At 71.7% G+C, this 43,392-nt stretch carries 34 protein-coding genes and 2 pseudogenes; 17 read left to right on the top strand and 19 right to left on the bottom strand.

Going from position 1 to position 43,392, the window contains the following annotated elements:
• The 3 genes and pseudogenes from ACFYX0_RS37930 to ACFYX0_RS37920 all read left to right on the top strand — a co-directional run.
• Positions 1 to 126 (top strand): annotated as a pseudogene (locus ACFYX0_RS37930) (aldehyde dehydrogenase); the annotation flags it as partial.
• A gap of 132 nt (positions 127 to 258) precedes the next feature.
• Positions 259 to 1,335 (top strand): ATP-dependent DNA ligase, encoded by a 1,077-nt coding sequence (locus ACFYX0_RS37925; protein ID WP_388977863.1) that lies wholly within the window; start codon positions 259 to 261, stop codon positions 1,333 to 1,335.
• 57 nt (positions 1,336 to 1,392) lie between these two features.
• Positions 1,393 to 2,355, top strand: coding sequence for a DUF3048 domain-containing protein (locus ACFYX0_RS37920; protein ID WP_388977861.1), 963 nt, complete (start codon positions 1,393 to 1,395; stop codon positions 2,353 to 2,355).
• Positions 2,356 to 2,388: 33 nt separating this feature from the next.
• Here the strand turns inward: ACFYX0_RS37920 and ACFYX0_RS37915 are convergent, their stop codons facing one another.
• Both ACFYX0_RS37915 and ACFYX0_RS37910 read right to left on the bottom strand, forming a co-directional pair.
• Positions 2,389 to 2,721 (bottom strand): hypothetical protein, encoded by a 333-nt coding sequence (locus tag ACFYX0_RS37915; RefSeq protein WP_355910864.1) that lies wholly within the window; start codon positions 2,719 to 2,721, stop codon positions 2,389 to 2,391.
• Positions 2,722 to 2,941: 220 nt separating this feature from the next.
• Positions 2,942 to 5,629 carry an ATP-binding protein gene (locus ACFYX0_RS37910; RefSeq protein WP_388977858.1) on the bottom strand — a complete coding sequence of 896 codons (2,688 nt, stop codon included), beginning with the start codon at positions 5,627 to 5,629 and terminating at the stop codon, positions 2,942 to 2,944.
• A gap of 284 nt (positions 5,630 to 5,913) precedes the next feature.
• On the opposite strand from ACFYX0_RS37910, the gene ACFYX0_RS37905 reads away from it, so the two are divergent.
• Positions 5,914 to 6,975: a DUF2510 domain-containing protein gene (locus tag ACFYX0_RS37905; RefSeq protein WP_388977855.1), complete on the top strand. Its 1,062-nt coding sequence runs from the start codon at positions 5,914 to 5,916 to the stop codon at positions 6,973 to 6,975.
• Between the two features lie 154 nt (positions 6,976 to 7,129).
• On the opposite strand, the gene ACFYX0_RS37900 is transcribed toward ACFYX0_RS37905, so the two are convergent.
• The gene (locus ACFYX0_RS37900) at positions 7,130 to 7,744 is read right to left on the bottom strand and encodes a TetR/AcrR family transcriptional regulator (protein WP_311694161.1); all 615 of its coding nucleotides are present in this window, start codon (positions 7,742 to 7,744) and stop codon (positions 7,130 to 7,132) included.
• A gap of 204 nt (positions 7,745 to 7,948) precedes the next feature.
• Here ACFYX0_RS37900 and ACFYX0_RS37895 point away from each other — a divergent pair, with 204 nt between their 5' ends.
• Together ACFYX0_RS37895 and ACFYX0_RS37890 are read left to right on the top strand one after the other, a co-directional pair.
• A complete protein-coding gene (locus tag ACFYX0_RS37895; protein WP_388977853.1) occupies positions 7,949 to 8,875 on the top strand; it encodes a phosphatase PAP2 family protein in 927 nt (308 codons plus the stop codon).
• The gene (locus ACFYX0_RS37890; protein ID WP_388977850.1) at positions 8,872 to 9,867 is read left to right on the top strand and encodes a DMT family transporter; all 996 of its coding nucleotides are present in this window, start codon (positions 8,872 to 8,874) and stop codon (positions 9,865 to 9,867) included. Before ACFYX0_RS37895 ends, ACFYX0_RS37890 begins: the two co-directional genes overlap by 4 nt.
• Before the next feature lie 46 nt (positions 9,868 to 9,913).
• Here ACFYX0_RS37890 and ACFYX0_RS37885 read toward each other — a convergent pair.
• Together ACFYX0_RS37885 and ACFYX0_RS37880 are read right to left on the bottom strand one after the other, a co-directional pair.
• Positions 9,914 to 10,021 (bottom strand): annotated as a pseudogene (locus tag ACFYX0_RS37885) (DUF2510 domain-containing protein); the annotation flags it as partial.
• Positions 10,022 to 10,145: 124 nt separating this feature from the next.
• Positions 10,146 to 12,197 (bottom strand): phosphocholine-specific phospholipase C, encoded by a 2,052-nt coding sequence (locus ACFYX0_RS37880; protein WP_388977847.1) that lies wholly within the window; start codon positions 12,195 to 12,197, stop codon positions 10,146 to 10,148.
• 513 nt (positions 12,198 to 12,710) lie between these two features.
• Here ACFYX0_RS37880 and ACFYX0_RS37875 point away from each other — a divergent pair.
• Together ACFYX0_RS37875 and ACFYX0_RS37870 are read left to right on the top strand one after the other, a co-directional pair.
• Positions 12,711 to 16,673, top strand: coding sequence for a Pls/PosA family non-ribosomal peptide synthetase (locus ACFYX0_RS37875; protein WP_388977844.1), 3,963 nt, complete (start codon positions 12,711 to 12,713; stop codon positions 16,671 to 16,673).
• Positions 16,670 to 18,073 carry a M1 family metallopeptidase gene (locus ACFYX0_RS37870; RefSeq protein WP_388977841.1) on the top strand — a complete coding sequence of 468 codons (1,404 nt, stop codon included), beginning with the start codon at positions 16,670 to 16,672 and terminating at the stop codon, positions 18,071 to 18,073. Before ACFYX0_RS37875 ends, ACFYX0_RS37870 begins: the two co-directional genes overlap by 4 nt.
• An 89-nt stretch (positions 18,074 to 18,162) precedes the next feature.
• Here the strand turns inward: ACFYX0_RS37870 and ACFYX0_RS37865 are convergent, their stop codons facing one another.
• The 10 genes from ACFYX0_RS37865 to ACFYX0_RS37820 all read right to left on the bottom strand — a co-directional run bounded on the left by ACFYX0_RS37865 (position 18,163) and on the right by ACFYX0_RS37820 (position 30,526).
• Positions 18,163 to 20,307: a discoidin domain-containing protein gene (locus ACFYX0_RS37865; RefSeq protein ID WP_388977838.1), complete on the bottom strand. Its 2,145-nt coding sequence runs from the start codon at positions 20,305 to 20,307 to the stop codon at positions 18,163 to 18,165.
• A gap of 92 nt (positions 20,308 to 20,399) precedes the next feature.
• The gene (locus tag ACFYX0_RS37860) at positions 20,400 to 22,010 is read right to left on the bottom strand and encodes a glycoside hydrolase family 13 protein (RefSeq protein WP_388977835.1); all 1,611 of its coding nucleotides are present in this window, start codon (positions 22,008 to 22,010) and stop codon (positions 20,400 to 20,402) included.
• 39 nt (positions 22,011 to 22,049) lie between these two features.
• Positions 22,050 to 22,925: a carbohydrate ABC transporter permease gene (locus ACFYX0_RS37855; RefSeq protein WP_388977832.1), complete on the bottom strand. Its 876-nt coding sequence runs from the start codon at positions 22,923 to 22,925 to the stop codon at positions 22,050 to 22,052.
• Complete coding sequence (locus ACFYX0_RS37850; protein WP_388977829.1) at positions 22,922 to 23,875, bottom strand: carbohydrate ABC transporter permease; 954 nt, start codon at positions 23,873 to 23,875, stop codon at positions 22,922 to 22,924. The genes ACFYX0_RS37855 and ACFYX0_RS37850 overlap by 4 nt, the downstream gene beginning before the upstream one ends.
• 5 nt (positions 23,876 to 23,880) lie before the next feature.
• Positions 23,881 to 25,227 (bottom strand): ABC transporter substrate-binding protein, encoded by a 1,347-nt coding sequence (locus ACFYX0_RS37845; protein ID WP_388977826.1) that lies wholly within the window; start codon positions 25,225 to 25,227, stop codon positions 23,881 to 23,883.
• Positions 25,228 to 25,337: 110 nt separating this feature from the next.
• Entirely contained in the window at positions 25,338 to 26,336 is a 999-nt protein-coding gene (locus ACFYX0_RS37840; protein WP_355910900.1) for a LacI family DNA-binding transcriptional regulator, read from the bottom strand.
• Between the two features lie 161 nt (positions 26,337 to 26,497).
• Positions 26,498 to 27,313, bottom strand: a complete 816-nt coding sequence (locus tag ACFYX0_RS37835) for an ABC transporter permease (RefSeq protein ID WP_388977822.1) — start codon at positions 27,311 to 27,313, stop codon at positions 26,498 to 26,500.
• A gap of 31 nt (positions 27,314 to 27,344) precedes the next feature.
• Positions 27,345 to 28,235 (bottom strand): ABC transporter permease, encoded by an 891-nt coding sequence (locus ACFYX0_RS37830; protein WP_311694117.1) that lies wholly within the window; start codon positions 28,233 to 28,235, stop codon positions 27,345 to 27,347.
• Between the two features lie 10 nt (positions 28,236 to 28,245).
• Positions 28,246 to 29,460: an ABC transporter substrate-binding protein gene (locus ACFYX0_RS37825; protein ID WP_388977819.1), complete on the bottom strand. Its 1,215-nt coding sequence runs from the start codon at positions 29,458 to 29,460 to the stop codon at positions 28,246 to 28,248.
• A gap of 28 nt (positions 29,461 to 29,488) precedes the next feature.
• Entirely contained in the window at positions 29,489 to 30,526 is a 1,038-nt protein-coding gene (locus ACFYX0_RS37820) for an ABC transporter ATP-binding protein (RefSeq protein ID WP_388977816.1), read from the bottom strand.
• A gap of 114 nt (positions 30,527 to 30,640) precedes the next feature.
• Here ACFYX0_RS37820 and ACFYX0_RS37815 point away from each other — a divergent pair, with 114 nt between their 5' ends.
• Positions 30,641 to 31,387 carry a FadR/GntR family transcriptional regulator gene (locus ACFYX0_RS37815; protein ID WP_388977813.1) on the top strand — a complete coding sequence of 249 codons (747 nt, stop codon included), beginning with the start codon at positions 30,641 to 30,643 and terminating at the stop codon, positions 31,385 to 31,387.
• Positions 31,388 to 31,524: 137 nt separating this feature from the next.
• Positions 31,525 to 32,280 carry a cache domain-containing protein gene (locus ACFYX0_RS37810; protein ID WP_355910916.1) on the top strand — a complete coding sequence of 252 codons (756 nt, stop codon included), beginning with the start codon at positions 31,525 to 31,527 and terminating at the stop codon, positions 32,278 to 32,280.
• A gap of 73 nt (positions 32,281 to 32,353) precedes the next feature.
• Here the strand turns inward: ACFYX0_RS37810 and ACFYX0_RS37805 are convergent, their stop codons facing one another.
• A complete protein-coding gene (locus ACFYX0_RS37805) occupies positions 32,354 to 33,022 on the bottom strand; it encodes a hypothetical protein (protein WP_388977810.1) in 669 nt (222 codons plus the stop codon).
• 222 nt (positions 33,023 to 33,244) lie between these two features.
• Here ACFYX0_RS37805 and ACFYX0_RS37800 point away from each other — a divergent pair, with 222 nt between their 5' ends.
• From ACFYX0_RS37800 to ACFYX0_RS37780, 5 genes are all read left to right on the top strand, one after another.
• Positions 33,245 to 33,901, top strand: a complete 657-nt coding sequence (locus ACFYX0_RS37800) for a helix-turn-helix transcriptional regulator (RefSeq protein ID WP_355910922.1) — start codon at positions 33,245 to 33,247, stop codon at positions 33,899 to 33,901.
• A gap of 32 nt (positions 33,902 to 33,933) precedes the next feature.
• Complete coding sequence (locus tag ACFYX0_RS37795; protein WP_311694320.1) at positions 33,934 to 34,467, top strand: toxin-antitoxin system, toxin component; 534 nt, start codon at positions 33,934 to 33,936, stop codon at positions 34,465 to 34,467.
• A 21-nt stretch (positions 34,468 to 34,488) separates the two neighbouring features.
• Positions 34,489 to 35,664, top strand: a complete 1,176-nt coding sequence (locus tag ACFYX0_RS37790) for an MAB_1171c family putative transporter (RefSeq protein WP_388977808.1) — start codon at positions 34,489 to 34,491, stop codon at positions 35,662 to 35,664.
• A gap of 109 nt (positions 35,665 to 35,773) precedes the next feature.
• On the top strand, positions 35,774 to 36,736 hold the full coding sequence (locus ACFYX0_RS37785) for a polyprenyl synthetase family protein (protein ID WP_388977805.1): 963 nt from the start codon (positions 35,774 to 35,776) through the stop codon (positions 36,734 to 36,736).
• Between the two features lie 54 nt (positions 36,737 to 36,790).
• The gene (locus ACFYX0_RS37780; protein ID WP_388977803.1) at positions 36,791 to 38,209 is read left to right on the top strand and encodes an FAD-dependent oxidoreductase; all 1,419 of its coding nucleotides are present in this window, start codon (positions 36,791 to 36,793) and stop codon (positions 38,207 to 38,209) included.
• A gap of 27 nt (positions 38,210 to 38,236) precedes the next feature.
• Here the strand turns inward: ACFYX0_RS37780 and ACFYX0_RS37775 are convergent, their stop codons facing one another.
• From ACFYX0_RS37775 to ACFYX0_RS37765, 3 genes are read right to left on the bottom strand one after another with little or no spacing between them, the layout of a single operon-like run.
• Complete coding sequence (locus tag ACFYX0_RS37775; RefSeq protein ID WP_388977800.1) at positions 38,237 to 39,430, bottom strand: DUF6545 domain-containing protein; 1,194 nt, start codon at positions 39,428 to 39,430, stop codon at positions 38,237 to 38,239.
• Between the two features lie 52 nt (positions 39,431 to 39,482).
• On the bottom strand, positions 39,483 to 40,646 hold the full coding sequence (locus ACFYX0_RS37770) for an MAB_1171c family putative transporter (RefSeq protein ID WP_388977798.1): 1,164 nt from the start codon (positions 40,644 to 40,646) through the stop codon (positions 39,483 to 39,485).
• A gap of 3 nt (positions 40,647 to 40,649) precedes the next feature.
• Positions 40,650 to 41,252 (bottom strand): toxin-antitoxin system, toxin component, encoded by a 603-nt coding sequence (locus ACFYX0_RS37765; RefSeq protein ID WP_388977796.1) that lies wholly within the window; start codon positions 41,250 to 41,252, stop codon positions 40,650 to 40,652.
• A gap of 470 nt (positions 41,253 to 41,722) precedes the next feature.
• Here ACFYX0_RS37765 and ACFYX0_RS37760 point away from each other — a divergent pair, with 470 nt between their 5' ends.
• Together ACFYX0_RS37760 and ACFYX0_RS37755 are read left to right on the top strand one after the other, a co-directional pair.
• Entirely contained in the window at positions 41,723 to 41,944 is a 222-nt protein-coding gene (locus ACFYX0_RS37760) for a hypothetical protein (protein ID WP_388977794.1), read from the top strand.
• 262 nt (positions 41,945 to 42,206) lie between these two features.
• Entirely contained in the window at positions 42,207 to 43,301 is a 1,095-nt protein-coding gene (locus ACFYX0_RS37755) for a glutamate--cysteine ligase (protein WP_388977792.1), read from the top strand.
• Positions 43,302 to 43,392: the final 91 nt, after the last annotated feature.

The raw sequence follows: 43,392 nt of genomic DNA, 5'->3' as shown, positions 1-43,392 counted from the left end.
GTCGTCTCCCACGAGCTCAGCCTGGACGAGGCCCCCACCGCCTACGAGCACTTCGACGCCCGTGACGAGGGCTGGACCAAGGTGGTCCTGCATCCCAACGGACACGGCAACGGCCACAAGCGGTGAGCGACCCGGCGGCCGCAGCCCGAGGGCCGGACCGGCGGGCGGCGGTCGCCGCTCCCGGCCCCGCTTGACACGCGTGTACCCAGACGCCGACTCGGCAGGCGGGGGCCTGGATCCGCTCCTAGAGTCAAAGCCATGGATCTGCCGGTGATGCCGCCCGTCAAGCCCATGCTCGCCAAGCCGGTGGCGAAGATCCCGCCGGACATGCAGTACGAGGCGAAGTGGGACGGGTTCCGGGCGATCGTCTTCCGCGACGGCCCCGAGGTGGAGCTGGGCAGCCGTACGGGAAAGCCGCTGACGAGGTATTTCCCGGAGCTGGTGGAGGCACTGCGCGAGCGGTTGCCGGAGCGCTGTGTGCTGGACGGGGAGATCGTGATCGTCCGGGAGGGGCACCTCGACTTCGACGCGCTGACGGAGCGGATCCATCCGGCGGCCTCCCGGGTGCGCACCCTCGCGGAGCGGACCCCGGCCTCGTTCGTGGCGTTCGACCTGCTGGCGCTGGACGACCGGTCGCTGCTCACCGTCCCGCTGAACGAACGGCGTCCTGTGCTGGAGGGGACGCTGTCGTCGGTGACGCCTCCGGTCCATCTCGCGCCCGCGACGACGGACCGCGCGGTGGCGGAGGAGTGGTTCCGGCAGTACGAGGGCGCGGGCCTCGACGGAGTGATCGCCAAACCGCTGTCGCTGACCTACCGTCCCGACGAACGCGCGATGTACAAGATCAAGCACGAGCGCACGGCGGACGTGGTGGTCGCGGGCTACCGCTTCCACAAGAGCGGCCCGGTCGTGGGCTCCCTGCTGCTCGGGCTGTACGACGACAGGGGCGCCCTCCAGCATGTGGGCGTGTCCGCCGCGTTCTCCATGAAGCGGCGTGAGGAACTCGTGGCGGAGCTGGAACCGCTGCGGATGGAGGAGGCCGGGGGCCATCCGTGGGCGGCCTGGTCGGACGAGGCGGCGCACGAGACGGCCCGGCTGCCCGGCGCGCCCAGCCGCTGGTCGGGGAAGAAGGACCTGTCCTGGGTGCCGCTGCGGCCCGAGCGGGTGGCGGAGGTGGCGTACGACCACATGGAGAACGGGGTGCGTTTCCGGCACACCGCCCGCTTCCGCCGCTGGCGCCCGGACCGCACCCCCGAGAGCTGCACCTATGCCCAGCTGGAGGAGCCGGTGCGTTACGACCTCGCGGAGATCCTCGGCACTCCTGGCCGACCCTGACACATGTTTATCGGCGTTTATCGAGACCGATCGTGTGCTTATAGGTTCTATATGGGCATGCGACAAACCGTGCGGAGACGGCGCGGCAGGACGACGGCGGCGCTGCTGACCGCCGCGATCACGGGCGGCCTGGTGGCGGGATGCACCGCGGGCGGTACTCCCCGACACCATGGGCAGGACGGCGGCCGCTCCTCCGCGCCCGCCTCCTCCGGGGCGGTGCTCGCGGTGAAGATCGACAATGTGGCCGCGGCGCGCCCGCAGACGGGTCTGGACCAGGCGGACCTCGTCTATACCGAGCAGGTCGAAGCCGGGCTCAGCCGGCTGATGGCGGTGTTCGCGACGAATCTGCCGAAGGCGGTCGGCCCGGTGCGCAGCGCCCGCGAGTCGGATCTGGAGCTGCTGCGCCAGTTCCACACACCGACGCTCGCCTTCTCCGGTGCGCAGCACAAGCTCCTGCCCCTCATCGACAAGGCGCCCCTGACCCCGGCGCCCCCGGACAGGAACTCCGACGCCTACTTCCGTGACCCCCACAAGGCCGCCCCGCACAACCTCTATCTGCGACCGCAGCGCCTGATGCGGTCCGCGCCGGGAGCCACCGCGCTGACCACCGGCTTCCGCTTCGGCGCCGCACCGGCGGGCGGCACCCCTGAGCCCACGCGGACGGTCCGCTTCCCCTCGGCGCGCTTCACCTTCACCTGGTCCGCCGAGCGGCATCGCTGGCTGGTGGCCATGGACGGGATGCCGACGGTGACGGCGGACGGGACGCAGGTGGCCCCGGCGACCGTGGTGGTGCAGTACGTACGGGTGCGCACGTCCGGCCTCCATGACGTCCTCGGCAACAACTCGCCGTACACGGAGACCGTGGGCTCCGGGAAGGCCCAAGTCCTGCGCGACGGCAAGGCGTTCGACGTTCGGTGGCGGCGGCCGTCGGCGACGGACGGCACCCGGTTCACAACCGCGGACGGCACACAGATGAACTTCGCGCAGGGACAGGTCTGGGTCGTGCTCGCGAAGGAATGAGCCGGGGCGTGCGAGCCGCTGTCACCCCGTCCGCTACGACCTGCGGCTGAGCCGGCGTGCGATCGCCGTACCGGCGTCACGGCGGGCGGGGGCGAGCGCCGTCCGGGCCTCGTCGGCCGAGCCCAGTCCGAGGGCCGCCGCGATCGCCTCCCAGGCGACACCGCCTTCGAGCAGTGCCTCCACGGCGGCGCCGACGGCGACCACCGTCTCCCGGCGGGCCCGGTCGAGTTCGGCGAGCGCACGCAGCAGGTCGGGTGCCGTCGCGGCATCGGACAGCCCGCTCTGCGCCGCGTGCCGCGCCTGGTCGGCGGTGACCCACCAGTCGGCGGCCGGGTGCGGGGAAGCGGTGACGAGGGTCCGGTCCACGGGATGCCGCCTTCCTTGCCGGGTACACATGCGGGGGCTGCCGTGACCGCCAGTCTAGGTCGGTGATCCGGTGAGCGGCGTCCGCGGTCCGCTGAACGGACCAACGCGCGCAGGCGGCAGACAGCCCCTACGCACGCTGGTCGACCGCCGACGGAGTGTCACCCCGCGGCCGCGGCACGAGGGGCGGGCTCCGGCCGACCCGTCGCGCCGCGGCCGAGCGTCACGCGATCCCCATGCCGTCCTCCAGCGCCTGTTCCGCCCGGGCCACCAGCCCGTCCGCCCCGCACGACCGGGCCAGCGTCAAGCCCCTCTCCAGCTCGGCCGCCGACCGGGTGGCCACGCCGTACTCGACACGGGCCAACGCGTGCTCGTAGGCACAGGGTGACGCCTCCAGATAGGTCACCGCCCGGGCGTACAGCGCGGCGGCGCGCTGGCCCGTCTCCAGGGCGGCGGCCACCCGGAGTGCCTCGCCGATCGCGGTGTCCGTGCCGAACAACTCGGCCTGCCGGCGGGCGGAAAGGGCGATTTCGGCGGCACGGCGCGGATCGTCGGCGGCCAGCGCGCGGGCGAGGTCGGCGGCCCAGGGAGCCAGCACGGTGTTGTGACCGCGCCCGGCGGCCGCCTTCTCGGCGGCCTCCAGTTCGCTCACTCCCTCCTCGGTCCGGCCGACGGCGAACAGCAGCCGAGCGCGGACGCACCGGGTGTCGGGCAGCACGATGGTGGAGGGGTACGGCGGCGCGAAGCCGTATCGCTCGGCGATCGACCAGGCCTCCTCGACATGCCCGCGGGCGAGCAGGGTGTCGACGAGTCCGCAGGTCGCGGACCAGTACAGGGGCAGTCCGCGGCCGACGCGCTCCGCGAGGCGCAGGGACTCACGCAGGGAGGTCTCCGCCTCCCTGAGCCGGCCCCGCCTGCGATGGGCCAGTCCGACATAGGCGTGCGCCAGGGCGAGGTGGCCGCCGCTCCACCCGGCGGACTCGTAGGCACGCAGGGCCTCCGTGAACAGACTCTCGGCCCGGTCGAGGCGGTCGGTGTAGGCGTAGGCGCTGCCCAGCATCAGCAGCAGTTCGATGCCCCACTCGGTGTCGGTCCAGCCGAGCCCGGGGGCGAGGCGGCCGTTGACGAGGGCGCGGTCGCACAGCTCCACGATCTCCTCGGCGTTCTCGCCGTGGGTCATCGCGTCGAAGCCGCGCAGGATGAGCAGCGCGCGTTCGGAGTTGTCCTTCCCGGTGCAGGTACGGGCCAGTTCGGCCAGCTCCCGGGAGCGGTCCGGGGAGTCCTCCTCGGCCGCGTGGATACCCTCCCACATGTAGTGCACGGCCTGCAGCCGCATCCGGGAGGGCCCGGGTTCGAGGCGGGCGGCCTCCTCGTCGACGGTGCGGACCGCCTCGTCCAGCTGGTCGTTGTGCAACAGGGCCTGGGACAGGCGGCAGACGGCGTCGACGCGCACCTCGCCCTCCAGACCGGGCATGGCGAGGGCCGCCTGAAGGTAGTCGATGGTGGTGGCGGGCGAGGTCAGCAGGGTGGCGCAGCCCAGTTCGTAGAGCACATGCGGGTGGACCTCGGGCAGCGGCGGCTCCACCAGGGCCCGCTGCAGACAGCGGCGGGCGGCTTCGGGGGCGCCGACGGCGAGGTGCTCGCGCGCCGCCTCGCGCATCTGCTCCACGAGTTCCTCGTCGTCGTCCGGATGGACCTCCAGAAGGTGACGGGAGGCGGCCGCGGCGCCGAGTCCGGAGTCCGTGACGACCTGTGCGGCGATGCCGTGCATCGCGGTGCGCAGCCCGTCGGGGATGGAGCGGTAGACGGCACTGGCGATCAGCGGGTGGACGAACTCCAGCTCGCCGTCGGCCGCCTGGCGACCGGCCGGATCGGGCTCGGCCAGGATGCGGGCCGCGCCGAGGAGTTCGGCGCACCGCACCGCCTCCCCATGGTGCATGGTGGCGAGCCGGGCCACCAGGTCGACGGTGATGCCGGTGCCGAGGATGGCCGCGGCCCAGGCGAACCGGGTGGCCTCGATGCCGAGGCTCTCCAGCCGGGCGACGAGGCCGTTGCCGCGGGCCGAGCGGTTCAGTGCGCGCAGTTCGACGGCGGACGCCTCGACCGGTTCGAGCTGGCTGTCCTGCACCTTGGCGAGGAGTTCGACGGTCTCGTACGGATTGCCGCCGGTCACGGCCCACACCTCGCGGCAGAACGGCGCGTCGGCGTGCGCGCCGATGGTGGCGCGGGTGATTCCAGCGGTCGCCTCGGGGGTGAGTTCGCTCAGCGTGCTGACCGGGCGGCGGGCGGCCGCGGCAATGGTGTCGAGGTAACGGGCGCTGTCGCCGGTGACCTCGCCGGGGCGCAGGGCGACCACGACCAGGACACGCAGTTCTTCGAGGCGCTCGCAGAACGCGGCGAGCCAGTGGAGGGTCTCCAGGTCGGCCCACTGCGCGTCGTCGATGAGCAGGACCAGGGGCCACTCCCGTTTGGCTAGCCGGGAGACGACGACGACCAGGCCGTCGCACACACCCTGCGGGTCGGCCTGCCGGTCGCCCGGTTCCGTTATCCCGAGGGCGGGACCCGCGACGTCGTACCAGTCGCCCAGGTACTCCCGCGCCTCCTCCGGCATCAGCGAGAGCAGCGCGGGCTGGAGCAGTTGCCGTACGACATTGAAGGGGACGGACGTGACGGTCTCACCCCCGCGCGCCGACCACACCGTGCAGCCGCGCCGCTCCGCGATGCGGCGTGTCTCGGTGAGGAGCGCGGTCTTGCCGATGCCGGCCTCCCCACCGATCACCAGCAGGCTCCCCGCCGCGGAGGGCGAGGCGTCGTCGCGTAAGGCGTCCACCGCCTCGGTGACGACGGCGACTTCCGCGTCGCGTTCCCACAGGGAAGCCGAGGCGGCCGCTCCGGGCCGTGCCTCCGTCATCCCGGTACCTCCCCAGGTCGCCCAAACGACGTACAGACATCGAGCCTAGCCGCCCCCGGGCTCTGGCGGAGCCGGGTCGGGGCACCTGTTGCCGTGATGGGTGACTTGCGATGCCCTGGGGCGACGCGAGGGGCCGCCGACCAGCCGAAGAAAGGTTTCGTTGGTCAAGTTCCCGCAAAATCTGCCCCATCGGCGGTCACTGACGATCCGCCGGAGAACCGGGGCGGACCGGCCGGCCGGGGGGCTCTCATCCCTCTTTCACGCATGCCTCCTACGGTGGTCCCATGACGCAGGTGACTCCTCCCGGGTGGTACCCCGACCCCGGGCAGACAAGTGACGGGCCCGCCACCGAGCGCTGGTGGGACGGCAAGGCGTGGACGGACCGGACCCGACCTGCGGATCAGGCCGCCGCATGGGCGCCGCCGGCACAGCCGCCGGGCGTCGGACCGTATCCGGGCGGGCCGTTCGCCACCATGCCGTATCCGGCCGCCGCGGCCGCCCCGGCGCGGCGCGGGCTGCGGACCGGGATAGCCGTCGTGGCGGCGATCGCCGTGCTCGCGGGCATAGGCGGCGGTGTCTACGCGCTCACCGCGAACGACGGCGGCGGGGACTCCGCGCGTTCCCAGGGGCCGGGGGGCCAGGGCGGCTTCGGCGGTCCGGAGGGCCAGGGGGGACAGGGGAGCCAAGGGGGCCAAGGGGGCCAGGACGATCCCTTCGGTGACCAGGGCGGACCCTTCGGAGGCCAGGGTGGTCAGGGGGGCCAGGGCGGCCCCGACGGCTCGGGCGGGTCGGACGGGTCCGGGGGGACCAAGGACGGGTACGCCACCGATCCGTTCAACGGCATCAGCATCCCCGTACCGGACGGCTGGAGCGGCAACCTCATCGACGGCGGCGCGGCGATCCAGTCGAAGGGCGAGTACAAGTGCCCCGGTGACACGACGAAGACGTGCAACACCGGCGGGGCGTACTCGGCGTCCGCGAAGGCTCAGGGGCTGACGGCCACCACGGCCGAGGCCGCGGCCAGGCAGGACATCGCCAAGAACGCCGAGGAGTCCTACGGCGGCGCGAGCTACGGCGGTATCACCTCGCACCAGGTGCTGGCCTCGAAGGCGGTGACGGTGGCCGGGCAGAAGGGCTATCTGGTCCGCTGGAAGGCGGTCACCGGGAAGGGCACCGACGGCTATGTCGAGTCGCTCGTGTTCCCCTCGCCCGCCGGCTCCGGGCAGCTCGTCGTCGTCCGCTTCGGTATCGATGTCGGCTCGAACGCGCCGAAGCCGTCCGTCCTCGACCAGGTCGCCGCGGGCATCAAGGCGGCGTCCGCGGGCGGCGACGGACAGAACGTCTGAACCACCGCCCGCGCGGCCGAACGTACTGCGGCCGGGCGGGGTTCCCCTCCGCTCAAGAGGAACCCCACCCGGCCGGGTTGCGCGCCGCCCCCGTCCCCACGGTGCGGCGCAGCAGGGCCGACGTCCGGTCATCCCACGGACGGCGGCCCGGTCTCTAGGTCAGTCCCAGCAGCGGGAGCACCGCCACCTCGACGTAGCGCGTGAAGTACTCCTCGTCCACGTACTGCCCCTCAAGCAGCGGCCGGGCGCGGAGCACGCCGAGCAGTTGGACGGGGATGAACTCGAGGGCCGGATGGTCGGCGGCCACCTCGCCGCGCTCCACCCCGCGCCGCAGGATCTCCCGCAGCGCCCTGGTCTCGGGCTCGACCAGCGCCTCGCGCAGCGCCTGGGCGAGTTCCTGGTCCTGCACGACGGCGGGACCGAGGGCCTGGAGCAGCTTGGTGTCGCGGCGGGACCACGCCGCGGCGGCCCGGGCGGCGGCGCGCAGGTCCCCGGCGAGGGAACCGGTGTCGATCCCCGCGATCCGCTTCGTACGGCTGGACCTGAGGGCGGCGGCCACGAACTGGGGCTTGGTCTTCCACTGCCGGTACAGCGTCGACTTGCTGCACCGGGTGCTGGCGGCGATGCCCTCCATGGTGACCGAGTCGTATCCGCATTCGCGGATCTGCTCGAGCACGGCGTCGAAGAACTCCCGCTCACGCTGCGGCGTGAGCTTGGAGCGGCGCGAAGCGGCAACCGAATCCGGTTCCTCCGCTGCCTGCGACGTCATGGCTGGCTCCTCCTCCGTAGTACGCCCGGCCCGTGGGCCGCTTCACATCAGTATATCGATACGCGAGTGTACCGGTACGCGAGCGTATCGGTACACTGACGTATCGATGAGCCTTGGACAGGACCCACCCGTCTGTCGAGTGGACCCTTTCCTGGGCTCACCATGCACCACCTCACGCAAGACCATCAGCAAAGGGGCCGGGGGATGGATTCCCGTACCGAGCCTGAAAACGACGGGGCAGCCGCGATACAGCGGCCGCCCCTCGTTCGGGAGCTCCTGCTCGTGGCGGGGCTCTTCCTCGTCTACAAGTTCGGCCGCCGGCTGGCGAACGGCCACACCGCCGAGGCCTACCGCAACGCGCACCACGTATGGCACTGGGAGCGCTCCCTGCATCTGCCGGGAGAGGGCGCCGTGCAGTCCGTGCTGCTGCACGGCCACGTCCTGGCCCGCACCGCGAACCTCTACTACGTGGCCGTCCACTTCACGGCCACCGCGGCCTTCCTGGTCTGGCTGTACCTGCGGCGCCCGGACCACTACCTGTGGGCCCGCCGGGTCCTCGCCCTGCTCACCGGCGCCGCGCTGGCGCTGCACCTGACGTTTCCGCTCGCCCCGCCGCGCATGCTGGACATGGCGCATCTGGTGGACACCGGGCAGGTCTACGGGCCCACGGTCTACGGGGCCAAGCCGGAGACCGACTCGATGGCGAACCAGTTCGCCGCCATGCCGTCGCTGCACTTCGGATGGGCCCTGATGGTCGCGATCGGCCTGATCGTGGCCACCCGGTCACGGCTGCGGTGGCTGTGGCTGCTGCATCCGCTGCTGACCCTGGTCGTGATCGTCGGCACGGCGAACCACTACTGGCTCGACGCGATCGTGGCGAGCGCCCTGCTCGGAGTCGCGCTCGCGGTGGTCCGCGCGCCGTCGTCGGCACCGGACAAGACGCGCACGGCGCGCCCCAGGCTCCCCGCACCGAGGCCCGCCGAGCCCGCCCCTGTCGCCCGGCGCTCGGCGGCCCTGCCGGACACACCGGCCGCTCGGCCCCCGGCATCTCCGGTCGCCGCCCGGCGCTCGACGCTCATACCCGACGCACCGACCGCCGGGGGTGCCGGACTGGTGGGAGCGGGACGATGAGCGCCACGCTCCTCGCCCTCGTCCTGTCGCTGTTCTCGGCCGTCGCCTACGCGGCCGCGGCCGTGGCGCAGGAACGGCTCGCCGCCCGGTCCCGAGGCACCGGCACCCTGCGGCTGTTCACCAGCGGCGCCTGGTGGCGGTCGGTCCTTCTCAACGCCTGCGCGGCCCTGCTGCACGTCGCCGCCCTCAAGTTCGGCCCGCTGACCCTGGTCCAGCCGCTCGGCGCGCTCACCCTGGTCGCCGCGGTGCCGCTCGGCGCACGGGCGGCGGGACGCCGGGTCAGCCCGGTGGAGTGGCGGGGCACCGTCCTCACCCTGGTCGGTCTGGCCGCGCTCCTGGTGACGGCCTCCGGGCCCGAGCCCGACAACGTGCTCAGCCTGCCGGAGGCCCTGGCCGTGGCGGGCGCCACCGCCAGCCTGATCGGCACGCTGACCCTCCCCCACTCCCGCTCGACCGGGGGGCTCTCATCGGGCTCCCGCCCCGGCCTGCGGCACGCAACCGCCTCCGGTGTCGCGTCGGGTGTCGCCTCGGCGCTGACACAGACCGTGACGGTGGCGGCGACGAACCGCTCGCAGTCGGTGCTCTGTGTGCAGGTCGTCGTGGTGGCGCTGCTGGTCGCGGCGTTCGCGACGGGTGGTCTGCTGCTGTCCCAGACCGCCTACCGGGACGGCCTCGGCGCGCCGCTCGCGGTGGTGACCCTCGCCAATCCGGTCGCCGCCGCGGTGATCGGCCTGTCCTTCCTGGGCGAGCACCTCCAGGGCGGCGCGGCGGGCCTGCTGCTCACGTCGGTGGGCGCGGCCCTGGCCTCCTGGGGTGTGGTGACGCTGTCCCGGTCGGCCCCCGTCCCCACCCCGGCGGCGGACACCGGGACGGGCGCCGACCGCCCCGTGGCCACGGTGCCCGGACCGGCGCCCGCGCCGCTCCCCTTCGAGCCGCCGTTGCTGCCCCAGCAGCCGGCACCCCCGTCACCGGGGCACCTCACCACGCTGTGAAACGGGCGGAGGCCGGCACGTACATGTACGTGCCGGCCTCCGCCGTCGGGTGGGTGTGCTGGGTCCACTGGGCGCCGTCCCAGTACCGCAGGGTGCCCGGCGCACCGTGCGGATCCGGGTACCAACCCGCAGGTGTGTTCGATTGCGTGGTCACCGGGGCACACTACCCCGACACCGGCCCAGCCCCCCGAAACGGGGCGATCGGGCCGCCCTCGCCCGTGCGGCGCCTCCACCACCCCGGCCCGGGACCGCCGCCGGGGTGCGCGCGGCGGTCCCGGTCATCCGGTGACGATCGCCGGGTCGCTCACGCCCGGCCGGCCGTTCTCGACGTGTCCGGCGAAGCGGCGCAGGAAGGCGGGGTCGGCCTCGGACGTCACGGTGAAGTCGTACCAGCGCCTGCTCGCCCCCAGGGCGAAGGTGCGCCGCACGGTGGCACCGGAGCGGACCGTGACGGCCTGTGCGTGACGGCCGTACGCGCAGACGACCTTGAGCCGTACCGTGCCGGAGCCCTTGTGGGTGAAGGTCAGCTCGACGTCGTCGCCGATGTGCCGTGCGACGACCTCCGGGCCGGCCGCCTTGTTCGGCCCCTGGAAGACGCGCAGGAAGCCGTTCGGGCCGTGCACGGTCAGGTCGTAGGAGCCGCCCGAGTAGGCCGAGTTCCAGGTGTCCGAGACGGTCTTGCCGGCCTCGGTGGTGTAGGTCCAGGGGCCGTCGGTGCGGTTGCCGGACGTGACGAGGAAGGCGGCGCCGGCCTGCGCGCCGGAGGCGAAGGCCAGCGTGAACTTCCCGTTCGCGGTGTCCGCGGAACCGTCCACGACGGGCGCGTACTTGAGCGGACGGGTGGGCCGCGAGCCGCGCTCCTGCTTGGGCAGGACGGGGTTGGCGGGCGGCGTCGGCACATAGTCGGGGTGCCGGTTGTGGTCCGGCGGCTGGTAGCCGTCCGTGGACGGGAGCGACACCGGCTCGGTGTCCTTGCGGGAGAAGTCGAACGCGGAGGTCAGGTCGCCGCAGATCGCGCGCCGCCAGGGCGAGATGTTCGGCTCGTGCACGCCGAAGCGCCGCTCGATGAACCGGATGATCGAGGTGTGGTCGAGGGTCTCCGAGCAGACGTATCCGCCCTTGCTCCAGGGCGAGACGACCAGCATAGGCACGCGCTGCCCGAGTCCGTAGGGACCGGCCGGGTGGCCGGCGTCGCCCACGAAGAGGTCCGGGCCGGCGTCGACCGTGGACCTGCCCTGTGTGGCGGAGGCCGGCGGGAACGGCGGGACGAGGTGGTCGAAGAAGCCGTCGTTCTCGTCGTACGTGATGAACAGGGCCGTCTTCGCCCACACCTGCGGGTCGGAGGTGAGCGCGTCGAGGACCTGGGAGACGTACCAGGCGCCGTAGTTGGCGGGCCAGTTGGGGTGCTCGGTGAACGCCTCGGGGGCGACGACCCAGGAGACCTGCGGCAGCTTGCCGCCCTTCACATCGGCCTTGAGCCGGTCGAAGAAGCCCTCGCCCGTGCGGGCGTCGGTGCCGGTGCGGGCCTTGTCGTAGAGCGGGTCGCCGGGCGCCGCGTTCTGGTACTGCTTGAAGTAGAGCAGCGAGTTGTCGCCGTAGTTGCCGCGGTAGGCGTCCGGGATCCAGCCCCAGGAGCCCTTCACGTCGAGGCCGTCACCGACGTCCTGGTAGATCTTCCAGGAGACACCGGCGGACTCCAGGCGCTCGGGGTAGGTCGTCCAGCTGTAGCCGGCCTCGTCGTTGCCGAGGACCGGGCCGCCGCCCTTGCCGTCGTTGCCCGTGTAACCCGTCCACATGTAGTAGCGGTTCGGGTCGGTGGAGCCGATGAACGAGCAGTGGTACGCGTCGCAGATGGTGAAGGTGTCGGCGAGCGCGTAGTGGAAGGGGATGTCCTCGCGGGTCAGATACGCCATCGTGGTGGCGGACTTGGCGGGCACCCACTTGTCGTACTTGCCGCCGTTGAAGGCGGTGTGACCGTCGTTCCAGCCGTGCGGAAGGTCCTGGATGAACGCGAGGCCCAGGTCGTCGGCGTCGGGGTGGAACGGCAGGACGTCCCTGGTGCCGTCCGACTGGTGCCAGACCGACTTGCCGTTCTGGAGACTGACCGGACGCGGGTCGCCGAAGCCGCGGACGCCTCTGAGCGTGCCGAAGTAGTGGTCGAAGGAACGGTTCTCTTGCATCAGTACGACGATGTGCTCGACGTCCTCGATGGTGCCGGACCGGTGGTGCGCGGGAAGAGCCGCGGCACGCTCGATGCTGCCGGAGAGCGCGCTGAACGCGGCGGTGCCGCCCGCCAGTTGGAGGAAGCGGCGCCGATTCACTTGAGGCATGACGGAGTGACCTCTTGTCCTGAGCGGGGCGTGGAACGCCCGTTGGTGAGAGAACCTGCGCGAAGGGAGTGTTCCAGGAACACCAAACGTCAGGAAAGGGTGCGATGGCGCCCATGTGAAAGTCGCAGGTACGGCAGATGCGACCCCGGCCAAGACCTCCCCAACACGTTCCCAAGCCCCGTGACCACCTGCCGGAATGCCCTGCGCGAGACCACCGCATCCGCCCTGGCCGGGAAATAGCGGAAAGTCGACTTCCGGCGATCTCCCCGAGGATCGGAGCCAGAGTCAAACCAATCTCTCGGCAGTTTCTTCCCCTAATCGAAAGGACCGTGCGTAACCCCTCTGAGCTGGGCGAACGTTAAGTTTTCAGCGCATCAATTTTCTCCCATGAGCGGGTCGAGAATCAGGGCCGCATTGCTTGCGAGAAGTTGGTGAACCGTCTTCACGAGCACTCCATCTGACGGTGCGACAAGGGCGTTGCGCCCATCGGCACCGAAAGACAGAGGCACCACATTGCCTTCGCCCCTCTCCCCGCCGTCCCCCGAACCGTTCGTGTCGCACGGCGAGCGGGCCCTCTTCCGCACCGGGGAGGCTCCTCCACCGCGCACCCTGATCGACATCCTGGAGACCACCGCCGCCGCACACCCGCAGGCGCCCGCACTGCAGACGGCCGCGGAGCTCCTCTCTTACCGCGAGCTGTACACCGAGGTCCTGCACCGCGCACACCGGCTGGCCGGCCTCGGGATCGGTCCCGGCGACCGGGTGGGCATCCGGGTGCCGTCGGGCACCGCCGAGCTGTATCTGTCGATCCTCGCGGTACTGCGCTGCGGCGCGGCCTATGTGCCGGTCGACGCCGACGACCCCGACGAACGGGCCGCCACCGTCTTCCGCGAGGCCGGGGTGTGCGCGGTGCTCGGTCCGTATCCGCAGCCCGAGCGGCTCGCCGTCGCGTCGGGGGCGGCAAACCGCTTCGGACCCGCTCCCGGCGACGACGCGTGGATCATCTTCACCTCCGGTTCGACCGGCGCGCCCAAGGGCGTCGCCGTCACCCACCGGTCCGCCGCGGCCTTCGTCGACGCCGAGGCGCTGCTGTTCCTGCGGGAGCGGCCGCTCGGGCCGGGGGACCGCGTCCTCGCGGGGCTGTCCGTCGCCTTCGACGCCTCCTGCGAGGAGATGTGGCTGGCCTGGCGGCACGGCGCGTGTCTCGTACCGGCCGAACGCTCCCTGGTGCGGGCCGGTCACGACCTCGGTCCCTGGCTCGTCGAGCAGGACATCACCGTCGTCTCCACCGTGCCCACCCTGCTGGCGATGTGGCCCGAGGAGGCGCTGCAGCGGGTGCGGCTGCTGATCCTGGGCGGCGAGGCGTGTCCTCCGGGGCTCGTCGACCGGTTCGCCGTGCCGGGCCGGGAGATGTGGAACACCTACGGTCCGACCGAGACCACCGTGGTGGCCTGCGCCGCCCGTCTGCGGCGCGGCCGTCCGGTGCGCATCGGACTGCCGCTCGCCGGCTGGCAGTTGGCGGTCGTCGACGACGCCGGGGAGCCGGTGGCGTACGGGGAGGAGGGCGAGCTGGTCATCGCCGGGGCGGGCACCGCCCGCTATCTCGACCCCGTCAAGGACGCCGACCGCTACCGGCCGTGCGCCGCGCTGGACACATCGCGCGCCTACCGCTCGGGCGATCTCGTGCGCGCCGACGCCGAGGGCCTGGTGTTCCTGGGGCGCGCCGACGACCAGGTCAAGCTCGGCGGCCGGCGGGTGGAACTCGGCGAGATCGACGCGGCCCTGCTCGCCCTGCCGGGGGTGCGCGGTGCGGCGGCCGCAGTACGGACGACACCGGCAGGGACCCAGGTGCTGGTGGGCTATGTGGTGCCGGAGCGGGCCGCCGACGGGCCTGCGGTCTTCCAGGCCGACAAGGCCAGGGCGCTGCTCGTGGAGCGGCTGCCCGCCCCACTGGTGCCGTTGCTCGCGGAGGTGGCGGATCTGCCCACCCGGGCCTCCGGGAAGGTCGACCGCAACGCCCTGCCCTGGCCGGTGCCGCTCGGCGGGGCCGAGGACGGCGCGGTCGACCCCGCGCACCGGCTGCACGGGACGGCCGCCCGGCTGGCGGACATATGGGAGCAGCTGCTCGGCCTCCGCCCCGGCCCGGACAGCGACTTCGTGGAGCTCGGCGGCACCAGCCTGACCGCCGCCCGGATGGCGTCGGTGCTGCGGGAGCACTACCCGGGGGTGTCCGTCGCCGACCTCTACCGGCACTCGGTGCTGCACCGCATGGCCGCGCACCTCGACACCCTGGCGGGTACCGTCGACGAGGTGCGCCCGGCCCGGCCCGTGCCGAGGCGGACCGCCCTCGTGCAGTTCCTGGTCCAGCTGGCCGCCTACGGCATAACGGGCCTGCGCGGCCTGGTCGGGCTCGCGACGGCGGACAATGTGCTCGGCTGGGCGGCTCCCCGTGCCTGGACGCCGCACACCGCATGGTGGCTGGTCGTCGTGGGCTGGGTGGTGCTGTCCAGTGCCCCGGCGCGGTGCCTGATCGGCGCGGGGCTGGCCCGCGCGCTGGCCGGTTCCATCGCCCCCGGCGCCCATCCGCGGGGCGGGCGGGTGCATCTGCGGCTGTGGAGCGCCGAACGGGCGGTGGCGGCCTTCGGTGTTCCGTCCCTGCTCGGCACGCCGTGGGCCGCCCGGTACGCCCGGCTGCTGGGCTGCACCACCGGCCGTGACGTCCAACTGCACGCCATGCCCCCGGTGACGGGGCTGGCCGAGCTCGGCGACGGGTGCGCCATCGAACCCGGGGCGGACCTCGCGGGGTGGTGGCTCGACGGCGACACACTGCACGTCGGGAAGGTCACCGTCGGCGCCGGGGCGCGAGTGGGCCACCGCGCCATGCTGCTGCCGGGCGCCGTCGTGGGCCGGGACGCGGAACTCACGTCCGGGAGCTGTCTGGACGCCCGGATCCCGGACGGCCGGACCTGGACCGGCTCCCCCGCCCGCCCGGACGAGACGGCCGAACGCATCGCGGACGGCGGCCCGACGGCGCCCGCGGGCCCGCGCAGGCGCCGCTGGGACCTGGTCTACGCGCTGTCCCTCGCCGCGCTGCCGCTGCTGTCCCTGCCGGCGGCCGCCCCCGCCCTGGGGGCCACCTATCTCCTGGTGCGCCGGGTACCGACGCTGTCGGGTGCGGCGCTGCGTCTGCTGGCCGCCGCCCCGGTGCTCGCGGTCGTGACGACGGTGTGCTCGATTCTTGTCACCGCGGGCGCCGTACGGCTGCTGAACCGGTCCATCACGCCGGGTGTGCACCGCGCGGACGGTGGAGTGGCCTGGCGGGTGTGGCTGGTGACCCGGCTGCTCGACGGGGCCCGGGGCAGCCTCTTCCCGCTCTACGCGAGCCTGGCCACGCCGCTCTGGCTACGTCTGCTGGGCGCCCGGGTCGGCCGGGGCACCGAGATCTCGACCGTGCTGCCTCTGCCGTCCCTGCTGGAGGTGGCGGACGGGGCGTTCCTCGCCGACGACACGCTCGTCGCACCGTTCGAACTGCGCGGCGGTTGGCTGCGGTTGGGGCGGGTACGCATCGGTGAGCGCGCGTTCGTCGGCAACTCCGGGATCGTGGGCCCCGGCCGCGAGGTGGCCGATCGCGAGCTGGTGGGGGTGCTGTCCGACGCACCCGCGCACGGCAGGCCGGGCATGTCGTGGATCGGGCGGCCCGCGATGCCACTGCCCCGGGTGCCGGGGAACGCCGATCCCGCGCGGACGTTCGCCCCGCCCCGGCGGCTGGTGGCGGCCCGCGCGGCCGTGGAGCTGTGCCGGATGCTTCCGCTGGTGCTGAGCACGCTGCTGGCGGAGTGCGTGCTGCTCGTCGAGCAGGACGCCCTGGATGTGGGCGGGCTGCCGCTGGCGGCGCTCGTCGGCGCGCCGCTGCTGCTGGCCGCGGGCGTGACGGCCTGTCTCACCACCACCGCCGCCAAGTGGCTGCTCGTGGGCCGGTTCCGGCCGGTCGAGCACCCGCTGTGGTCGCCGTTCGTGTGGCGCAACGAGCTGTTCGACACGTTCGTGGAGTCGTTGGCGGTGCCGTGGGGAGCGGGGGCCTTCCTGGGCACCCCGGCGCTCAACTGGTGGCTGCGCAGCATGGGTGCGCGCATCGGACGCGGGGTGTGGTGTGAGACGTACTGGCTGCCGGAGACCGACCTGGTCAGTCTTGGCGACGGGGTCAGCGTCAACCGCGGCTGTGTGCTCCAGACCCATCTCTTCCACGACCGGATCATGCGGATGGACACCGTGGACCTGGCGGCGGGAGCGTCCCTGGGACCGCACAGCATCGCCCTGCCCGGCACCGCGGTCGGCGCCGGTGCGTCGATCGGCGCGTCGTCGCTCGTGATGCGCGGCGAGACCGTGCCCGACGGCACGCGCTGGGCCGGCAACCCCATCGCGGGCGCCACCGCGACCCGTTCCACGGCCGTGCTCGCCGGCGGGGAGGCGGCGTGACACGGTGCAGCCGACGGGCGCTGATCCGGGGCGCGGTGCTCGTACCGCTCGCGGCCACGGCCGCGGACCGCCTCCCGCAACCCGCCGAGCGCTACTTCGCGAGCCATGGGTCCTACGGTCACCACACCCTCTCCTACGATCTGCGGCTGGCCTACGACCCGGCGGGCGGCACCCTCGAAGGCCGGGCGCGGATCCGGGCGGTGGCCGACCGCCCGCTGCGGCAGGTGGAACTCGACCTCGCCCGCATGGCGGTGCACACCGCCCGGGTGGACGGGGTGGAGGTCCGTGCCCGGCAACGGCGGAACAAGCTGTTCCTGTCGGCCCCGCGCCCGCTCGCGGCGGGTACGTCCTTCACCGCGGACATCGGCTACGGCGGCCGGCCCGGTCCTCTGCGCACACCGTTCGGGCCCATCGGCTGGGACCGCACGGGGGACGAGCACGACGGAACGCTGGTGGCGGCCCAGCCGCTCGGCGCCCCCTCGTGGTTCCCCTGCAACGACCGCCCGGACGACAAGGCCGCGTTCACGTTCCGGGTGACCGTGCCCCACGGCCACCAGGTGCTCGCCAACGGAACCCTGCGGGAGCGGCGCGCCCTCGGCCCCGAGGAGCGCTGGACCTACCACCACCCCGGTCCCATGGCTCCCTATCTCGCCGCGCTGTACACCGGACGCTTCGGGCACGAGACCTGGAGGGCCCGGGACAGCGCGACCGGCCGCGTGGTCGCCGGGCGCAACGCCTACCCGGCACGGCTCGCGGACCCGGCCCGTCATGACCTGGGCCGCCAGCCGCAGATGCTCGGCGCGTTCACCGGCTGGTTCGGCCCGTACCCGTTCGAGACCTACGGCGCGGTGGTCGTGGACGCGGCGCTGGACGAGCCGGTGGAGAACCAGACGCTCTCCGTCTTCGGGAGCAATCACATCGACGGCGAGCGCGGCTGGGAGACGCTCGTCGCCCATGAACTCGTTCACCAGTGGTACGGCAACAGCGTGAGTCTGCGGGACTGGCGTGACATCTGGCTCAACGAGGGGTTCGCGACCTACGGCGAGTGGCTGTGGTCGGAGCACATCGGCGAGGACTCGGCCGACACCATCGCCCGCGCGGAGTGGCACACGCTGGCGCGGGGCGCGCAGGATCTGCGGATCGCCGACCCGGGGCGGCGCCGTATCTTCGACGACCGCGTCTACACCCGTGGCGCGTGCACCCTGCACGCGCTGCGCCTGACCATGGGCGACGACCGCTTCTTCGCCATGTTGCGTTCCTGGCACCGCATCCACCGCGGTGCCAGTGCCACCACGTCCGCCTTCGTCGCCCATGCCGGGCGTTTCTCGCCCCTCGTCACCGAGCCGCTGCTGCGCGCCTGGCTCTACGACAGCCGGCTGCCGCCGCTGCCCCGGGCGTGAGCGGCGCACTCGCCGTCCGTCCCGCCCGGGGCGGGGCGGGGCGGACGGCGGGGCGCGGGAACCTCAAGGTGCCAGGGCTCCTCGCGCGGTCAGGAGAGGTACGCCTCCACCTCGCTGAACTGGGCGGCGGGCCACCGGGTGTTGGCGGTCACGTTCAGCCGCAGACAGCGCAGGTTCGTGCCGCTGGGCAGGGTGACGGTCACCGTGTTGCCGGTCGCCGGGTCGAAGCGGTAGTCCGCGGAGCCCAGCACGGTGGTGTACCCGGATCCGTCCGTGCTGCCGAGCACGGACAGGGTCTGGGTGCGGGCCTGCCATACCGAGAGCGGCGGCAGTTTCAGCACCAGCCGGCGTACCGCCTGCGACGATCCGAGGTCGACGGTGAAGTACTGCGGGAAGGCGTTGTTGGTCGACTCCCAGTAGCTGTTCGCGTCCCCGTCGACCGCCTTGCCGGGGGTGTAGACGTCCTGGGAGCCGCTCGCGGTGGCCTGGCGGCCCTTGGCGAGGTTGCGGCCCGGGTCCGGGGGCGGGTTGCCCTGGCCGGGCTGGGGCCAGGTCGAGCAGTCCGACCAGGTGCTGTTCCAGCCGGAGTTGCCGCCGCCCTCGGTGAGCGCGAAGGCACCGGAGTTCGCCGGATAGGGGCAGTTGTAGATGCCCGCCGAGCCGACCGAGGCGGCGGAGACATTGCGGAAGGTGGCGGCGCCCTGGGCCTCGGCCTGGACGACGACGGTGCCGGTGTTGCGCACGGTGGCGCCGTCCACCGTGACGTTCCGGACGGGATAGCCCTGCCCGCCGCCGGAGACGAACTCGAAGGCGCTGTAGGGGCTGTCGGTGACCGTGGTGTTGGTGATGTTCACGGTGGCGTTGATCGCGCTGTCGTAGGAGTCGACGCGCAGCGCGCCCATGGGGTGGTTCCAGTTGGGGTTCATCGCGCCGGTGCGCACGAGTGTGTTGCCGTCGACGGTGATGGTGCCGGCCAGCGGGGAGAACGGGTCCAGGAACTTCTGGTTGGAGATCGCGATCCCGCTGCCGAGGGCGTTGGTGTCGGAGATCAGGTTGTTCCGCACCGCGAGGTCCGTGCCGCCGTAGATCGCGATGCCGTTGGCGAGGTTGGGCTGCGAGATGGTGTTGTTCTCGAAGCTGCTGTTGGTGTCCGGCGAGTAAAGCGACCACATGGCGAGCGCGTCGTCGCCCTGGTTGCGCAGGAAGTTGTTGCGGACCCGGACACCCTTGGCGGTGCCGTTGAGGTTGAGGCCGTCGGCAGTGGTGTCGAGGATGCGGTTGTTCTCGACGACCAGGTTGTCGTTGTTGCCCATCAGCCACAGGCCGACCTTCATGTGCTGAATCCACATGCCGGAGACGGACGAGTTCGGGCCCAGCGAGCCGTTGACGAAGTTGTCGGGGTTGGAGTCGACGCGCTCGGTGACCTCGCCGAGGACCGCGAAGTCCTTGATGTGGACATTGCCCGAGGAGCCGGACTGGTCGATGAAGCGGGAGGTGTGCACCACGGACCACCAGCTGCCGGCGCCCTGGAGGGTCACGTTCTGCACCCCGCTCAGCGAGGACGTCAGCCGGTAGTCGCCCGGCGGAATCCAGACCACTCCCCCCTGGGCGCCGGCGATGGCGTCGCGGAAGGCCTGGGTGGAGTCGCCCTGGCCGCTGGGGTCGGCACCCTTGGAGGTGACGGATACCGAGCCGGCGGGCTGGCTCGCGGCGGCGGCGATCTGCTCGAAGTCGGCGACGTCCACGGTGACCTGGGTGCCGGTCGACTCGAAGGCGATCCGGTCGCCCGGCTGGACGTTCTGCCCCAGCAGCAGGCGGGCGTCGTCGAAGAAGTGATGGGTCCTGGCGCCGGGGATCCAGCCGGTGTCGATGTAGGAGTACTTGGAGGTGACGGCCATGGTCTTCGCCAGCCTGGCCCCGTTGACGTACACGTTGAGCGTGCCGGACTGGCCGTCCGGCACGCTGTAGGCGAGGTTCACGGCGTTGGCGGCCCGGGGCACGGTGAACTCGACGCGCTGTCCTGAGGTGAGCCGGACGGCCTGGCGGCCTGAGGCCTCGGAGGCGAGGCTGCCCTGGGTGTAGTCCGGGCCGATCTTCGTTCCGGTGGTGGTGGCGGACTCGGCCTCGACCGAGGTGAAGGGCAGGGAGGCGCCCGCGTCCGCGTGGGCGGCGGGCGCGCCGAGGGTGACGAGCATGCCGGCGGCGAGGGCGACGACGGCCCCGATGACTGGCATGCGCCTGACAGATCTGGCCGTGCGGGTGGTCCCGTGCATGTGCTGATCCCTTCATGGTGGGGGTGGTGGGACAGCTCGGTGCGGGACGGCGGTCAGGCGCGCAGCCAGACCGCCGTGTCCTGGGGAAGGCGGCCCTGTTCGTCCAGGGGGCCGCTGGCCAGCAGAGGCCGGGAGGCGGCGGGCAGTTCGGCGGGGGCGGCGGCGAGGTTCACCATGCAGATCACGCCCTCGGCGCGGGTGAAGGCGAGGACGCCCTCGGGGGCGGGCAGCCACGCCGGCGGGCCGTCGCCGAACACCGGCCGGATCCGGATCGCCGCACGGTAGAGGCTGAGCATCGAGCCGGGGTCGGCCGCCTGGAGGTCCGCCGCGTACGTCGGCCAGTACGCGGGCAGCGGCAGCCAGGGCTCTCCGCCGAATCCCGCGTGGGGTGCGCCGGCCGTCCACGGCAGCGGCACCCGGCAGCCGTCGCGGCCCGGGTCGGTGCCGCCGGAGCGGAAGTACATCGGGTCCTGGATGCGGTCGAGCGGGATGTCGGCCTCGGGCAGGCCGAGTTCCTCGCCCTGGTAGACGTAGACCGCACCCGGCAGGGCCAGTGACAGCAGGGCGGCCGCGCGGGCGCGCCGGGTGCCGAGGGCCAGGTCGCTGGGGGTGCCGAAGGCCTTGGCGGCGAAGTCGAACCCGGTGTCCTCGCGGCCGTAGCGGGTGACCGTGCGGGTGACGTCGTGGTTGCACAGCACCCAGGTGGCGGGGGCGCCGACCGGGGCGTGCTCGGCGAGGGTGCTGTCGATGGCGGCACGCAGGCGCCCGGCGTCCCAGGGGCAGGACAGAAAGGAGAAGTTGAAGGCGGTGTGGAGTTCGTCGGGGCGGAGGTAGCGGGCGAAACGTTCCGGGTCGGGGAGCCAGACCTCGCCGACGAACACACCGTCGTAGGCGTCGGCGACGGCCCGCCAGGAGCGGTAGATGTCGTGGAGTTCGTCGCGGTCGACGAACGGGTGCGGCTCGGGGTGCGTGGCCAGGTCGGGCAGGTCCGGGTGCTTGGCGAGCAGGGCCGCCGAGTCGATGCGGACGCCGGCCACGCCGCGTTCGAACCAGAAGCGCAGGATGTCCTCGTGCTCCTGGCGGACGGCCGGGTGGGCCCAGTTGAGGTCGGGCTGCTCGGGGGTGAACAGATGCAGGTACCAGTCGCCGTCGGGCAGCCGGGTCCACACCGGTTCGGGGGAGCCGACGAACTGGGACGGCCAGTCGTTGGGCGGGAGCGCGCCGTCGGGTCCGCGTCCGGGCCGGAAGTGGAACAGTTCGCGCTCGGGACTGCCCGGTCCGGCGGCGAGGGCCGCCCGGAACCAGGGGTGCCGGTCGGAGACGTGGTTGGGCACGATGTCCACGATCGTGCGGATACCCAGGCCACGCGCCTCGGAGATGAGCTTCTCGGCCTCGGCGAGGTCGCCGAAGCCCGGGTCGACGGCACGGTAGTCGGCGACGTCGTAGCCGCCGTCCTTCATGGGCGACAGGTACCAGGGGTTGAACCACAGTGCGTCCACGCCGAGTTCGGCGAGATACGGCAGTCTCGCGCGGACGCCCGCGAGGTCCCCGGTGCCGTCGCCGTCGCCGTCCGCGAAGCTGCGCACGTACACCTGGTAGATGACGGCCGAACGCCACCAGTCACGGTCGGTCCGGGCGGTGCGGGCAGGGGTGGGCTGTCCCACGGTGCGGGCCTTTCTGTCTCGGGGGTGCCAGGGGCCGGTTCAGCCCTTGGTGCTGCCCGCGCTGATCCCGGCGATGACGTGCCGCTGGAAGACGAGGAACAGCGCGACCATCGGGATGCTGGCGATCACCATCGCGGCGACGAGCACGGTGAGCTGGATGTTCTGCGAGAGCTGGACCAGGGCCACGCTGATCGGCTGCTTGTCGGTGTCGGAGAAGATCATCAGGGGCCACAGGAAGTCCTGCCAGACGGCGACCAGAGCGAAGATCGACACCACGCCGAGCACCGGCCGGGACATGGGGAGGACGACCGACCACAGGATGCGCAGCCGGCCCGCGCCGTCGATCTCGGCGGCCTCCAGGACGTCGCGCGGCAGCTGGTCGAAGAACCGCTTCAGCAGATACAGGTTGAAGGCGTTGGCGACGGCCGGCAGCCAGATGCCGAGGGGGTCGTTGAGCAGGCTGGTGTGGATCAGCGGAAGGTCGGCGGCAGTCAGGTACTTGGGGACGACCAGTGCCTGGGCCGGGACCATCAGGGTGGCGAGGATGCCGCCGAGGATCACGTTGCCGAAGGCGGGTCTCAGCTTGGACAGGGCGTAGGCGGCGGCCGTGCAGAACACCAGTTGGAACGCCCATGCGCCGGCCGCCTGCACCACCGTGTTCCACAGGTGCTGCGGCAGTTGCATCAGGTCCCAGGCGTCGGTGTAACCGCTGATGTGCCAGTGCTTCGGGAGCAGTGCCGATGGGGTCCGGGCGATCTCGTCCGGTGACTTCATCGCGCCGGTCACCATCCAGTAGACCGGGAAGAGGAAGGCGAGCGCGAAGAGCAGGACGACGCCGGTGAAAACGGTCCAGTAGATGGCCTTGCCGCGGGGCCGGGCGAGCGTGGCCGGCGAGATCAGGGTCCGGGTGCTCATACGGCCTCCTCCCCGGAGCGGGTGAGCCGGAGGTAGCCGGCGGAGAAGACGCCGAGCAGCACGAGGAGCATGACGCTCAGCGCGCAGGCGCCGCCGAAGTCGTTGTAGAGGAAGGCGTATTTGTAGATCAGGTACAGCACGGTGACCGTGGCGCTCTCCGGTCCGCCGCCGGTGATCACGAACGGCTCCGTGAAGACCTGCATCGTCGCGATGATCTGAAGGAGCACCAGCATCAGGATGACGAACCTGGTCTGCGGGATCGTCACATGCCGTATGCGCTGGAGCAGGTTCGCGCCGTCCAGTTCGGCGGCCTCGTACAGCTCGCCGGGGATGGACGCGAGGGCGGCCAGGTAGATCAGGACGGTGCCGCCCATGTTGGCCCAGGTCGCCACGAGCACCAGGGAGACGAGGGCGGTGTCCGCGCCGTTGGTCCAGTTGGAGGTGGGCAGATGCAGAAAGCGCAGCGTCTCGTTGGCGAGGCCGGCCCCGGGGTCGTAGAACCACTTCCACAGCAGGGCGCTGACCACCGGCGGGATCATCACCGGCAGATAGACCACGACCCGGAAGAAGGCCCGGGCGTGGCGCAGTTCGTTCAGGACGAGGGCCAGCACGAAGGGGACCGCGAAGCCGATCAGCAGCGCCAGCAGGGTGAAGGTGAGCGTGTTGCGCCAGGCGACCGCGAACTCCGGGTCGTGCAGCACCCGGGTGAAGTTGGCGGTGCCGACCCACTCGGGCGGGGAGCCGGGCGTGTACTTCTGGAAGGCGATCACGACCGCGCGGATCGCGGGGTACCAGGAGAACAGGGCGAAGCAGAGCAGGCCGCCGAGCAGGAAGCCGTATGCGCGTGCCTGGTCGGCGAGGCGGCGCCCCCGGCCCCTCGACGGGGGCGGCGCGTGCACCGGGTGGACGGCGACCGTCTCGGCGGGCCGCCGTGCGGCGGTCTGCGTCATGAGCGTCAGCTCCGGGCCAGAATGGCGTCGATCTTTCCGCCGGCGTCCTCGAGGAGCTGGTCGATGTCGGCGTCCTTCTTGGTCAGTACGGCGGAGACCGTGCCGTCGAGGACGGAGTAGATCTGCTGGGCGTTCGGCGGCTCGATCTTCATCTGCAGGCTCTGGTTGCCGTCGAGGAAGGACTGGTAGTTCTTCACCGGGACATTGGCGTTGGCCTTCTTCACCTGCTGGTCCTTGGCGTCGGCGGCGCCGGTGAACAGCCGGGGCTCGGGCAGTCCGACGGGTGCGTCGTTCTTCTTGGCGCGGGCGTAGTCGCCGAGGAAGCCCTTGCCCGGGGTGAGGAACATGTGGTCGAGCCACTTCAGGCCCGCGCGGATCTGCGCCGGGGAGTCCTTCTTGCTGAACATGTAGCCGTCGCCCCCGATGAGCGTGCCCTTGCCGCCGGGCATGGGAGCGATGGCGAGGTCGTCGTAGTTGCCGCCCTTCTCCTTGACCAGGATCGGGATGTTGTCGGGGGCGGAGAGGTACATGCCGAGCTTTCCCGAGCCCATCATCTGCTGGACGTCGTTGATGACGAGGAGCTGCTTGCTGCCCATGGAGTTGTCGGTCCAGCGCATGTCGTGCAGGTTCTGCAGCACGGCGTGCGCTTCGGGGGTGTCCACGGTGGACTTCCTGCCGTCGGCGGAGACCACGTCCCCGCCCTGCGCGTACAGCTCGGCCGTGAAGTGCCAGCCGCCCTGGTTCTGGGCGCTGTAGTCGGCGTAGCCCACGGTTCCGTTGCCGAGCGCGGCGATCTTCCTGGCATCGGTGCGGAGTTCCTCCCAGGTCGTGGGCGGCCGGTCGGGGTCGAGGCCGGCCTGTTGGAAGAGCTTCCTGTTGTAGATCAGGCCCATCGAGTAGCCGGTGCGCGGGATGCCGTAGATCTTGCCGTCGACGGTGTAGATGTCGCGCAGCTGCTGCTGGAGAGTGCCGTAGCTCTTCAACTCCTTGACATACGGAGTGAGATCGGCCGCCTGGCCGGTGGCGACGACATGCTTGACGTCGGTGAAGTACGTGTAGAACACGTCCTCCATCTGGCCGCCGGCGAGCTTGGCGTCGAAGGTCTTGGGGTCCTCGCAGGGGAACGCGTCATGGGCGACGACGTCGATGTCCTGGTGCCGCTTCTCGAAGGAGGCGATGTCCTCCTCGAAGAACCGGCGGTCGACCTTGGCGCTCTTGGGCGGCTCGCAGTTGACCGTGATGCGCGTCTTGCCGCTCGCCGCGTCGTCGCTCGATCCGCAGGCGGCGGCGGTGAGGGCGAGGGAGCAGACGCCGATCGCGGCGAAGGTACGGCGGAACCCGGTGCTTCTCATCGGTGGACCCCTCTGGGCAGGAGCGGTGGGCGCCGCACACTCAAGCACCGCCGACATCTCTTTGCAAGATGTCGCGCTGGATCTGTAATTATTCGACAGCAGAGCGGATCTCAGCCACGAGGCGCTTGCGCGGTCGATCCGCGCACCACCAACTCCGGCTCGAAGAGCAGCTCGTCGGCCGGTACGGACCTCCCGCCGATCTGGGCGTTGAGCAGCTCGACGACGGCCTTCCCCATCGACTCGATGGGCTGGCGGACGGTGGTGAGCGGCGGTTCGGTGCAGTTCATCAGGGCGGAGTCGTCATAGCCCACGACGGAGATCCGGGAGGGCACGTCGAGTCCCTTGCGGCGGGCGGCCCGCACGACGCCGAGGGCCAGCGGATCGCTGGCGCAGATGAACCCGGTGACCCCGCGGTCGATGAGCTTGGCGGCCGCCGCGTGACCGCCCTCGATCGAGAACATGGCCCGGGCGACGAACTCGTCCGGCAACTCCCCGGCGATCGCCCGCGCCGCCGCCAGCTTGCGGGCCGACGGCACATGGTCGCTGGGGCCGAGGACCAGGCCGATCCGCTCGTGACCCAGCGAGGCGAGGTGGCGCCAGGCCTGCTCGACGGCCACGGCGTCGTCGCAGGAGACGCCCGGGAAGCCGAGGTGTCCTATGGCCGCGTTGACCAGCACCACCGGGATGTTGCGGTCCGCGAGCAGCCGGTAGTGGTCGTGCGGGGCGTCGGCCTGTGCGTAGAGCCCGCCGGCGAAGACCACCCCGGAGACCTGCTGTTGCAGCAGCAGCGCCACATAGTCGGCCTCGGAGACCCCGCCCTTGGTCTGGGTGCACAGCACCGGGGTCAGCCCCAGCTGGGCGAGCGCCCCGCCGATCACCTCGGCGAAGGCGGGGAAGATGGGGTTCTGCAGCTCGGGCAGGACCAGCCCGACGAGCCGCGCCCGCTCGCCGCGCAGTTGTGTGGGCCGCTCGTAGCCGAGGACGTCGAGCGCGGAGAGCACCGCCTGCCGGGTGGCCGCGGAGACCCCGGGCTTGCCGTTGAGCACCCGGCTGACCGTGGCCTCACTGACCCCGACCTTTTTCGCCACCTCAGCAAGTCGTCGCGTCATGGACGCAAGAATAGCGCAAATAATGCAAGTGGCTTGCATTGATGTTTCAGCCGGACCGGAACGGCGACGGGGAGCGGCCTCCGGTTCCCGGCGCCGCTCCCCGTCGGATCCTCCGATGGATCCCGCTCTCCGTCGCCGGCTGATCCGGCCCCGTGTCGGCGTCAGATCCTGCTCTCCGTCGCGGTGTCCGCCGACAGGCGCTGGGCGATGTAGATCGGGACCACCGACAGGACGACGAGTACCGCCGCCACGACGTTCACGACCGGGGCCTGCTGAGGGCGGGTCATGTTGTTGAAGATCCAGATCGGCAGGGTCTCGATGCCGGGACCGGCCGTGAACGTCGTGACCACGATCTCGTCGAAGGAGAGCGCGAAGGACAGCAGCGCGCCCGCGAACAGCGCCGAGCGCACCAGCGGGAACGTGACGTCCACGAAGGCGCGGAAGCTGTCGGCACCCAGGTCCATCGCCGCCTCCTCGTAGGAGCCGGAGGTGCGGCGCAGTCGCGCGACGACGTTGTTGAAGACCACGACGATGCAGAAGGTGGCATGGCCGACGACCACGGTGAACAGGCCGAGCCCGACCCCGAGCGGTGCCAGGACCGTGCTGAACGCCGAGTTGAGCGCGATGCCGGTGACGATGCCGGGCAGCGCGATCGGCAGGACGACCACGAAGGAGATGGCGTCGCGGCCGAAGAAGCGGTGCCGGGACACCGCGAACGCGATCAGCGTGCCGAGCACCAGCGCGATCGCCGTGGCGCCGAGACCCGCCTTCACCGAGACCCACAGCGCGCTGCGGGCCCCCGCGTTCTCCCAGGCCACCGACCACCAGTGGGTGGTCCAACCGGGCGGCGGCCAGCTCGCGCTGCGGTCCGGGTTGAAGGAGTTGACCAGGACGAGGGCGAGCGGGACGTAGATCACCGCGAAGCCGAGGCCGGCGGCGACGCGCAGCGCGATACGCGCGGAGCGGGACAGTTGCATGACGGGTACCCCTGCTGGAGGCTGCGGAGTTCTAGAGGCTGCTGAGCGCGCCCGTACGGCGCATCGCCAGCAGGTACAGCACGATCACCAGCACCGGAACCGTGCCCAGCGCGGCGGCCATGGGCAGGTTGAGCTCGATGTTGGAGTAGACGAGGTTGCCGATCAACTGGGTCTTGCCGCCGACGATCTGGACGGTGATGTAGTCACCGAGGCTGAGCGAGAAGGTGAAGACCGAGCCGGCGGCCACGGACGGGAGCACCATCGGCAGCACCACCGAGCGGAAGGTGCGGCCGGGGCGCGCGCCCAGGTCGGCGGAGGCGTCCAGCAGGCCAGTGGGGAGCTGTTCGAACGCCGTGTGGATCGGCAGGATCATGTACGGCAGCCAGAGGTAGGTCAGCGTGATGACGGTCGCCGGGAGCCCGAACCCGGGTCCGCTCAGTCCGAACGGCCGCAGCATCCAGTCGGCGAGGCCGCCCTCGGACAGGATCAGCCGCCATGCGTACACCTTCACCAGGTAACTCGCCCACAGCGGCGTGAGGATGGCGACCACCAGCAGGGGCCGCCATCTGGGCCGGGCGACGCGCGCGGTGTAGAAGGCCAGCGGGAAGGCGATCAGCGCGCACAGGACGGTGACCGCGAGGGCCACGCCGATGCTGCGCAGGATCACCTGGCGGAAGACGGGCGTGGTCAGCAGCTCGTGGAAGTTGTCCGTGGACCAGACCTTCACCACCTCGGAGGTGAAGGAGTCCGTCGTCCAGAAGGCGGAGACGAACAGCACGGCGAGCGAGCCGAGATACAGCACGGCCAGCCACAGCAGGGGCGCGGTCAGCAGCAGGGACAGCCGCAGCCGCGGACGGCGGTGCAGCAGCCCGGCGAGCCGCCGGACGGGGGTCCGTCCGACGGCAGGCAGGGTGGCGGTCATGGTCGTGTCCTCAGCCCTTGATCTCGGTCCAGGCCTGGACCCACTTGGCGTACGGCACGCACTTGACGTCCGTACGGCCGTCGAGGCACTGCTCGATGGGGGTGTTCCAGAAGGCGATGTTCTTCCAGTAGGCCGTGTCGGCCGCGTGGTAGGTGGTGCAGAAGTTCTTGTCGCTGGTCTCCTCGCACGCCTTGGCGTTGGAGGGCGCCTCGCCGAAGTACTCGGCGACCTGGGCGTTGACCTTCGGCGAGATGATCCAGTTCATCCACTGGTAGGCGCAGTTGGGGTGCTTGGCCTTGGCCGCGATCATCCAGGTGTCGGACCAGCCGGTCGAACCCTCCTTGGGCACGAAAGCCTTGACCTTGGCGCCCTCGCTCTGCGTGAGGTTGGCGATGACCTGCCAGGTGGTGCCGACCACGGAGTCGCCGCTCTTGAAGGCGGACACCTCCTTGAGGTAGTCGCCCCAGTACTCGCCCACGTTCGCGTTCTGCTTCTTCAGCAGGTCGACGGCCGCGTCGAACTGCTTCTGGTCGAGCGCGTACGGGTCCTTGATCTTCAGTTCGGGCTTGGTGGCCTTCAGATAGAGCGCCGCGTCGGCGATGTAGATCGGGGAGTCGTACGCGGTGACGTGGCCCTTGTACCTGGACGCGTCGTCGAAGACGGCGGACCAGGACGTCGGCGCGGGCTTGACCTTGTCCGTGTTGTACATCAGCAGGTTGGCGCCGCGGCCGTGCGGGATGCCGTAGGCCTTGCCCTTGACCGAGTTCCAGGGCTGGAGCTTCAGGTCGGCGAAGACGTCCTTGTAGTTCGGCACGAGGCCGGTGTTGACCGGTGCCGCGTCGCCGGAGGCGATCAGGCGCAGGGAGGCGTCGCCGGAGGCGGAGACCGCGTCGTACTCACCGGTCTTCATCAGCTTGACCATCTCGTCGGAGCTGGCCGCGACCTTGGAGTGCACCTGGCAGCCGGTCTGCTTCTCGAAGTCGCTGACCCAGTTCACCTTGGCGTCGTTGGAGCCGTCCTCGACATAGCCGGCCCAGGCGACGAGGTTGACCTGCCCCTCGGACTTGCCCAGCTTCGTCTGCGCCTTCAGATCGGGCGGGTTGAGGCCGGTGGACGAGGAGGAGCCGCCCGGACCGGACGAGCCGCAGGCGGTGGCCGCGAGCAGCACCGCGGCAGCGGCGGCGGCCTTCAGGGTACCGATGGTGAGACGCACGTCGTTCTCCATACGTGACGGTGGGGGCTGGTGCGGTGGTTCAGCGGGCGTCCGGGACCTGGACGGCGTGGCGGCGGTGCCACTGGAGCCGCACCCGGGTGCCGCGGTAGGCGGCGACGTCCTCGGAGGAGGTCTCCAGGTTCTGCTGGAGCGCGGTGAGCCGGCCGCCCGCGTCGAGGTCGACGAGGAAGCGGGTGGCGTCTCCCAGGTAGACCACTTCGGCGACGGCGCCGACGGCGGTGGAGTGCTCCGGCTCGTCCGCGTCGGCGGACTCCTTCAGGACCCGGATCTTCTCGGGCCTGATGCTGTACGTACCCGCGGTGCCGACGATCCGATCGGCCGCCTCGCCCTGGAGCAGGTTCGAGGTGCCGACGAAGGAGGCGACGAAGGCGGTGGCGGGGCGCTCGTAGATCTCGGCGGGCGTGCCGACCTGCTCGATACGGCCCTGGTTGAAGACGGCGATGCGGTCGCTCATCGTCAGGGCCTCCTCCTGGTCGTGGGTGACGAACACGAAGGTGATCCCCACCTCCCGCTGGATCGCCTTGAGTTCGACCTGCATCTGCTCGCGCAGCTTGAGGTCGAGGGCGCCGAGCGGCTCGTCGAGGAGCAGCAGACGGGGGCGGCCGACGAGGGCGCGGGCGAGTGCGACCCGCTGCCGCTGGCCGCCGGAGAGCTGTCCGGGCCGCCGCTTGCCGAAGGCTTCGAGACGTACGCCGGCGAGCGCCTCGCGGGCCCGGGTGAGCCGCTCGGCCTTGGGCACCTTGCGGACCTTGAGGCCGTAGGCCACGTTCTGCTCGACGGTCATGTGCGGGAAGAGCGCGTAGTCCTGGAAGACGGTGTGCACGTCCCGCTCGAAGGGCGCCAGCCCGGTGACGTCCTGGCCGGCCAGCTCTATGGCGCCGGAGGTGGGGCTCTCGAAGCCCGCGATCATGCGCAGGACGGTGGTCTTGCCGGACCCGGACGGGCCGAGCATAGAAAAGAACTCCCCGTCGGCTATCTCCAGGTCGACCCCGGCCACCGCGGCCGTGTCACCGAACTCCTTCCGCAGCCCTCGCAGCCGGATCGCGCTTCCCTCCATGGACGGGAACCTTTCTGGTGCACTCTTCCGTTCTTTGCTCTGGATCGAAAAGATATGAACTCATAGTTCAAAGCTCAAGACCCCCTTAGGGTAAAGGTTGAGTCAACGCACAAGGTGGTGGCCGTGAAGCACAACTGGGGCGGCGGGGCCCGGAGAGCCGTCTTCTCTCCCGTGGACACCCGCGCACGCGTGGAGACGGTCGTCCGCCGCCTCGGCGACGCCATCGAACTGGGGCTGCTCGCCGACGGGGAGCAGCTGCCCGGCGAGAGCGAGCTGGCGGGACAGCTCGGGGTGTCCACCGTGACCCTGCGGGAGGCGCTCATGGCGCTGCGGCAGCAGGGCCTGGTCACCACCCGTCGGGGACGCGGCGGCGGCAGCTTCGTCTCGCTGCCCGAGGACCCGGCCGAGGACCGGATCAAGCTGCGGCTGGCCGGCTGGAGCACGGAGGAGCTGCGCGATCTCGGCGACCAGTGGGCCGCCGTCTCCGGCGCCGCCGCCCGGCTCGCCGCCCAGCGCACCGGCCCGGACGACCTCCATCCGCTGCGGCGCACGTTGGAGGAGTTCGCGGCCGCCGAGGACCCCGCGGCGCGCAGCCGGGTCTACGGCAGGTTCCATGTGGAGCTGGCGGCGGCCGCCCAGTCCGCCCGGCTCACCCGGGAGCAGGTCGGGCTCCAGACGGAGGTCGGCGCACTGCTGTGCCTCGTCCTCGGAGACGACACCTATCGCGAAGAGGTGGCGGACCGTTTCCGCGCCGTGATCTCCGCAGTGCAGGATGGGGCGCACGATTCGGCCAGGGAGCTGGCCGAGCGGTGCGTCCGGGAATCGACGGCACGGCTCATCGCGCTGCGCCTCGGCCTGTAAGAGCTCCAAACGGAACAAGCGCCCGGCTCGCAACATCCGGCACGTACGCACCAGACACCGCGAGCCGATCGGACCCCCGTTCTGTACGGAGCCCCAAGGACGCGCCGGCATCCGGTCGTGTGCGCGGGAGGGCGCTGATGATCACGAGCACCGGTCTGGCGGCACCGCCGGAAGCGCAGGTGACGGCCCGGGTGCGGTCCGCGCTGGAGGCGGTGTTCGACGCCGTCGCGGAGACCCGCGCCGACACCGCGGCGCTGCTGTCCCGGGTGGCCGAACGGGGCCTACGGCCCGCGACCGCGGACCTGGCCGCGCTGCGCCCGGGGCTCCATGCCCGGCTGGCCCGGCAGGAGTTGGTGTCCGGTGTCGGGTTCGTCGCGGCTCCCGGGCTGCTGAGCGACGTACCGGCATGGCTGGAGTGGTGGCAGACCGGCGCGGACGGCGACGTACGGCCCCTGCTGCCCGACCTGGATCCGGCGCACTCGGCGTACTCCGACTACACGCACTGGGACTGGTTCGCGCTGCCCCGTGACACCGGGCGGCGGGCGGTGGCCGGACCCTATGTGGACTACCTCTGCTCCGACGAGTACAGCCTCACCCTGTCCGCGCCCGTGCTCCTCGCGGGGCACTTCGCCGGGGTCGCCGCGGCCGACGTCTACCTACGGCACTTCGAGGCGGCGGTGCTCCCCCTGCTGCGCCGGCTGCCCGGGCCCGCGCATCTGGTCAACGCCCGGGGCCGGGTGGCGGCCTCGGCCGACCCGGCCCATCTGGCCGGATCACTCACCAAGGGGCCGGACTTCGCCGCGGTGCTGGAGGGCGCCCGGCCGGAGGTCTGGCGGGGGCTGCGGCTGGTCCCGTGCGACGGGATTCCGCTCGTGCTCGTCGTGCCCGGCTGAGCCGGCGGTCGCCGCGGGCCCCGGCGCCGTCGGTGACCTGAACACCGACGGAGCCGGGGCGTTGAGGAGGGTCTCAGTCCGGTGGTGCGGGCACCACGCTGAGGTGGCCCGTCGTACGCCGGGTGCGGCGCGGGCTCCGGACGACGGGCGCCGGGCGGCGCGCCTCGCGCAGCACCAGCGTCAGCTTCGAGTAGCCCATGGCCTGAAGGGTCTTGGGTGTCTCCCCCACCACCCGGCACTCGCCGCCCCAGCGCGGGTCGGGATGCAGCAGCGGGCGCACCGCCCCGTCGTGCTCCACGGCGCCCGGGCCGGCCGCGCGGATCCAGTGCGGCAGGCCCTGCCGGTAGGCGGCGTCCATGATCGGGTCCTGGGCGATCTCCCGGCGAATGGCCTGAAGTCCATGGTCGTGACCGTGGCTCTCCACCGCCGCCGCGAAGTGCGCCAGCATCGGCAGACACCAACGCGACTCGTGCTCGCCGAGGACCGCGCCCGCGTCCGGGTGGAACAGCACGAACCGCAGGAAGTTGTCACCGGGCATGGCCGTCGGATGCGGTCCCACCCCGCGGAAGAGGGCCTCGAACGCGGAGTTGGCGAGAACGACGTCCCAGCGGTGGTCGAAGACGACGGACGGAAAGGGGACGGCCTCCAGGAGCATGGCGTAGTCCTGCAGGTACGCCCTTGCTTCCGGACTCTCGGGGACGGGCCGCGGCTGCGACCGCTGCCCTCCTGCCTGAAACGCCATCGGGAGGTCACCCCTCTTGCCCTTGCGGCCTGCACGCGGCGCCCTGATCCTGCTGCGCCGGATCGAGCTGTGTCAACTATCGTGGCATTTGGCGTCGGTTGACGGCCGAATCTCGCCACAGTTGTGGCGAGACCTGGATGTGAGTTCGAGAGAACGGCTAATCTCCGGATGGTTCCGGACGACCATGAGAACGATGTGAGAAGAGACGTAGGAGATCTGTCGGTGACGGATGGCTTCGAGGTTCCGGGCGCCACGGCGACGGGTCTGCTGCCGGCCGTCGTGGCCCGTGTCACCGCTCTCGCCGACCGGGTGGGGGTGCCGCACGAGGAGATCTTCGCCGTCTCGCGTCTGTCGGTCGCCTCCGGCGTCCCGGAGCCGGTGGTGAAGGCCCTGCTGAGCGGGGTGCCCGCCGGGGAGCCGGATCTTCAGGCGCGTTTTCTGCAGCGGCTCGACCTGCTGCGCCGCACCCGGCTCAAGCCCAACGGCCGTAAGTACACCCAGCAGGAGATCGCCGACGGGGCGGGCATGTCCCGCCAGCAGGCGGGCGCTCTCATCAACGGCGACCGGCGCCCCACCATGGAGCACTGCGACGCCATTCAGCGCTTCTTCAGGGTGCATGCCGGGTTCCTCACGGCCGAGGACCCCGAGGCACTCGCGAACACCCTCCAACGCAAGGAACAGGAACTCCTCCAGCAGCTCGCGGACCGCGAGCGCGCGGCGGCCGACACCGCCGACGACCCGCTGGAGCGGCTGTTGCAGGACCATGGCGTCCGCGGCATCGCCTGGCGGGCGGCCCAGCTGCCCACCGACCAGCACCGCGACAAGGTCGCGGAATGGCTGGACATGCTCCTGGAGAGCGTCAAGCGGCCCGAGTCCTGATCCTGGGGAGAACCGTGGGCATCGGAAGGGAAATGCGCCGCCTGTGCGGCGAGTTGATGGCGGAGCTCGCGCTCCCGGCACCGGCGGCACCCGCCGACCTGTACACCGCGCTGTGCGCGGGGATGAGCAGACGCCGGGGCCGCCCCGTCCAGTTCCGCATGGCCGCCTTCCCGCCCGGCACCGCCAGCGGCCTCTGGCTCGACATGGCCGACCAGGACCTGGTGGTCGTCGAGGAACGCACCGCGCCGGACCACCAGTTGGTGATTCTCGGCCACGAACTGTGGCACATGAACGCCGGCCACCAGGGCCACGCCGTGGAGGGGGCCACGGTCGCGGCACGCCTGCTGAGCGACACCACCGATCTCCAGGCGACCGTCCACAAGGTCGCCGCGCGTACGCACTTCGACCTCGCCGACGAGCAGGAGGCGGAGAGCTTCGGCCTGCTACTGGCCAGCAAGTGCCGTACCTGGCTGGCGGGCTCCTCGCTGCGCGGCCCCGTCCAGCGGGACGACCTGGCGGGCCGGATCGAGGCCTCGCTCGGCTACCGCGGACCTCAGGTCCGCTGAGGCGCGCGGGACACCGACACGATGGACGGTTCGAGCTACTACATACCCGCCACCGCGATGGCGGTCGCCTTCGCCTTCAAGGCACCGGCGCTGGTGCGCTCCTGGCGCGACCCGCTGCTGCGCTCCGTGTGCGCGCTGCTCGCCCTGGCGGGTGCGGTGTTCTTCTTCGCCGCGCCGCCGACCATCGTGAAGGTCAACGACCTCACCGGCATCACCAATGTCTCCGCCCCGCTGGTGTACGCCCTGCTGAGCGCGTTCAGCGCGGCCTGTCTGGTGCTCGTCGTCAACTGGCGGGGCGGGCCGCCCGCCGCCACCCGCAGCCTCACCCGCCGGATCACCGCGGGATACGGCGTGGTGATCCTCGCCCTGATCGTGCTGTTCGCCCTGGGCTACACACCAGTTGAGCGGCTGCGGGACTTCGACACCTACTACGCCCTCACGCCGTACATCCGCGAGATGATCGTGCTCTATCTCGCGGCGATGACCGTGGCGAGCCTCGCGATGACCGTGCTGTGCTGGCGCTGGGCTCTGCAGGTCCACGGCTGGCTCCGGGCCGGGCTCGTGATCATCGTGACCGGCTACATGTTCAACATGGCCTATCTGGTCACCAAGTTCACGGCCGTGATCGCCCGCTGGAGCGGCGGGAACCTCGACGACCTCAGCACCTATGCCGCACCCGCGCTCGCCTCGATCGGCGGCCAGATCAGCGCCGTGGGCTTCTGTCTGCCGCTCGCCTGCCAGCGTGTCGGGGACCAGTGGACCACCTGGTCCACCTATCGCCGGCTGGGACCGCTGTGGCGCGAGCTGCGGCCGGTGTCCGCCCACACCGGCCGCGAGGGGCGCCTCGCCTGGTGGTCGTCGGCGGAACTGCAGGTCACTCAGCGGGAGTCCGACATCCACGACAGCATGCTGAGCCTGTACCCCTACTTCGATCCCGATCTGCGCGCACACGCCTACGACGCCGCCGTGGCGGCCGGTTCCGACCCGGCCCAGGCCCGGGCGGAGGCCGACGCGGCGATGGTGACGGCGGCGGTGCGGGCCCGGGCCAAAGACCCGGAGGGCCGCGTCATCAGCGCGGCGGAGGCCCCCGACGGGCCCCACGACGGCCCGCGGGACCTCGTCCGCATGTCCCTCGCGCTGCGCAGATCACCGGTCGTCGCGGCCGTACGCGGTACGGCCGGAGTGCGGCTCACATGACCGACGGGCCGACAGGCCGAGAACGCATCAGCCGTGCCCGGCCCCAGACCGGGCCCGCTCTCCCCGGAGAGCACGCATCACGCCGACCGCAGGCGCATGGGGGTGCCTTTTGAAGACGTACCTGGATCTGCACCGCGAGTTCTCCGCCGGTATCGAGGCGGAGCTCGCGGACTCGCTCGCCCGGGCGGGCAAGTCCGCGCCCGCCGTCCGTGACGCGGTCGACCGACTGCTGCGGCATCAGCCGATGAAGTACCCGCTGTCGGTGCTGCCGCTGCTGGTGCACGGCGCGGAGACCGGTTCTGCCGAACCGGCCCTGCCGCTGTCGGCCGTACACGTCCTGTGGTGGACGTCGGCCTGCTACCTCGACGACCTGGCCGACGGACAGGGCGCCGCCCTTCCGGCCGGCCTCGGCCTGCACGAGGCGCTGCTGGCGGCCATCGTCACCGGCCATCTGCTGCCGCTCCAGGTCCTGGAGTCGCCCGCGGTCCCGGCCGCCGTCCGGCCCGCGTTGACGGCGGAACTGCTGGAGTGCGGGATGACGGCCGCCGAGGGGCAGATGGACGACATGCGCAAGAACACCGGCGAGGCCGGCCGGGGCACGGTCCTCGCGGCCTACCGGGGAAAGTCCGGCGCCCCCTTCGCGATGATCACGGCGATGGCCGCGATCCTGTCCGGGGCGCGGACCGAACGGATCCGCCTGTGGCGGGAGTTCGGTGATGTCTTCGGCATTCTGTGGCAGATCTTCAACGACTACGAGGACCTCGCCTCGGGCCGCCACGAGGACCTGCTGAACGGCACTGTGACCTACGCGCTGGCCTGCGCCCTGGAGGAGGCGTCGCCCGGCGAGCGGCAGCGGATCCTGGCCCTGCACGCCGGCGCGCGTACGTCAGACGAGGCCCGGTCGGATCTCGCCGCCCTCCTCCTCGGCCCGTCCGCCCTCGCCTACTGCGAGAAGGACCTCGGGGAGTTCCGAGACACGGCGTACCGTCTCCTGGACGAACTCGGCGGCGACGAGGCCCATGTGTCCGTCCTGCGCGGGCTCGTCGACCAGACGTCCCGACTGCGCCCGTGACCGACCGCCGCCCACCCCCAATGTTCCGCCCCGCGACAGAAAGAGTGCCAGGCCATGTCTGACGGAATTGCCCCCCGCCGCACCGCGGTGGTCATCGGCGGGGGCATGACGGGCATGCTCGCCGCGTCGGTGCTCGCCGGGCACGCCGATGTCACGGTCGTCGAACGCGACCTGCTGCCGGACGGCCCTGCCCCCCGCAAGGGGCTTCCGCAGGCCCGTCACGCCCACATCCTGTGGTCGGGCGGGGTGAAGGCCCTGGAGGAGCTCCTGCCCGGCGTGGTCGACCGGCTCGTCGCGCGTGGCGCCCGCAAGGCGCACATCATGACCGACCTGGTGTCCAAGGCCCCCTCGGGCCAGTGGTTCCGCCGGTTCACCCACAGCCGCCATGTCAATCTGCTGTGCAGCCGTGATCTGCTCGACGCCGTCGTACGGGAGCGGGTCCTCGAGGATCCCCGGATCACCCTGCGGCCGGGGACCGAGGCGCTCGCCCTGGAGGGCGGCGCGGACCGCGTCAGCGGGGTACGCGTACGGTCGGCGGACGCGACGAGCACCCTCACCGCCGACCTGGTCGTCGACGCCAGTGGACGGGCCGGCCGGGCTCCCGTGTGGCTGCGGGAACTGGGCCTCCCGGCGGTCGCCGAGCGCACCGTCGACACGGGCCTCGCCTACGCCAGCCGCCTCTACCGTGCCCCCGGACGCACCGCCGACGGCTATCCCATCGTCAACGTCCAGGCCGACCCCTGGCAGGCCCCCGGCCGCGGCGGCATCATCCTGCCCATCGAGGGCGGGCGCTGGCTCGTGACCCTCGCCGGAACCCGCGGCGGGCAGCCCACCGCGGACAACGAGGCGTTCCTGGACTTCGCCCGCACTCTGCCCCACCCCGTCATCAGCGAGCTGCTCGCCGACGCCGAACCCCTCACGGACGTCGTCACCACCCGGAGCACCGCCAACAAGCGGCGCTACTACGAGAAGGCGGCCCGCTGGCCGGAGGGCTTCGCCGTGCTCGGCGACGCCATGGCGGGCTACAACCCGGTCTACGGCCATGGGCTGAGCGCCTCGGCGCTGAGTGTGCTCGCCCTGCGCGGTGTGCTGGAGAGGCAGCACCTCACCGCTCCCGGGACGGCCCGGCGCATCCAGAAGGCCGCGGCGCGTCCCGTCGAGAACGCCTGGAGCCTGGCCGTGGGCCAGGACGTGTTCTACCCGGGTGCCAGTGACCAGCCGCCGACCCGGCTGGAGACGACGCTCGCCGCCTTCGTGGACCGGGCCGTCGACGCCGGAGCGCGCAACCCGCGGGCGCTGCGGATCCTCCTGGACGTGATGAGCATGGAGGCGTCCCCGGCCCGGCTGCTGATGCCCGACATGCTCGCCCTGGTGTGGTTCGGCCGGAAGAAGCCGCTCCTCGACGGCCCGCCGCTGACCGAGCGGGAGCGCAAGGCGGCGCTGGATCCGGCGCCGCTCGGCGAGGAGGACTGACCGCCCCCGTCGGGGCGGCTCCCGGGGTCACGTCGGGGCCTGTTCGGGGCGGACCCGGCGGCCTCGGCGGACGTCCTTGACGACGCGGGTCCGCAGGGCGCGGGAGAGCCGGGCGAGGTCGCCGGTCGTCGGCGGCGGGAAGAACGGACCGGCGGGCTCCCCTCCGGTCGAGGGCTCGTCGCCGACGACCCGGTACCGGTCGACGGCGACGGCGATCATCGCCGCCTCGGCGATGATGTCGGCGACCTGTGCGACCGCTCCCCGGTCGAGGGCGGCGGCGTGCGCCTCGTTCCACGTCCGGCGGTCGAAGCAGGTCCGGCACGCCACGATGCGGTCGGAGATGTAGGTCTGCCGCTGCGTCAGCCGTAGTTGGAAGTCGGGCGTCCACCAGGGCAGAGGCAGCTGGGTGAGGCCGGGCGCGCCGGGGACCGCGCTCAGCGTCCGGGCGAGCGGGCCGAGCTGCCAGTACCGTACGGCGTCCTCGCTGCGGCGCCTGACGAGCGGGAGGATGAAGCCGACCGCGACGAGCAGGGCGCTGGGCTGGCCCATGCTGGGCGCGACACCGGTGGCCAGGAAGTCCCAGTCGTGCCCTGTCCAACGGGCGCCGATCGCCACGAGTTTGGCCCCGTCGTAGCCCGCGTAGTGCATCAGATAGCCGAGGGCGAGGGCGCGCAGGCCGATCCGCATGGTGCCGTGCACATCGCGCGACCAGCGCCAGCACAGACGGCTGCACACGTAGGAGGCCAGACCGTGGGCGAGGAGGTACAGCAGGATCATCTCGCGGATGTAGGGCGTGCCGGAGTAGTACACGTCGAAGTCGGTGCGCCGCTCCACGGGGGCGTCGCCGAGCACGTACAGGGTGATGATCAGTACCCACACGAGCAGATACAGCGCGATGATCCACTGGGACAGGCGCCGGGTGTGGCCCTTGTCCGAGCCGCCGCGCCAGTTCAGGACGAGCACGACCGAGGCCGCGGAGAAACCGGTGAGCGCGCAGTAGACCAGCGGGGCGGAGAAGTTGGACACCCCGGTGGTCCGGTTGACCAGGATGATCGTCTGGGGGGCCGAGGTGAACAGGACCCCGGATCCGACCAGGAGCAGGGCGCAGATCGAGGACAGCAGCCAGTCCCGGCCACGGGCACGGATCAGCGCGGGTAACTTGAGCAGGCAGGCCAGGAGCAGCAGCCCGCCGGCGATGTAGAAACCGAGGTTGGCCTTCATGGCGCGGCGGCCCCCGGGGGTGTCTGACAGGGGGACGCCTGGGTGCGTAAGTTCATGTCTGGCGGCTCTCCGGCCTGCCGTCCGCGTGCAGCGTGTCGGTGACGATGAGGGTGTGGACGGCCTGGGAGACCCGGACGAGGTCGCCCAGGGTGCCGTCGAGTGCGGTGGGACCGTATGCGCCGGGCGAGGGGTCGTCCGGCGTGCAGGACCGGGTGGCGGCGACCACCATGGCGGCGGCGCCGATCGCCTCGGCCTCCGGGGCGCTCGCCCCGGACGAGACCGCCCGGTGGTAGGCGCGTTCTCGGACTCGGTCGTCGAAGCGGGGTTCCAGGCGGGTGATGCCGTCGCGGATGCCGGTCTCCCGCTGGGTGAGTCGGAGGTCGATGTCGCCCAGCGACCGCCAGGACAGCGGCACCCAGTACCGCTTGTCGGCGGGGTCGACCAGGAGTTTGAACAGCGGTCGCAGCCGGGCGTAGGCGGCGACGCTCTCGATGCGCGGGCCCACCAGCGGCAGGGCGTAGCCGACGGTGACGAGGGCGGCCGCGACGGCGGCGACCCCGGGGGCGAGGTCGGTGCTCAGGCCGTCCCAGTGCCGCCCGGTCCAACGGCCCGCCACGGCGGCCAGTTTGACCATCCCGAAGACACCGTTGAGCAGCCAGCCCAGCACGAGGACCGTCAGGCCCTTGCGGGTCCAGCCGGTCACCTTCCGGGACCAGCGCCAGCACAGCGTCGTGGTGGTGAACGCCGCGACCAGATGCGCCAGCAGATACAGGGTGATCATCTCGGCGAGGCCGGGGGTGGTGGCGTAGTAGGTGTCCAGGTCGGTCCGGCGTTCCACGGGTGCGTCGCCCACCGCGAACAGCACCCACAGGGCGACGATGACGACGGCGTAGCCGGTCAGCCAACGGCGGGCCACCCGGCGTACGTGCTCCGGCTCGCCCCCGCGCCAGTAGACGATGACGACGAGGCAGGCGGCGCTGAACGCGGTCACCACGGTGTAGACCAGCGGCGCCGCGATGTTCGGGACCCCCGTCAGATGGTTGACGGCCGCGACGCTGGCGGGAGCGGACAGGGTGAAGGAGATCCCGGCCGACAGCACGACCGCGCACAGCGACACCAGCGCGGGGTCGCGCCGCCTGTGCAGCAGTCTGGGGATCCTGATGGCGAGGCCGCTCCACAGGAGCAGGGCCGTCAGGTAGTAGATCCGACCGTCCACGACTCAGACCCAGAGACCTCTGCCCAGCGAGTCCTCGATCCGTCCGGCCACCTGGCCCAGGTCGGCGCGCCAATGGGTCCTGCGGAAGGTGCGCAGGTCCGTGCCCAGCCGCAGACCGAACATCTCGGCCTCCGCCTCGTGCCGGTCGTCGAAGCGGGTGCGGGCGGCGACGCCGAGCTGGGGTTCGCCGAGCCCGCCGAGCCGCGTGTCCCGGGAGGCGAGGAGCCGGCTGACCACGTCGTCCACGGCGCCGGCGTGGAAGCTGTGGGCCCGCGCGGCGGCGCGGCCCGCCGGGATGTGGGCCCCGCAGTGCCCCTCGAACATGTGCCAGATCTCATGGCCCAGGATGACGTGCTCGTGCTCGCTGTTGGTCGTGTCGTCCCGGACGGCGACAATGTCCATGTCCTCCAGGTCGAGCCAGAGTCCGCTCGCGGTGCCCGGCGGAAAGGTGGTCCGCTTCAGCACCACCGGACGACCGCGCAGACCGGTGAGGATGCCGCCGAGCGCCGCGAATATCTCGTCGTCGTCACCCGGCGCGGCCTGACCGAGCCGGGTGAGCAGTTCGGCGCTGAGTTCTTTCATCCTCTTCTCGCGCCTGGTCTTCACGTCGTCACTCCCCGTTCTTCGACGTCGGTGTCCGATGCCGCCCGGCGCCCGCCCGCGACGGGACGGTGGCCGGTCGGCACGGCCCGTGGAACATCCGGATCGCCACAGTAGTCACTTCTCCGTGGTCCTCAACCGACCTCTGGCACAGAGGCACAGGGACAACGGCGAGCATGCCGGACAAACCGCGTTCTGTCTCCCCGTCCCGCCGTGGCGTGTTGACTCCTCTCGTCCGCATTCCGCGTCCTGTGCGGAGGAGTTAGCGCTGCGCGACGCACGGGTTTCCGGGAAGGTTTCGACTCCGCTGAGCGGGCGAACCCGTGGCATCGGCACCGGGATTGTCAGTGGCGGGCGGCAAGCTGGGGGTGCGCCACCGCTGGGCGCGGCGACCGGCCGCGGACGAGGGGCGTGCACCGTGCATGTACCGCCGCACGCCCTGCCGGGCCGCGCGGCCGAACCGGGGAGAGCAACCGATGCAGACCGCCGTACTGACCGACCGCCAACGCGCCGCCGTGCAGGCCTATCTGCGCCTCCTCCACACCGTACGAGCGGCGTTCGACGGGCCACCGGATCCACGCCGACCACCCGTGGTCCCGGCCGCCGCCCTGGCCGAGGCGGACCGGGCCCTGGCGGAGGCGGGGCTCACGGGCACCGAGGAGGAGTTCTTCCGCCTGTGCGGGCAGTGGTGTCCCTGAGCGGGCTCGCGCGGGACTCCTCCCGGGCCGTCATCGGGACCGTGGGACCGGTCCGCCGGATCCGTCGTGGCCACACCCGGCGCGAAGCCGCTGCGCCGCCGCCACGCGGCCCGGTTTGATCCGGTCCGCTCGCGGAACTTGTTCTGCGCACCCTCGGGCAGACGGGGCGGCCCGGTGACGGGCGTGTCGCACGCCCGGAGCGCTGCGGGCCCGTCCTCCGCGCCCTGGTGCGCGGGCACGAGGGGCGAGGGAGAGGTCGGCGATGACGACGGTCGGTGTGGAAGAGGAGTACCTGCTGATCGATCCGGTCACGGGCCGGCTGGCGGCGCGGGGAGCGAAGGTGCGGGCTGCCGCCGGACTGGCGCCCTACGTCGCCGACGCGGAGATCCAGGCGGAGCTGCTGCAGGCGCAGATCGAGGTGGCCACCCCGGTGTGCGCCACGCTGGAAGAGGTCGACGGGCATCTACGGCGTCTGCGGCACGCGGCGGCGGGGGCGGCGCGGGCCTGCGGCTGCCGGGTCATGGCCGGCGGGACGCCGCCACCGGCGGAGGGGCTGCCCGTGCCCGTCACCGACAAGGCCCGCTACCGGGAGATGCAGCGGCAGGCCCCTCAGCTGGTGGCCGAGCAGATGGTCAACGGCATGCATGTGCATGTCGCCGTGCCCGACCGCCACATGGGCGTCGAGGTGCTCAACCGCCTGCGGGTGTGGCTGCCGACACTGACGGCCATGTCGGCGAACTCCCCGCTGTGGGAGGGGCACGACACCGGGTTCGCCAGCTGGCGCACCATCGTCTTCGACCGCTGGCCGGTCAGCGGCGTGCCGCCGTACTTCGCCGACGAGGCGGACTACGACCGGCGTGTGGGGCGACTGCTGTCGACCGGCGTGATCAGCGACACCGGTCAGCTGTACTGGCAGGCCCGGCTGTCCGACAACTACCCCACGGTGGAGATCCGCTGCCTGGACGTCCAGCTGTTCGCGGACGACGCCGTGATGTTCGCGGGCCTGATGCGCGCCCTCGCCGACACCGCCATGCGCGACGCCGCGGCGGGCGGCACGGCGCCCCGGGACGAGGGCGAGTTCGTACGGGCGGCGATGTGGCAGGCCGCCCGCCACGGGCTGAGCGGGGACCTGATCGACCTGCGCGGCCGGCGCCGTCCCGCCGACGAGGTGGTGCAGGGGCTGCTGGAGCATGTCGGCCCCGCGCTGGAGGCGTACGGAGACACCCGGGAGGTGACCTCGCTGGTGCACCGTCTGCTGGAACGGGGCACGGGCGCGGAGCTTCAGCGCAGGGCGCTGGCCGAAGGAGGCCTCGACGGCGTCACCCGCATGATCGTCGACGCCGTGGTCGCGGCCTAGAAGACTCATGAAGATCTTGCTGAGGGGCTGCCCGGCCGTGGGCCGGGTGGCCCCTCGGTCTATGCGGTGGCTGGGTTGATCGTCCATGTGC

It is taken from the genome of Streptomyces sp. NPDC002573, from assembly GCF_042889625.1.
GTDB classification, from domain to species: Bacteria; Actinomycetota; Actinomycetes; order Streptomycetales; family Streptomycetaceae; genus Streptomyces; species Streptomyces gibsoniae.
Note: the sequence above shows the minus strand (reverse complement) of the source record. Positions and strands in the feature narration are given on the sequence as shown.

What these genes read in the sequence shown, in the direction of transcription:
- ACFYX0_RS37925 (WP_388977863.1), top strand. Translation starts at nt 259, where the DNA reads ATGGATCTGCCGGTGATGCCGCCCGTCAAGCCCATGCTCGCCAAGCCG.
- ACFYX0_RS37920 (WP_388977861.1), top strand. Translation starts at nt 1,393, where the DNA reads ATGCGACAAACCGTGCGGAGACGGCGCGGCAGGACGACGGCGGCGCTG.
- ACFYX0_RS37910 (WP_388977858.1), bottom strand. Translation starts at nt 5,629, where the DNA reads ATGACGGAGGCACGGCCCGGAGCGGCCGCCTCGGCTTCCCTGTGGGAA.
- ACFYX0_RS37905 (WP_388977855.1), top strand. Translation starts at nt 5,914, where the DNA reads ATGACGCAGGTGACTCCTCCCGGGTGGTACCCCGACCCCGGGCAGACA.
- ACFYX0_RS37900 (WP_311694161.1), bottom strand. Translation starts at nt 7,744, where the DNA reads ATGACGTCGCAGGCAGCGGAGGAACCGGATTCGGTTGCCGCTTCGCGC.
- ACFYX0_RS37895 (WP_388977853.1), top strand. Translation starts at nt 7,949, where the DNA reads ATGGATTCCCGTACCGAGCCTGAAAACGACGGGGCAGCCGCGATACAG.
- ACFYX0_RS37890 (WP_388977850.1), top strand. Translation starts at nt 8,872, where the DNA reads ATGAGCGCCACGCTCCTCGCCCTCGTCCTGTCGCTGTTCTCGGCCGTC.
- ACFYX0_RS37880 (WP_388977847.1), bottom strand. Translation starts at nt 12,197, where the DNA reads ATGCCTCAAGTGAATCGGCGCCGCTTCCTCCAACTGGCGGGCGGCACC.
- ACFYX0_RS37865 (WP_388977838.1), bottom strand. Translation starts at nt 20,307, where the DNA reads ATGCCAGTCATCGGGGCCGTCGTCGCCCTCGCCGCCGGCATGCTCGTC.
- ACFYX0_RS37855 (WP_388977832.1), bottom strand. Translation starts at nt 22,925, where the DNA reads ATGAGCACCCGGACCCTGATCTCGCCGGCCACGCTCGCCCGGCCCCGC.
- ACFYX0_RS37850 (WP_388977829.1), bottom strand. Translation starts at nt 23,875, where the DNA reads ATGACGCAGACCGCCGCACGGCGGCCCGCCGAGACGGTCGCCGTCCAC.
- ACFYX0_RS37845 (WP_388977826.1), bottom strand. Translation starts at nt 25,227, where the DNA reads ATGAGAAGCACCGGGTTCCGCCGTACCTTCGCCGCGATCGGCGTCTGC.
- ACFYX0_RS37840 (WP_355910900.1), bottom strand. Translation starts at nt 26,336, where the DNA reads ATGACGCGACGACTTGCTGAGGTGGCGAAAAAGGTCGGGGTCAGTGAG.
- ACFYX0_RS37835 (WP_388977822.1), bottom strand. Translation starts at nt 27,313, where the DNA reads ATGCAACTGTCCCGCTCCGCGCGTATCGCGCTGCGCGTCGCCGCCGGC.
- ACFYX0_RS37830 (WP_311694117.1), bottom strand. Translation starts at nt 28,235, where the DNA reads ATGACCGCCACCCTGCCTGCCGTCGGACGGACCCCCGTCCGGCGGCTC.
- ACFYX0_RS37825 (WP_388977819.1), bottom strand. Translation starts at nt 29,460, where the DNA reads ATGGAGAACGACGTGCGTCTCACCATCGGTACCCTGAAGGCCGCCGCC.
- ACFYX0_RS37820 (WP_388977816.1), bottom strand. Translation starts at nt 30,526, where the DNA reads ATGGAGGGAAGCGCGATCCGGCTGCGAGGGCTGCGGAAGGAGTTCGGT.
- ACFYX0_RS37810 (WP_355910916.1), top strand. Translation starts at nt 31,525, where the DNA reads ATGATCACGAGCACCGGTCTGGCGGCACCGCCGGAAGCGCAGGTGACG.
- ACFYX0_RS37805 (WP_388977810.1), bottom strand. Translation starts at nt 33,022, where the DNA reads ATGGCGTTTCAGGCAGGAGGGCAGCGGTCGCAGCCGCGGCCCGTCCCC.
- ACFYX0_RS37795 (WP_311694320.1), top strand. Translation starts at nt 33,934, where the DNA reads ATGCGCCGCCTGTGCGGCGAGTTGATGGCGGAGCTCGCGCTCCCGGCA.
- ACFYX0_RS37790 (WP_388977808.1), top strand. Translation starts at nt 34,489, where the DNA reads ATGGACGGTTCGAGCTACTACATACCCGCCACCGCGATGGCGGTCGCC.
- ACFYX0_RS37780 (WP_388977803.1), top strand. Translation starts at nt 36,791, where the DNA reads ATGTCTGACGGAATTGCCCCCCGCCGCACCGCGGTGGTCATCGGCGGG.
- ACFYX0_RS37775 (WP_388977800.1), bottom strand. Translation starts at nt 39,430, where the DNA reads ATGAAGGCCAACCTCGGTTTCTACATCGCCGGCGGGCTGCTGCTCCTG.
- ACFYX0_RS37760 (WP_388977794.1), top strand. Translation starts at nt 41,723, where the DNA reads ATGCAGACCGCCGTACTGACCGACCGCCAACGCGCCGCCGTGCAGGCC.
- ACFYX0_RS37755 (WP_388977792.1), top strand. Translation starts at nt 42,207, where the DNA reads ATGACGACGGTCGGTGTGGAAGAGGAGTACCTGCTGATCGATCCGGTC.